At 30.3% G+C, this 57,671-nt stretch carries 54 protein-coding genes, 5 tRNA genes and 1 pseudogene (1 of these 60 cut by a window edge); 34 read left to right on the top strand and 26 right to left on the bottom strand.

Translation table 11 applies throughout. From position 1 onward, the window contains the following. Positions 1 to 2,431, bottom strand: a pseudogene (locus tag DPIF8902391_RS04290) (thrombospondin type 3 repeat-containing protein) (its annotated part extends 935 nt beyond the left edge of the window); the annotation flags it as partial. A 1,008-nt stretch (positions 2,432 to 3,439) separates the two neighbouring features. On the opposite strand from DPIF8902391_RS04290, the gene DPIF8902391_RS04285 reads away from it, so the two are divergent. From DPIF8902391_RS04285 to DPIF8902391_RS04275, 3 genes are all read left to right on the top strand, one after another. Beyond that, positions 3,440 to 3,512, top strand: a tRNA-Gly gene (locus tag DPIF8902391_RS04285). Between the two features lie 44 nt (positions 3,513 to 3,556). Continuing rightward, positions 3,557 to 3,629 (top strand) — tRNA-Gly (locus tag DPIF8902391_RS04280). Between the two features lie 44 nt (positions 3,630 to 3,673). Continuing rightward, positions 3,674 to 3,746 (top strand) — tRNA-Gly (locus DPIF8902391_RS04275). Positions 3,747 to 3,851: 105 nt separating this feature from the next. Here DPIF8902391_RS04275 and DPIF8902391_RS12545 read toward each other — a convergent pair. From DPIF8902391_RS12545 to DPIF8902391_RS04260, 3 genes are all read right to left on the bottom strand, one after another. After that, entirely contained in the window at positions 3,852 to 4,160 is a 309-nt protein-coding gene (locus DPIF8902391_RS12545; protein ID WP_262886453.1) for a transposase, read from the bottom strand. 1 nt (position 4,161) lies between these two features. Continuing rightward, a complete protein-coding gene (locus tag DPIF8902391_RS12540) occupies positions 4,162 to 4,368 on the bottom strand; it encodes a transposase (RefSeq protein WP_262886452.1) in 207 nt (68 codons plus the stop codon). 555 nt (positions 4,369 to 4,923) lie between these two features. Then, the gene (locus tag DPIF8902391_RS04260; protein ID WP_172505120.1) at positions 4,924 to 5,568 is read right to left on the bottom strand and encodes a rhomboid family intramembrane serine protease; all 645 of its coding nucleotides are present in this window, start codon (positions 5,566 to 5,568) and stop codon (positions 4,924 to 4,926) included. A 482-nt stretch (positions 5,569 to 6,050) separates the two neighbouring features. Between DPIF8902391_RS04260 and DPIF8902391_RS04255 the strand changes: the two genes are divergently transcribed. Then, the gene (locus tag DPIF8902391_RS04255; RefSeq protein WP_172505119.1) at positions 6,051 to 6,953 is read left to right on the top strand and encodes a lysophospholipid acyltransferase family protein; all 903 of its coding nucleotides are present in this window, start codon (positions 6,051 to 6,053) and stop codon (positions 6,951 to 6,953) included. A gap of 107 nt (positions 6,954 to 7,060) precedes the next feature. Here DPIF8902391_RS04255 and DPIF8902391_RS04250 read toward each other — a convergent pair. Beyond that, positions 7,061 to 7,136: transfer RNA gene (locus DPIF8902391_RS04250), tRNA-His, on the bottom strand. Between the two features lie 65 nt (positions 7,137 to 7,201). Beyond that, positions 7,202 to 7,918 carry a bacillithiol biosynthesis deacetylase BshB1 gene (gene bshB1 / locus DPIF8902391_RS04245; RefSeq protein ID WP_172505118.1) on the bottom strand — a complete coding sequence of 239 codons (717 nt, stop codon included), beginning with the start codon at positions 7,916 to 7,918 and terminating at the stop codon, positions 7,202 to 7,204. 137 nt (positions 7,919 to 8,055) lie between these two features. On the opposite strand from bshB1, the gene DPIF8902391_RS04240 reads away from it, so the two are divergent. The 3 genes from DPIF8902391_RS04240 (at position 8,056) to DPIF8902391_RS04230 (ending at position 9,852) form a co-directional block, all read left to right on the top strand. Further along, on the top strand, positions 8,056 to 8,805 hold the full coding sequence (locus tag DPIF8902391_RS04240; RefSeq protein WP_172505117.1) for a Rossmann-like and DUF2520 domain-containing protein: 750 nt from the start codon (positions 8,056 to 8,058) through the stop codon (positions 8,803 to 8,805). A 10-nt stretch (positions 8,806 to 8,815) separates the two neighbouring features. After that, positions 8,816 to 9,343 carry a KdsC family phosphatase gene (locus tag DPIF8902391_RS04235; RefSeq protein WP_058884483.1) on the top strand — a complete coding sequence of 176 codons (528 nt, stop codon included), beginning with the start codon at positions 8,816 to 8,818 and terminating at the stop codon, positions 9,341 to 9,343. A gap of 83 nt (positions 9,344 to 9,426) precedes the next feature. Then, the gene (locus DPIF8902391_RS04230; protein ID WP_172505116.1) at positions 9,427 to 9,852 is read left to right on the top strand and encodes a DUF2147 domain-containing protein; all 426 of its coding nucleotides are present in this window, start codon (positions 9,427 to 9,429) and stop codon (positions 9,850 to 9,852) included. 77 nt (positions 9,853 to 9,929) lie between these two features. Here the strand turns inward: DPIF8902391_RS04230 and DPIF8902391_RS04225 are convergent, their stop codons facing one another. Then, positions 9,930 to 10,820, bottom strand: coding sequence for a hypothetical protein (locus DPIF8902391_RS04225; RefSeq protein WP_058884481.1), 891 nt, complete (start codon positions 10,818 to 10,820; stop codon positions 9,930 to 9,932). Between the two features lie 267 nt (positions 10,821 to 11,087). Between DPIF8902391_RS04225 and DPIF8902391_RS04220 the strand changes: the two genes are divergently transcribed. Both DPIF8902391_RS04220 and cas2 read left to right on the top strand, forming a co-directional pair. After that, a complete protein-coding gene (locus tag DPIF8902391_RS04220; protein WP_058884480.1) occupies positions 11,088 to 11,312 on the top strand; it encodes a hypothetical protein in 225 nt (74 codons plus the stop codon). After that, on the top strand, positions 11,303 to 11,632 hold the full coding sequence (gene cas2 / locus DPIF8902391_RS04215; protein WP_172505115.1) for a CRISPR-associated endonuclease Cas2: 330 nt from the start codon (positions 11,303 to 11,305) through the stop codon (positions 11,630 to 11,632). Before DPIF8902391_RS04220 ends, cas2 begins: the two co-directional genes overlap by 10 nt. 996 nt (positions 11,633 to 12,628) lie before the next feature. Here the strand turns inward: cas2 and DPIF8902391_RS04210 are convergent. From DPIF8902391_RS04210 to DPIF8902391_RS04190, 5 genes are all read right to left on the bottom strand, one after another. After that, positions 12,629 to 13,186, bottom strand: coding sequence for a phosphatase PAP2 family protein (locus tag DPIF8902391_RS04210; protein WP_172505114.1), 558 nt, complete (start codon positions 13,184 to 13,186; stop codon positions 12,629 to 12,631). Between the two features lie 15 nt (positions 13,187 to 13,201). Beyond that, positions 13,202 to 14,248: a peptidylprolyl isomerase gene (locus DPIF8902391_RS04205; protein WP_172505113.1), complete on the bottom strand. Its 1,047-nt coding sequence runs from the start codon at positions 14,246 to 14,248 to the stop codon at positions 13,202 to 13,204. Positions 14,249 to 14,338: 90 nt separating this feature from the next. Further along, on the bottom strand, positions 14,339 to 15,064 hold the full coding sequence (locus tag DPIF8902391_RS04200; RefSeq protein ID WP_058884475.1) for an FKBP-type peptidyl-prolyl cis-trans isomerase: 726 nt from the start codon (positions 15,062 to 15,064) through the stop codon (positions 14,339 to 14,341). A 13-nt stretch (positions 15,065 to 15,077) separates the two neighbouring features. Continuing rightward, the gene (gldI, locus tag DPIF8902391_RS04195) at positions 15,078 to 15,602 is read right to left on the bottom strand and encodes a gliding motility-associated peptidyl-prolyl isomerase GldI (protein ID WP_058884474.1); all 525 of its coding nucleotides are present in this window, start codon (positions 15,600 to 15,602) and stop codon (positions 15,078 to 15,080) included. Further along, the gene (locus DPIF8902391_RS04190) at positions 15,592 to 16,620 is read right to left on the bottom strand and encodes a DHH family phosphoesterase (protein WP_058884473.1); all 1,029 of its coding nucleotides are present in this window, start codon (positions 16,618 to 16,620) and stop codon (positions 15,592 to 15,594) included. Before DPIF8902391_RS04190 ends, gldI begins: the two co-directional genes overlap by 11 nt. Before the next feature lie 78 nt (positions 16,621 to 16,698). Here DPIF8902391_RS04190 and DPIF8902391_RS04185 point away from each other — a divergent pair, with 78 nt between their 5' ends. Together DPIF8902391_RS04185 and DPIF8902391_RS04180 are read left to right on the top strand one after the other, a co-directional pair. After that, complete coding sequence (locus DPIF8902391_RS04185) at positions 16,699 to 17,718, top strand: alkaline phosphatase D family protein (RefSeq protein ID WP_058884472.1); 1,020 nt, start codon at positions 16,699 to 16,701, stop codon at positions 17,716 to 17,718. Between the two features lie 92 nt (positions 17,719 to 17,810). Next, positions 17,811 to 18,230, top strand: coding sequence for a nucleoside-diphosphate kinase (locus DPIF8902391_RS04180; RefSeq protein WP_058884471.1), 420 nt, complete (start codon positions 17,811 to 17,813; stop codon positions 18,228 to 18,230). A gap of 207 nt (positions 18,231 to 18,437) precedes the next feature. Here the strand turns inward: DPIF8902391_RS04180 and DPIF8902391_RS04175 are convergent, their stop codons facing one another. After that, the gene (locus tag DPIF8902391_RS04175) at positions 18,438 to 19,100 is read right to left on the bottom strand and encodes an HAD family hydrolase (RefSeq protein ID WP_172505112.1); all 663 of its coding nucleotides are present in this window, start codon (positions 19,098 to 19,100) and stop codon (positions 18,438 to 18,440) included. A gap of 94 nt (positions 19,101 to 19,194) precedes the next feature. After that, entirely contained in the window at positions 19,195 to 19,614 is a 420-nt protein-coding gene (locus tag DPIF8902391_RS04170) for a DUF2141 domain-containing protein (RefSeq protein ID WP_172505111.1), read from the bottom strand. Between the two features lie 131 nt (positions 19,615 to 19,745). Here DPIF8902391_RS04170 and pdxH point away from each other — a divergent pair, with 131 nt between their 5' ends. From pdxH to DPIF8902391_RS12590, 4 genes are all read left to right on the top strand, one after another. Beyond that, on the top strand, positions 19,746 to 20,393 hold the full coding sequence (gene pdxH / locus DPIF8902391_RS04165; protein ID WP_058884468.1) for a pyridoxamine 5'-phosphate oxidase: 648 nt from the start codon (positions 19,746 to 19,748) through the stop codon (positions 20,391 to 20,393). Positions 20,394 to 20,424: 31 nt separating this feature from the next. Beyond that, positions 20,425 to 20,913, top strand: coding sequence for a SixA phosphatase family protein (locus DPIF8902391_RS04160; RefSeq protein ID WP_058884467.1), 489 nt, complete (start codon positions 20,425 to 20,427; stop codon positions 20,911 to 20,913). Between the two features lie 9 nt (positions 20,914 to 20,922). Further along, complete coding sequence (locus DPIF8902391_RS04155) at positions 20,923 to 21,819, top strand: Ppx/GppA phosphatase family protein (protein ID WP_058884466.1); 897 nt, start codon at positions 20,923 to 20,925, stop codon at positions 21,817 to 21,819. A gap of 121 nt (positions 21,820 to 21,940) precedes the next feature. Next, positions 21,941 to 24,025: an OmpA family protein gene (locus DPIF8902391_RS12590; protein WP_172505110.1), complete on the top strand. Its 2,085-nt coding sequence runs from the start codon at positions 21,941 to 21,943 to the stop codon at positions 24,023 to 24,025. Between the two features lie 322 nt (positions 24,026 to 24,347). On the opposite strand, the gene DPIF8902391_RS04145 is transcribed toward DPIF8902391_RS12590, so the two are convergent. From DPIF8902391_RS04145 to DPIF8902391_RS04115, 7 genes are all read right to left on the bottom strand, one after another. Beyond that, positions 24,348 to 25,616 carry a YaiO family outer membrane beta-barrel protein gene (locus DPIF8902391_RS04145; RefSeq protein WP_058884464.1) on the bottom strand — a complete coding sequence of 423 codons (1,269 nt, stop codon included), beginning with the start codon at positions 25,614 to 25,616 and terminating at the stop codon, positions 24,348 to 24,350. A gap of 8 nt (positions 25,617 to 25,624) precedes the next feature. Then, positions 25,625 to 26,974, bottom strand: a complete 1,350-nt coding sequence (locus DPIF8902391_RS04140; protein WP_232122736.1) for a glycosyltransferase family 2 protein — start codon at positions 26,972 to 26,974, stop codon at positions 25,625 to 25,627. 93 nt (positions 26,975 to 27,067) lie between these two features. Further along, the gene (locus DPIF8902391_RS04135) at positions 27,068 to 27,961 is read right to left on the bottom strand and encodes a hypothetical protein (RefSeq protein WP_172505109.1); all 894 of its coding nucleotides are present in this window, start codon (positions 27,959 to 27,961) and stop codon (positions 27,068 to 27,070) included. Continuing rightward, the gene (locus DPIF8902391_RS04130; RefSeq protein WP_058884461.1) at positions 27,958 to 28,314 is read right to left on the bottom strand and encodes a response regulator; all 357 of its coding nucleotides are present in this window, start codon (positions 28,312 to 28,314) and stop codon (positions 27,958 to 27,960) included. The genes DPIF8902391_RS04135 and DPIF8902391_RS04130 overlap by 4 nt, the downstream gene beginning before the upstream one ends. Before the next feature lie 198 nt (positions 28,315 to 28,512). Continuing rightward, positions 28,513 to 29,967, bottom strand: coding sequence for a DUF389 domain-containing protein (locus tag DPIF8902391_RS04125; protein ID WP_058884418.1), 1,455 nt, complete (start codon positions 29,965 to 29,967; stop codon positions 28,513 to 28,515). Between the two features lie 124 nt (positions 29,968 to 30,091). Further along, positions 30,092 to 31,207 carry a C1 family peptidase gene (locus DPIF8902391_RS04120; RefSeq protein ID WP_058884417.1) on the bottom strand — a complete coding sequence of 372 codons (1,116 nt, stop codon included), beginning with the start codon at positions 31,205 to 31,207 and terminating at the stop codon, positions 30,092 to 30,094. Between the two features lie 84 nt (positions 31,208 to 31,291). Continuing rightward, positions 31,292 to 33,703, bottom strand: coding sequence for a TonB-dependent receptor (locus tag DPIF8902391_RS04115; protein ID WP_172505108.1), 2,412 nt, complete (start codon positions 33,701 to 33,703; stop codon positions 31,292 to 31,294). A gap of 201 nt (positions 33,704 to 33,904) precedes the next feature. Between DPIF8902391_RS04115 and DPIF8902391_RS04110 the strand changes: the two genes are divergently transcribed. Both DPIF8902391_RS04110 and DPIF8902391_RS04105 read left to right on the top strand, forming a co-directional pair. Further along, positions 33,905 to 35,047: a M14 family metallopeptidase gene (locus DPIF8902391_RS04110; RefSeq protein ID WP_172505107.1), complete on the top strand. Its 1,143-nt coding sequence runs from the start codon at positions 33,905 to 33,907 to the stop codon at positions 35,045 to 35,047. A gap of 15 nt (positions 35,048 to 35,062) precedes the next feature. Next, positions 35,063 to 35,908, top strand: coding sequence for a hypothetical protein (locus tag DPIF8902391_RS04105; RefSeq protein WP_172505106.1), 846 nt, complete (start codon positions 35,063 to 35,065; stop codon positions 35,906 to 35,908). A gap of 226 nt (positions 35,909 to 36,134) precedes the next feature. Here the strand turns inward: DPIF8902391_RS04105 and trxB are convergent, their stop codons facing one another. Beyond that, a complete protein-coding gene (trxB, locus tag DPIF8902391_RS04100; RefSeq protein WP_058884412.1) occupies positions 36,135 to 37,073 on the bottom strand; it encodes a thioredoxin-disulfide reductase in 939 nt (312 codons plus the stop codon). A 186-nt stretch (positions 37,074 to 37,259) separates the two neighbouring features. Here trxB and DPIF8902391_RS04095 point away from each other — a divergent pair. The 3 genes from DPIF8902391_RS04095 to DPIF8902391_RS04085 all read left to right on the top strand — a co-directional run bounded on the left by DPIF8902391_RS04095 (position 37,260) and on the right by DPIF8902391_RS04085 (position 38,396). Next, positions 37,260 to 37,334, top strand: a tRNA-Pro gene (locus DPIF8902391_RS04095). A 135-nt stretch (positions 37,335 to 37,469) separates the two neighbouring features. Continuing rightward, positions 37,470 to 37,835 (top strand): MmcQ/YjbR family DNA-binding protein, encoded by a 366-nt coding sequence (locus DPIF8902391_RS04090; RefSeq protein WP_058884411.1) that lies wholly within the window; start codon positions 37,470 to 37,472, stop codon positions 37,833 to 37,835. A gap of 3 nt (positions 37,836 to 37,838) precedes the next feature. Then, the gene (locus tag DPIF8902391_RS04085) at positions 37,839 to 38,396 is read left to right on the top strand and encodes a 5-formyltetrahydrofolate cyclo-ligase (RefSeq protein WP_058884410.1); all 558 of its coding nucleotides are present in this window, start codon (positions 37,839 to 37,841) and stop codon (positions 38,394 to 38,396) included. 81 nt (positions 38,397 to 38,477) lie between these two features. Here DPIF8902391_RS04085 and rho read toward each other — a convergent pair whose 3' ends face one another. Further along, a complete protein-coding gene (gene rho / locus DPIF8902391_RS04080) occupies positions 38,478 to 40,301 on the bottom strand; it encodes a transcription termination factor Rho (protein WP_172505105.1) in 1,824 nt (607 codons plus the stop codon). A 201-nt stretch (positions 40,302 to 40,502) separates the two neighbouring features. On the opposite strand from rho, the gene DPIF8902391_RS04075 reads away from it, so the two are divergent. From DPIF8902391_RS04075 to DPIF8902391_RS04045, 7 genes are all read left to right on the top strand, one after another. Then, positions 40,503 to 40,940, top strand: coding sequence for a DUF4293 domain-containing protein (locus tag DPIF8902391_RS04075; protein WP_058884408.1), 438 nt, complete (start codon positions 40,503 to 40,505; stop codon positions 40,938 to 40,940). Positions 40,941 to 41,168: 228 nt separating this feature from the next. Then, positions 41,169 to 41,819, top strand: a complete 651-nt coding sequence (locus DPIF8902391_RS04070) for a response regulator (RefSeq protein ID WP_058884407.1) — start codon at positions 41,169 to 41,171, stop codon at positions 41,817 to 41,819. A gap of 381 nt (positions 41,820 to 42,200) precedes the next feature. After that, positions 42,201 to 42,356: a hypothetical protein gene (locus DPIF8902391_RS04065; RefSeq protein WP_172505104.1), complete on the top strand. Its 156-nt coding sequence runs from the start codon at positions 42,201 to 42,203 to the stop codon at positions 42,354 to 42,356. A 120-nt stretch (positions 42,357 to 42,476) separates the two neighbouring features. Beyond that, entirely contained in the window at positions 42,477 to 43,313 is an 837-nt protein-coding gene (locus DPIF8902391_RS04060; protein ID WP_058884405.1) for a GLPGLI family protein, read from the top strand. After that, positions 43,313 to 45,946: a TonB-dependent receptor gene (locus DPIF8902391_RS04055; protein ID WP_172505103.1), complete on the top strand. Its 2,634-nt coding sequence runs from the start codon at positions 43,313 to 43,315 to the stop codon at positions 45,944 to 45,946. Before DPIF8902391_RS04060 ends, DPIF8902391_RS04055 begins: the two co-directional genes overlap by 1 nt. 145 nt (positions 45,947 to 46,091) lie before the next feature. Then, positions 46,092 to 46,781, top strand: coding sequence for a hypothetical protein (locus DPIF8902391_RS04050; protein WP_101916135.1), 690 nt, complete (start codon positions 46,092 to 46,094; stop codon positions 46,779 to 46,781). 54 nt (positions 46,782 to 46,835) lie between these two features. After that, positions 46,836 to 48,698, top strand: a complete 1,863-nt coding sequence (locus DPIF8902391_RS04045) for a tetratricopeptide repeat-containing sensor histidine kinase (RefSeq protein ID WP_058884402.1) — start codon at positions 46,836 to 46,838, stop codon at positions 48,696 to 48,698. Here the strand turns inward: DPIF8902391_RS04045 and DPIF8902391_RS04040 are convergent. Continuing rightward, entirely contained in the window at positions 48,695 to 49,189 is a 495-nt protein-coding gene (locus DPIF8902391_RS04040; RefSeq protein WP_058884401.1) for a metallophosphoesterase family protein, read from the bottom strand. The two genes, DPIF8902391_RS04045 and DPIF8902391_RS04040, sit on opposite strands and share 4 nt — an antisense overlap. Before the next feature lie 261 nt (positions 49,190 to 49,450). Between DPIF8902391_RS04040 and truA the strand changes: the two genes are divergently transcribed. The 3 genes from truA to DPIF8902391_RS04025 all read left to right on the top strand — a co-directional run bounded on the left by truA (position 49,451) and on the right by DPIF8902391_RS04025 (position 52,575). Beyond that, positions 49,451 to 50,185: a tRNA pseudouridine(38-40) synthase TruA gene (gene truA, locus DPIF8902391_RS04035; RefSeq protein WP_172505102.1), complete on the top strand. Its 735-nt coding sequence runs from the start codon at positions 49,451 to 49,453 to the stop codon at positions 50,183 to 50,185. Between the two features lie 29 nt (positions 50,186 to 50,214). Then, positions 50,215 to 51,951 carry an ABC transporter ATP-binding protein gene (locus DPIF8902391_RS04030; RefSeq protein WP_242037289.1) on the top strand — a complete coding sequence of 579 codons (1,737 nt, stop codon included), beginning with the start codon at positions 50,215 to 50,217 and terminating at the stop codon, positions 51,949 to 51,951. Positions 51,952 to 52,020: 69 nt separating this feature from the next. After that, positions 52,021 to 52,575 (top strand): hypothetical protein, encoded by a 555-nt coding sequence (locus DPIF8902391_RS04025; RefSeq protein ID WP_172505100.1) that lies wholly within the window; start codon positions 52,021 to 52,023, stop codon positions 52,573 to 52,575. 60 nt (positions 52,576 to 52,635) lie between these two features. On the opposite strand, the gene cdaA is transcribed toward DPIF8902391_RS04025, so the two are convergent. Next, a complete protein-coding gene (cdaA, locus tag DPIF8902391_RS04020; RefSeq protein WP_058884397.1) occupies positions 52,636 to 53,418 on the bottom strand; it encodes a diadenylate cyclase CdaA in 783 nt (260 codons plus the stop codon). 45 nt (positions 53,419 to 53,463) lie between these two features. Beyond that, a complete protein-coding gene (folP, locus tag DPIF8902391_RS04015; protein ID WP_058884396.1) occupies positions 53,464 to 54,285 on the bottom strand; it encodes a dihydropteroate synthase in 822 nt (273 codons plus the stop codon). A gap of 122 nt (positions 54,286 to 54,407) precedes the next feature. Between folP and DPIF8902391_RS04010 the strand changes: the two genes are divergently transcribed. From DPIF8902391_RS04010 to DPIF8902391_RS03995, 4 genes are all read left to right on the top strand, one after another. Further along, a complete protein-coding gene (locus tag DPIF8902391_RS04010; RefSeq protein WP_058884395.1) occupies positions 54,408 to 54,953 on the top strand; it encodes a DUF1599 domain-containing protein in 546 nt (181 codons plus the stop codon). A 17-nt stretch (positions 54,954 to 54,970) separates the two neighbouring features. Next, positions 54,971 to 55,948, top strand: a complete 978-nt coding sequence (locus tag DPIF8902391_RS04005; protein ID WP_058884394.1) for a DoxX family protein — start codon at positions 54,971 to 54,973, stop codon at positions 55,946 to 55,948. 83 nt (positions 55,949 to 56,031) lie between these two features. Next, complete coding sequence (gene crcB, locus DPIF8902391_RS04000) at positions 56,032 to 56,403, top strand: fluoride efflux transporter CrcB (RefSeq protein WP_058884393.1); 372 nt, start codon at positions 56,032 to 56,034, stop codon at positions 56,401 to 56,403. 25 nt (positions 56,404 to 56,428) lie between these two features. Continuing rightward, a complete protein-coding gene (locus tag DPIF8902391_RS03995) occupies positions 56,429 to 57,133 on the top strand; it encodes a crotonase/enoyl-CoA hydratase family protein (RefSeq protein ID WP_172505099.1) in 705 nt (234 codons plus the stop codon). The last annotated feature ends 538 nt before the right edge of the window (positions 57,134 to 57,671 follow it).

The raw sequence follows: 57,671 nt of genomic DNA, 5'->3' as shown, positions 1-57,671 counted from the left end.
TAGTGTATTGTCTGAACCAACCTACTTCTCTTGCAGGGGCACTTATTGAAGGTAATGAAGAATTTGGTTCTCTAATTAAAACACCCCCATGACCATACAAAAAGACACCGTCTGGAGCTCCCGGGTAATCATCATTCCAAACAGGATCTTGACCTGACGCACCTATAGCTGTCCCGTATTCGTTATTATCATTTGATAAAAACCCTGTTTGTTTTCCTAATGAAAAATCTGCTTCAAGAGTGTATCTTTCACCATTTAACAAGTTTATATTTTTTAAAACGATAAATGAAGACATTTGTTCCTTATCTACGATTCCTCCGCCATTTGCATCAATAACTATAGTAGTACTACCATCAAGCCCTGAAATCGATTTATATTCCCCAACATTTGTTGTACTTGTATTTCCTGGGTGTGAATTATACGCTTCTAATAAGCCGTCAATACCTGGCACCCCTGCTAAGCTTCCTTTTGGAATATTCGTTCCTGGGGTTCCCGCTTCAAATGTTTCATTTATAATAATCTCTTCTATTACCGGTGTTGTACAACCAGTATCTTCTTGACTATCTAAAATCCCATCGTTATCATCATCTAAATCACAACGATTATTAATACCATCGGCATCAGGATCGTTAGCTGTTACTGTACCTACTATTGCTCCGTCAGTACATGGATCGATAGCACAACTAGCAATACCATCGTAAGGTTTTGTAATATTCATTGATACAGATACAATTCCTGAATCGTTAAAAGTTTCAAGATCGTTATATAAACCATTAGTACCTACTGCTCCACTACCTTGAGTTCCCGCCTCTATAGCATCGGAACAACCATCACTATCAGAATCAGTATCCGTACTTTTAGTACAGGTAGGATCAATTTCTTTTAAACTGAACCCATCTACTAAAACTACCGTAGGGTTTTCTAGGTAAAATTCATATTTAACGGATGATGATGTTGCTTCAAAAACAATTCTATATTTTTTCCAATGCGGATCATACTCTGTAGTCGTATTTGGGCTTAAAGGTGGGTATGGATATACTGTGATATCTAAAGGTGTTTGATATAAAACATTTACTCCGGCACCACCGCCTTGATCTACAAAACCAAAACGTACGTGATTAATATTATAATCATAACCTTGAGTACCTGAATAACCATAATTAGGTAAAGTTCCCATTTCAAATTCTAATACATACTGATTACCTACTGTTAATCCAGAAATAGTATTCGATACAGCTTCATCAGAAAGTGAAAATATTAAAAATCCACCACCACTATCAGATTCTTTTACATTTATTTTATAATTACCTCCAGTTCTAGGATCTGTTATACTTGATCCTGCTAAATATTGTGCTTCAGACCAATCTGGTGTTCCTGTTGTAAAATCCCAGCCTTGATAAAGACCTGGTGAACTTGTTCCGTTAAAAGATACATCGCTTAAATGTGACTTATACTTAGAAACGCCATCATCTGAAGTTGACTTTCCTACAATTTCAGTATCTGAATAGTTAAAATTACCATTGGTTAATAAATCTATCGTTGGACACTCTACTACATCAGGAATACCATCATTATCATCGTCTATGTCAATAACATCGGCAATACCGTCATTATCAAAATCTTCAATTACATTAAAAATAGTCGTATAATAACTATAACAGTCTGATGCTGCATGATAAAATGCTGCATAATAAACCCCAATAGGTGCAGCATTTAAGGTTGTAACTAAATTAGCACTAGTTGCAGGTGTGCCTGTATGCCAAGATAAACTAGTTCCACTAGGACCTGAATTTGCTGTTATTGTTGTTAAGTCGAAAGTAGTGGTAGCAGTTGCTCCACCATAATTAACTGATAATACAGGTGCGTCTACTCCTGCAGCACAAGTATAACAAACAGTTGTTCCTATAGAAATAGCATCAATAATTGATTGCACTCCTGCATTTGTGCCAGAGGTAGTTGATCCTTGAAATTTTAAATAAGTATAAGTACCGCTTTCAGCTGCAGATAATGTATAGGTAAATTGTTGGAAATTTGTATAATCACCAGAACTATAAGCATTATCCATTACAACGGGTGCTGTAAAATTTGTTCCGTCAGCACTAAACGATATCTTATATGTATTGTTATCCGCTGTATTATTTACAGCTCTAGCGGTAATAACAACTTCTGCTCCTTGCGTAAAGGAATTTGCAAAGACAGCAGCAGGAGTCGTCACCGAACCAAACCATTCTTGAGGCCCAGCTCCATCAGGAACACCATGTAAAGACAATGCAGAACCTCCACTTGTTACATGTTGTTTCTCCAAATAACTTCCATTAGCACATTGTGCCGACACCAAAGAGGATGTAAGTGTAAAAGAAATTATTAAAAAAGCTATGAAATAGCTTTTAAAAAAAAGGTTATTTCTAATTAAATAGTAAAATTTTTCCATAAATATTAATTTTAAATCCGTAAAAAACAGCTTATTATTATAAACTGAAACCCAATTATATTCTGCATCTAATTTTTACTATAAAAATTAGACAACTACAATTCACTTAAAAAACAAATAAGAAAATCGATTAATTTAAAAACTACAAGGGGGACTTTTTTTAGATAAAAACTTAATAAAAAAATTATTTCACAAGCTTTAACAAATACAATTATTTTAAGGTAATATAGTACTAATGCAAATATAGAGAAAAAAAACATATCAAAGATATTTTTAATATAAATTCTGATTTACGAAAGATTTTTTATTGTAAATAAAATTACCGAACGCCTTAAAGTACTACTTTAGATCTTAAAAAACAAAAAATACACCAATTAAAATAAACCCATACTACTCTAAAACACTAACAATACATAAAAAAACAAACTAAAAACAACTTAACATCAAGTGTTATTTATTAAAAAAACACTGATTCAATATAGAATAATAACTCATCGAAGCAATATATTAAAACCCAAGTAACACACCTATAGAACAAGATAAAATAGTATAAGTTAAGCATCACTCTAAAGAAAGAAAAGCTACTACAAAAGCATTTTTATTTTTTTAAAAAAATTAGCAGAAAAAAATAAATACATTGATTGAACTTATTTCAGTTTCTCATCTTTATTTTTTATGATTTTTAGAAATCTGAGTGATTTTAATAACTTTTGTCTTTATAAATTTTGACTAAAAAAATCACTCAAGCTAATAGATTCTTTAATTTTTAAACAAACTTTAAGGTGTTTTAAAAAAATGATAAAAAAAACAACGTGTACCAACACATATATATCACTGATTTCATGAAACTTACATAAAATCAGTGTAATTTCCCATTAAATTTATTTAAAAAAAACTTGCAGATTCAATAAACTGTGTTATATTTGCAACCGCTTAGAGATATAATATTTCCTATAAAGAAAAATAAATCAAAAGCTTGCAAGAAATTGCAATTAAATCTTTACCAATGCGAAAGTAGCTCAGTTGGTAGAGCGTCAGCCTTCCAAGCTGAATGTCGCCAGTTCGAACCTGGTCTTTCGCTCATAGTCTTTAGAAGATAGACTTTAAAAATCTTTATTTACCAATGCGAAAGTAGCTCAGTTGGTAGAGCGTCAGCCTTCCAAGCTGAATGTCGCCAGTTCGAACCTGGTCTTTCGCTCACAGTCTTTAGAAGATAGACTTTAAAAATCTTTATTTACCAATGCGAAAGTAGCTCAGTTGGTAGAGCGTCAGCCTTCCAAGCTGAATGTCGCCAGTTCGAACCTGGTCTTTCGCTCAAAAACCGAAACATTTGTTTCGGTTTTTTTTATACTTTTATTTTTGCAATCTTTCAGATCAAGAATTATTGGGATCAAGTATAATTATTAGGGAGCTACATAAATTAAGCATAAATTTTAGTGAGTCGATATAGGAAAAAAGTAACATTTCTGACACCTCTAAACTGTGCTCGAAAAGCTTTTATTTTCGCATTAAAAGATTCTGCGGAAGCATTTGTATTTCTGTTATTGAAGTAATTTAAAATAGGTTTGTAATGATGTTGTATCGTTTTTTTGATGGTATTAAACGATTTTAAATTTGCATCTTCCACTTTATTATACCAAAGCGCTAATTTTGTTCTAGCGACATCTTTTCCTGTTCTGGTTTCAAACACCGATTTTAAACCCTGCGATAAATCGTATGCTTTTTTTATCTCAGGATATAAATAAAATAACAGCCCTTTCTTTTTGATTATCTGTCCACTTTTCTTGTGATTTAAAAAGTGTAAACCTGCTCCTCGCTAGTAGCTGACGCTTGGTTTCTCCATTTTCAAGAATTTCAGGTTTGTAAATAGTACTTGTGTTTTTTAATGTTGAAATTGCCTCATTTTCTATATCGATAATCTCCCATCTTAAACGAATTCGAACCTCCTGTACCGCTTTTGAAGCAAGCTTTTGAACATGAAATCTGTCGGTTACTATTTACAAACAACAGCCAATCTTCGGCATGTTTTTTTACAGTGAAGTTTTATGAAAAATCGAATCCGTCAAAAGTATTTTAGTTCAGTTTCTAACTTTTTTTGATAATTTTATCAATTTGGAGTGATTTTAATGACTAAAAAGTTCTCGATACAATTTTTTGAAGGAAAAAATCACTCGAACTGACAGCTGTAATTTTGTGCGATTTTGATTTTTTTTTACGGTAGTTCTCTTTTTGATGGGAGACTGAACTAAATTCAGTATGATGTTTGTTTAAAAAAAAATTCTCGAACTGACAGCGTGGTTTTATTTTCTATTTTAGTTTTTAGGCAAGGGTTCTAAATGTTGTTTGAAGTTCGTTTTTTACTTTTTAGCACAAATGCCTAGCCCCGATTGAAGCAATTGTTTGAGCTCTTTTTTTGATTTTTCTTCAAAAAAAAGCGAGTGCGGAAAGCGGGAAATTGCTTCAAAAAAAGAATTTAAAAATCTGTAATAAAATTATTTAACTTTCAGTTTATCGCCAAATAAAAACAAGCCAACAATAATTGCACCGACAACTCCAATCATTAAAGGGTTATTTGAAATAACACTCGGTTTTAACAATAAAGTAAGTAAATAACCACCAATAGCACCGCCTAAATGCGCCGAATGACCAACATTATCTACCTGGTTTTTCATGCCGTAAATTGAATACAATAAATACCCTATTCCGAAAACATAGCCAGGTAAAGGAAGTGGAATAGGAAACATTATTAGGGTCATATCAGGATACAAGATAATTGCCGAAAAAACAATTCCCGACACCGCAGCAGATGCTCCAACAGCGCTATAATAATAGTCGTTTTTATGTTGATATAACGAATATAAGCTTCCCGCAAACAAACTTCCAAAATAAATAAGCAAGAAATAAGGCGTTGAAAAATTACCCAAAACTGTTTTTCCAAAAAGATATAAAGCGTACATATTAAACCCTAAGTGCATCCAATCGGCATGTAAAAAACCCGAGGTTAACATTCTGATTTTATCTCCATTTACAATTTGTTGAATTTGAAATTTATAGCGATTAAAAAAAGTAATATCGTTAAATCCTTTATAGGAAACCAACACGTTTGCTGCTATTAATAGTAAGATAATTTGACTCATAGTATTGTATTTACGTATGATTAATTGCTTGTTTTAAACACTAAAATTGGTGAAAAATGTAATCGAAAATCTGCGAGTAATCTTACAACTAAAATTAATTACACATGATTTTAGCAAATCGTTGTTTTTATCCTAAAATACATACCAGAGTAAAAAACAGATCAAATAATACATTTAATTAGTAGCACTTAATTATTCACAAGGAGGTTTTATATTACAGGGATAATTTATAGAGCTATTTTGATTCACTATTTGTCCACCATTCCATCCTTGTGATTCATATGTACAAGTACACACCCCTTCATCAGTACATGAATACATTAAAAATAAAACAAAAAACAAGAGTAAATACTTTTTCATAAAATTTAAATTTTAAACGTAAAGATAATAAATTTTTAAAATAACAGCTTTTGAAAAAGCTAATAATCAAAAGTAAATGATTGATAATTAAATACGATATTTGCATTTTTAAAATTTAATCTATGAAGTTTTTAAGTTTCGCACTTGTATATCCTTTTATTTGGATATTTTCAAGATTACCAATGCGTATTTTGTATGTTTTTTCTGATTTCTTTTTCGTGATATTGTACTATATTATAGGATATAGAAAAAAAATAGTTGAAACCAATATAAAAACTGCTTTTCCCGATAAAAATGAAGCAGAAATCACCCAATTAACAAAAAAATTTATCAGTCATTTTGTTGATATTATTTTTGAGAGTATTAAGTCGTTTTCTATTAGTAAAAAAGAAATAAACAAACGCTACAAATACCTAAATGCCGATTTAATAAACAAATATGCCGAACAAGGGCGAAGTATTGTTTTAACAGGTGCGCATCAGGCAAATTGGGAATGGGCTTTTGCATTGCCACAATACTTAAATATTAGTTGTTATGGCGCATACACCAAACTGCAAAACCCTTATTTTGAAAAGGTAATTAAAAGCTCAAGAACCAAATACGGTTTTGATGGTGTGCCAACACGGTTATTTAATAAAAAAATTAATGAAAGACAGGCAAAAGGTATTCAAAGTTTATACATTTTATTAAGTGACCAATCCCCTCAATTAGCAAGAGCTAGGTATTGGGCTACTTTTTTAAATGAAAAAATCCCTGTACATACCGGAGCGGAAACTCTGGCTAAAAAATATAATTTAGTAGTTATTAATATGAATGTTACTAAAATTAAAAGAGGGTATTTTGAAACATCTTTCGAATTAATTACCGATACGCCTACTGATTTTGAAAATTATCAGATTACCGATAAATTTTTAGCATTGACAGAAAAAAATATCAAAGCACAGCCCGATTTTTATTTATGGTCGCACAAACGCTTTAAGCATAAAGATAAATATGACGAATGGCTAGAAATTAAAAAGAAATAAGTAATTTTTAATACAATATAAAGACAAGGTTTAAAAAGCCTTGTTTTTTTTATACCTAAATTTTACGCACAAAAAAATCCTTCTTAAAAAAGAAGGATTTAATTTTTGGGTGGAAGACGGGATTCGAACCCGCGACCCTCGGTACCACAAACCGATACTCTAACCAACTGAGCTACAACCACCATTTAATTGCGAGTGCAAATATATAACTCTTTTACTGTTCTACCAAACTTTTTTTAAAGTTTTTTTTAAATTAATTCACTTATTTTTTTCACTGCTACGTAACGCTCTGAGGTAAAGCCTTCTGCAAAATCAACATTAATTAATCTTCCTAAATCTTTTGCTCTATAATTTATACTATCGGTAAAATTTTTACTAGTAATTGGTGTTTCAGGCTCCTTACTCTTCGGATCAAAAAATTGAGAAGCGTATGCTAAGACCGATTTTTCCTTTTTATCCATAAAACCTGTTACATCAACAACAACATCTGGGGCAATATTTTTCCACTGTATATAATGATAAACTAACTTAGGTCGCCACTTTTCTTGAACCTCGCCATTTAATATTGTTTCAATCTTTAATAATCCGCTTAAAAAACAAGCGTTCGATACTAAATCGCTTCCTTTTGGATGATCAATATGACGGTCATCAACAGCATTGCACAAAACAATATCGGGTTGGTATTTTCGAAGCATCTTTATAACCGCTAATTGATGTTCTTTATCATTTTTAAAAAATCCATCGGCAAAACCTAAATTTTCACGTACTGAAACCCCCAAAATAGCAGCGGCATTTTTGGCTTCTATATCTCGTAACTCCGCAGAACCACGTGTTCCTAGCTCTCCCCTAGTTAAATCTATAATACCTACTTTTTTACCCGAAGCGATTTCTTTGGCAATAGTAGCCCCACAACCTAACTCTACATCATCTGGATGTGCTCCAAAAGCTAATATATCTAATTTCATCTTCTTTATTTTAATATTTATTTTGATAGGCTAATTTACAAAATCGGCAGTAATGAGTTGTAGATTGTCGTTATTTTATAATTCGCTTTTTTAAAATAGCCAAATCACTATCATATAAATTCAATATCTTCGTACCCATGATTAGAATTGTCATTATCGGAGGTGGAAATGTTGCCCTGCATTTAGCCAATGCTTTTTGCAAAACCAAGGAAATTTCTTTGGTGCAAATGTATGCCAGAAATATTCAGCAAATTAGCCATTTAAAAAAACAGGTTGCTATTACTGATAACTTAAATTTATTAGCAGCTGCTGACCTTTATATTATAGCAGTTTCTGATGATGCTATTTCAGGAGTTTCATCAAAAATAAATAAGCAAAATAGCTTGGTGGTACATACCTCAGGAAGTGTTTCTTTAAATTCGTTACAAAATAACGGGAGAAAAGGTGTTTTTTATTTATTGCAAAGTTTTTCTAAGGATAAAAAAATTAATTTTGATGAAATACCGTTTTGCTTAGAGGCACAAAATAACGATGATTTTAAGCTCTTAGAAAGTGTAGCAAAATCGATTGGAAAAAAAACATATCCGATTAGCTCTCAGCAGCGAAAAACCTTGCATGTAGCCGCTGTTTTTGTAAATAATTTTACCAATCATTTGTATAAAATTGGCGATGATATTTGTAAAGAACACCGTGTTCCTTTTGAAATTTTACATCCTTTAATTGAAGAAACGGCTAAAAAAATTCAAGAATTATCGCCTACAGAAGCGCAAACAGGCCCTGCAAAAAGAAACGATAAAAAAACCATTCAAAATCATTTAGAACTACTCGATAAAGAACAACAAGATATCTATCAACTTATTACAAAATCAATCCAAAAAACAACATAAATCCAACGAAATGGAAAAAAGTTATAAAGAAATATTGCCACAAATAAATACGTTTATTTTTGATGTAGACGGTGTACTAACCAACGGAATTGTAACGGTTTTTCCGAATGGTGAATTAGTGCGTCAAATGAATATTAAAGATGGATATGCCTTGAAAGCCGCAGTAAAAGCAGGTTTTAGAGTGTGTATTATTTCTGGTGGGAAAAATGAAGGCGTGCGTACTCGTTTGGCGAACTTAGGAATTGAAGATATTTATTTAGGTGCTCACGATAAAATTAAGCAGTTTAATGAAATTATCAGCAAGTACAATTTAAACCCTGAAAATGTGTTATATATGGGTGATGATATTCCTGATTATCCGGTGATGAAATTAGTAGGTATGCCTTGTTGCCCAAATGATGCTGTTAGAGAAATTCAGCAAGTATCTAAATATATTTCTGATAAAAATGGTGGCGAAGGTTGTGCCCGCGATGTTTTAGAACAAGTGTTAAGAGTGCAAGGAAAATGGGCTGAAAATTTTGATGCTCAGTACGATTAACCTTCGTTATTTTAGCAGTACTATTATTATTGGAGCAATTTTTGAAGTTATTTTTAATTAATTATTAATACAACCCAACAAACATGAGAAAATTATTTTTAAGCATCTTATTACTGCTAGTAGCAACAACAATTAATGCACAGTCTATTTTTGGCGAATGGGAAAACCGCAATGAAAAAACCAATACGGTAGATTCTGTAATTAAAGTCTATGAAAAAGACGGAAAAGCCTTTGCTAAAATTATTGAAATCACCAATAAAGACAAGCAAAAAGCCGTTTGCGATAAATGTAGCGGAAATCGTAAAAACACGCCTATTTTAGGCATGAATATTTTAACAGGCTTAAAAAAAGATGGCAATGAATGGAGCGGTGGAACTATTGTAGATCCTAAAAATGGAAAAGAATACAAATGTTATATCGAGCTTGAAAATGCCGATAAATTAAAGATTAGAGGCTATATTGGTTTTGCTGTTTTTGGTAGAACGGCGTATTGGTACCGAAAAAAATAAGGTTAATTTTACACTTTATTTTAATCTTTTTTTGATAAAAAACGCTATCAAACTTTTAAGTTTACTAGCGTTTTTTATTAATATGGAATTTCTAATTGCCCATGATTTTCGATATGACTTGGCGGAATTACCGAAATTATTTTTGTTGCCTGATAACTAACTCTTGGTTTATTTGATGAGCTGGTATGAATTATTTTTAAATTAAATTTCAAATAATCATTCGGCTGAATTACAAATTTTCGATTATGATATTCCTCTAGCCAAGCCTCATCTGTAATTTTAACATCAATAGGAGCGCCTTCTCTTTGTAGTTTCCAATAAGAATTATCCGACAATAAATCCATTGTTTTTATCTTTAAAACCTCTACCCTTTCTTGTGCTATACTTGCATCGCCTAGTTCACTTAAAATTTTAGGAACATCAACAAAGCTTTTATTGGTTAATTTTGCTTTATTTTTTCCGCTTTTAAAACAAAAATACTCACCTCTTTTTAACTTACTTGTTTGTACGCTAATTTCTTTAACGGTATTTAAAATGTAGTAATTATTTACCGAAAAAAACAATAAATGACTGGGCGTTTCCTTTTTTATTTTCCTGTTAATTTCATTGGTTAATTTGTCTAATCCTTTTTTAGATGATATTTGCTGTAGCTCAATTGCTTTTAAAGTTTTGTACTTTATATGAACCAATAAATCGCCTAACCAAGCGGTTGGTTTTACACCATTTTTTAAGTAATCGCCTGGAGTATTGACTAAAATTTGCTTAATTTTTGTACTAATAGCCTCAAATTGAATATCGACTAAATCATATTCAACTTTAGCTTCTACAGAAATATTATAAACAATATGCCTGTCTAAAACCAATAATTTATCATAAAAACCAGACAAATGATCAAATACTTTTGATGGATTTTTAACACCTTTCAATTCAATATTTAGTTCAAAGTCATGTGCTGTTATCATTTCCATATATTAAATTTTTTGCTACAATAACCTCGCTTGTTCTGTCAGATTGCACAACTGACATACGCTTATAACTCGGTTTTTTTCAGACCTACAAAATTACTAATTTTTCAGGGGTATCTCTACTATTTTTTTTATCTAATTTTAAGATAATCACTAAAATAATTTGAAGCTATTTCCCGCTTTCCGCACTCGCTCTTTTTTTAAAAGAAAAAAAGGAGCTCAAACAATTGCTTCAATCGGGGCTAGGCATTTTAGTTATTTATATCGGGTTTGCATAGAATCGACCTAAAAGTTTTAGAAATTATAAAACAATATGATGAGCACGATTTAATTCCTCCTATTAAAGCCGAACTTTTAAAAACATTAACACAAACGGTCTATTTTGAAGATAAAAAAAGCCCTTTAATGGTTGCTTTAACCTCAACAACAAACTCTTTACAACAATGTTTTTCTGGAAAAACCAGAAAATTAATCTATCCCAAATTATGGATTTAAACGCTTATAGAATTATGTGGTTATTTGTATTTTTTGATTTGCCTACCGAAACAAAAAAAGATAGAAGAAATGCCCAACAGTTTCGTAAAAATCTTTTAAAAGATGGTTTTACCATGATGCAATTTTCTGTTTACATGCGGCATTGCGCTAGTAGTGAAAGTGCTGATGCGCATCAAAAGAGGATAAAAAATTTACTTCCGCCTTTTGGAAAAGTAAGTGTTTTAAGAATTACCGATAAACAATTTGGTAATATGATGAATTTTTGGGGTAAGGTTCAAAAACCAAAAGAACCAAGCCCTTCTCAATTAGAATTCTTTTAATAGGAATGAAAAAATGCTTCAAATAAAGCAATTATGTCTTTATAAGAAGCATTTTTTTATACGATATTTTCTTGCTAAAACAAGTATTAACAATGGTTCTGTAAGTTGCTAATATCGTTTTCTCTAATCTTTAATCAAACCACAACCTGTAAAGACGGATTGCAATCCGTCTCTACTAATATCATTTTCTTTAATCAAACCGCAACTAGTTGAAAATATGTCAAGAACTCTTTTTTAACCAAATTATTACAGTTTTTCTATTAACCCTAACTTTTATTGGGTTTAATTTTTGAAAATTAATTAAACTACTTCTAACAGCTTCTTCTTTGTTTAAAATTGTTGAAGCCTCAACTATTCTAAAATTATAATCTTTAGAACTAATTTTCTGAACTCGATACAAATGGTCTTTTAAAACATTCGCATCTATATTATCCCATGCCGTAGATGAAAATCTTGAGTCCTGCTTCGGTAGGACTTTTTTTATTTTAAGTTTTTAGATTATTTATTAGAACCTGTTTAAATTTTATTTAAAAACGTTTTATAACTTAAAAACAAAATCCGTCAAAGGGATTTTTATGTCAGTTTCTCCTCTTGATTTTCCACCATTTTGTCAATTCGAGTGATTTTAATGACTAAAAGGAATTAAAATTGTATCGAGAATTTTATTTTGATTGATTTTGATGCTAAAAAGTTCTCGATACAATTTTTTTGAAGGAAAAAAAATCACTCGAACTCACAGATTATTAGTGAATTTTTGTAATAAAATTTTATTGACTAAAACTTAAACAATCTGATAGCTTAAAATATAGTACAAATTCCTAGCCCCGATTGAAGCAATTGTTTGAGCTCTTTTTTGTTTTTTTTCTTCAAAAAAATAAAAAAAGCGAGTGCGGAAAGCGGGAAATAGCTTCAAAAAAAAACTACCACATTTTAAAAATGGATAGTTTTTTAATCGATAGTAAATATCTAAAAATAAAAAAATCTTCTGATGAAAAATTAACGAAATATTTTATTTGATAAAAACTGATATAATTTTGCCGACACAAAGCCGATAATCATCCCGTTTATAAAACCACAAAGTATATCAATCGGAAAATGTACGCCTAAGTAGAACCTACTGTATGCAAAAATCAATGGAAATACCGCTAAATATTTAATCGCTGGCACATATTTTCTTAAAAGCATAATTAAAAAGACAGTAACAACGGTTGATGTGGTTGCATGACCAGAGGTAAAACTATAACTCTGTGGGTTTATCAACCTTCTTAAAGAATCTTGTATTGCTGGATCATTATTTGGACGCAATCTTTCAAAAGTACGTCTAATTAAGTTTGTAAATTGGTCTGAAAAAGTAATTAAAACAGCAATAAACACCAAGGTAAATGCAGCTTTTTTCCAGCCTAGATGTTTAAAAATTAAAAATATTAAAAACGCAAATAAAGGAATCCAATTAAATTGATTGGTAATTACTAGCCAAAGCCAATCCCATTGTTCGCTTCCTAAATTATTTAAATAGATTAAAAGTGCCTGGTCTTTTTGTATGATATCTTCCATAAGTAATTTTGCTAATTATTTCCCTACTTTTAATACTTCAATTTCAAAAATTAGATCAGATTTTGCAGGGATTGGTCCTAAAGAATTTTCGCCATATCCTAAATAATAAGGAATAAAAAACACTGATTTATCACCTTCTTGCATGGTTTGCACCCCTTCTTTCCAACCTGCTATTAAAGGCATGTTTGCATCGTTAAGTGTAAAGCTAAAAGGCTTGTTTTTATCTACACTTGAATCTATTTTTGTTCCATCTGTTAAAAATAACGTGTAATGAACCGTTGTTGAAATTGCTGGGTTTACTTTTTTACCTGTTCCTTTTTTTATGGTTGCTATTTTTAAGCCTGAATTTGTTTTAACAGCCTTGCTAATTCCTTTTTCTTCTTGAAATTTACGTTTTAATTCGGCTACAGCTTTTTTACGTTCAGCAGCTTTTTTTACTACATTGGTTAATTCATATTCAAAAACAGTGGCTGCTTTAAATTTTTTAGCAATTTTACCTATTCTGATAATTTCTAAATGATTAATAACATCATTTTGCTGAATAGTATCTACGATATGCTGTCCTATAATAACCTTACCAAAAATTGAATGTTTACCATCTAACCAAGGCGTTGCTTTATGGGTGATAAAAAATTGACTAGAATTGCTAGCTTTCCCTGAATTTGCCATCGATAAAACTCCAGGAGCATCGTGCTTATAAAGTAATTTTCCTTTTTCATCCATCGGAAATTCATCTGCAAACTTATATCCTGCATTTCCACGACCTGTGCCTGTAATATCACCTCCTTGCACCATAAAATCTTTAATTACTCTATGAAATTTAGTCGTGTTATAATACGGTTTTCCTTTTAGAGAATCGGCTATTTTAGGATTGTCTCCTTCTGCTAACGACACAAAATTAGCCACGGTCATTGGCACTTCTTTTGCGTGTAGTTTTATTAAAATATCACCACGATTGGTTTGTATATCGGCATACAAGCCGTTTTCTAAATCAGGGTATTTAACTGATTTACAAGCCGAAAACAACACTACTACTGCTATTAAAATTTTATAAATTTTCATTTTTTATTATTTTAGATATGCTTATAAACAATCAATTAGGTTAGTAACGAGTACTAACCTAATTGATTTCTAGTTATTTATATATTGTAATTACTTTACTTCAAGTAATTCTACTTCAAAAATTAATGCTGAAAAAGGCTTAATTTTTTCACCTCTTTGCTGTGCTCCGTAGGCTAAATCTTGTGGGATAAAGAACTTATACTTTGCTCCTGGCTTCATTAACTGTAAACCTTCTGTCCAACCTTTAATAACCTGCCCAACACCAAATTCTGTTGGTTCTCCTCTATCAACAGAGCTATCAAAAACAGTTCCATCGGTTAATGTTCCGTGATAATGAACTTTTACACGTGAGCTTACTTTTGGAGCATCACCTTTACCTGGTTTTAAAACAACGTATTGTAAACCTGTAGCAGTTGTTTTTACACCTTCTTTTGTTTTGTTTTCAGCTAAAAACTTTTCACCTTCTTTTTTGTAGTCTCCAAATTCAGCTATTGCTTTTTTAGCCTGAGCTGCTTGTTGCTCTTTCATTTTTTCTTCTTGTTTTTTCTGAAAAAATGATCTTAAAATATTGTTAATCTCTTTAGAATCTACTAATAAATTGGTAGAATCTACTCCGTTTTTAAATCCTTGAACAAATAAATCTTGATCTAAATCTTCAAAATTCACTTTTATTTTGTTTGCCATGTCTAACCCTAAACTATAGCTTACAGAATCTACCTCTGTAGCCAATGAACTTTTGGTTTTAAACCCACTATTTCCACATGATACAACTGAAAGTGTTACAGCTGTTGCTGCTAAAATTTTAATTAATTTCATTTTTATCTATTTGTTATTTAATTTCAATTAATGTTACGGTACTTTGTATAGGTTGATTTACAAGTATTTTACTTCCATCGCCGATAACGCCAAAAGCCCTATATGATGGAATTACAAATGTAATAATTTCTCCCTTTTTCATCAACTTTATTCCGTCTTGTAATGCAGGAATAAAATCTTCTTGATCTACCTTATAAGTTCGCTCTTGCTTTTGGTAAATTACATTACCGTTTATATCGGAAATATCATACGATAACAACACCGTGTTTGTAGCTTTTGCTAGTACTGTACTTACAGTATCTTTAACTACATATCGATACCAAAAACCATTTTTAGAAGCTTTATAAGTATGCGTAGAATCTTTAGATATCCAATTTTTTAAACGTTTTTTCTCTAAAGCATTTAATTTTTTATTTTTCTTGACTACTTCTTTATAAAAATTAACAGTTCCTTGTTTTTTAGGATGTCTGGCTTGTGGCTCTTTGCAAGAAACCACTGTTAAAATAATCAGGATGAAAAAAATAAAATTATACTTCATAAGACCTTTCTAAAGCTGTTTTATACTCAGGTAATAACGCAGTAAAAGTAGCAATAGTATCTTCCATCGAAAAATCACTTTTTCCACCAGCAGCATTATCGTGCCCACCACCATTAAAATGATTTCTAGCAAACTGATTTACTGAAAAATCTCCTTTACTACGAAGCGACATTTTAATAATACCTTGCTCTTTATCTTCAATAAAAATAGCGGCAAATACAATTCCTTTTAACGAAAGTGCGTAATTTACAACGCCTTCGGTATCGCCTTTTTCGTAATTAAATTTTTTCTTTTCTTCTTCGGATAAAGTAATAAAAGCCGTTTTATACTCAGGCAATAATTTCATATTACTCAACGCCTGCCCTAATAAAAGTAAGCGACTGTATGAATTTGCATCAAGCACATTGCTATGAATTTTATCATTTTGGGCTCCTTTATCAATTAAATCGGCAATAATTCTATGCGTTGTACTTGTCGTTGATCTAAAACGGAACGAACCAGTATCGGTCATAATTCCGGTATATAAACAGGTCGCAATATTTTTATCAATTAAAGCAACATCGCCCATCATTTCGATAAAATTATACACCATTTGACAAGTTGACGACATCGAAACATCAGAATACATATATTCAAAATCATCAGGTTGCTGATGATGATCTATTAACGCAAAATTATTTTCGTACTTTTCTAATGTATTTTGCATGTCGCCACCAACTCGGTGAAGCGCATTAAAATCTAATAGAAAAATTAATTCCGAAGCAGCTAAAGCACGATGGCTTTGCTTGTTTTGACGGTCAAAACGATATACCGTTTCAGAACCAGGAATCCAGTGTAAAAAATCAGGATATTCATTAGGCATTACCACCTGAGCGGTGTGTCCTTTTTTAGCTAAATAATGCTTCAAACCTAAGGTTGAACCAACGGCATCTCCATCAGGATTTCTATGTCCTATAATAACAATATTTCTAGGGATTGATAAAAATTCTTGAAGCTGTGTAAAGTGTTTTAAAATCATATCTCGCAAATATACAAATTAATGATTTATTAATCTTTTTATGCTTTTATTTTTGTTGTTTTGCTCAAAATTATTTTCATGGTTTACACTAAATATCCTATTGCTTTTTTCTTGCTTTTAATTGCTTTTATAAACACTTCAATTGCCAATTGTTATAGCCAAAATAAATTCACCCTAGCCTTTGGTTCTTGCGATAATCAGAGAAAAGAAAATCCTTTTTGGGAAGATATTATTTCTTTAAAACCCGATGTTTGGGTTTGGGGAGGCGACAATATTTATGCCGACACCTATAATATGGCTAAAATGGAAAAATTTTATCAGCAACAAAAAAGAGATAGTTCGTATCAAAAGCTAGTGAAAAACACGCCTATTTTAGCGACTTGGGATGACCATGATTATGGTCAAAATGATGGCGGAACTCATTATCGAAAAAAAGAAGAAAGTCAACAATTATTTTTAGATTTTTTAAACGTTCCTAAAAATTCTCCTAGAAGAAAACAAGCAGGAATTTATCATTCAAAAACTTTTAAAATTAAAAATAATAGTGTAAAAATAATAACCTTAGATACCCGTTATTTTAGAACTGAATTAACAAAAGGCACAGGTAAAAAAAGGTATCAATCAAACCAAAAAGAAGGCAGTATTTTAGGAAGTGATCAATGGAAATGGCTCGCAAAAGAATTAACAAATTCTACGGCAAATTTTACGGTTATTGTAAGTAGTATTCAAGTACTATCGAGTGAACATGGTTTTGAAAAGTGGAGTAATTTTCCAAATGAAATGACTACATTTTTTAAATTAATTGAAACTTCAAAAGCAAAAAATGTAATTATTCTTTCTGGTGATAGGCATATTTCGGAATTTTCAAAAGCAAGCCTAAATACTATTGCGTATCCTATTATTGATTTTACATCAAGCGGTTTAACCCATGCTTACAGTTCTTTTTCATCAGAAAAAAACAAGTATCGAATTGGTAATGTTACAAGTAAATTAAGTTATGGCGTATTGTTTTTTGATTTTATTTCAAACAAAGTAACCTTTCAAATACGAGGTAAAAACAAGGTTATATTACAAGAAATCAACCAAGTATATCCTTAATTTTTTAATAAGATTAAAAAGTGTATTTTTGCGCCGATTTGTGCGAAGTTCGCACTTACATTTTATTTACTTTAATTAGAAACTCAATTACAATGGCAACAAATAGAACTTTTACAATGATTAAACCAGATGGTGTTGAAAACGGACACACTGGCGCAATTTTAGACAAAATTAATGCTGCAGGTTTTAGAATCGTAGCGTTGAAAAAAACTCAAATGACTAAAGCGGATGCTGAAGCTTTTTACGCTGTGCATAACGAACGTCCTTTTTTCGGTGAATTAGTTGAATTTATGACTCGTGGTCCTATTGTGGCTGCTATTTTAGAAAAAGACAACGCTGTTGAAGATTTTAGAACTTTAATCGGTGCTACAAATCCTGCTGATGCTGCTGAAGGAACAATCCGTAAAATGTTTGCTACCTCTATCGGTGAAAACGCTGTTCACGGTTCTGATTCTGATGAAAACGCTGCTATCGAAGGTGCTTTTCACTTTTCAGGAAGAGAGATGTTCTAAAAATATTTTAAGAACAATAATTCTTTTTAAATATATAAAAACTCGTTATTATACTAGAAATAGTATGTTAACGAGTTTTTGCTTTTAATTATTTGAAGCTATTTCCCGCTTTCCGCACTCGCTTTTTTTATTTTTTAAAAGAAAAAAACAAAAAAGAGCTCAAACAAATGCTTCAATCGGGGCTAGGTATTTGTGCTTATAACTTAATTAAACAACATCTTTTACCAAGTCATATTTTATGTCATTATAATTTGCAATTACTTTTTGCGCTAACGAATAATCTTGCTCTTTAGAGTGTTCACTTTTATAAGCAACACAATAAATTCCGCCATCGTAAGCGGCTCTAATTCCGTTGGTAGAATCTTCAATTACTAAACATTCTTTTTTATCAAAACCAGCAATATCGGCTGCTTTTAAAAATATTTCAGGATGTGGTTTTGATGCTTTTAAATCGGCACCACTAATTTTCCCTTTAAAATATTTATTTAAATCGAATTTGTTAAAAACATTGTCAATAGTAACCATCGATGCCGAAGATGCCAAAACCAAAGTAACACCGTTTTGATAATAATTTTTAATTAAATCTAACACTCCTGTTAATAATTCTAAGTCATTATCATCAGAAAAAAAGAGTTCTTTAAAAAAAGCACGTTTATAATTTACCAATTCGGTAGCCTGAATAGTTAAATTAAATTTGGCTACTAAATCTTTACAAATTTCTAAAGTTGATTGCCCTGTGTACGAATTGTAAAGCTCCTGTGAAACTTTAATATTTACTTTATCAAACATTAAAAAATATGCTTGTTTGTGTAACGGTTCGGTGTCAACAATTACCCCGTCCATATCGAATAAAACTGCTTTTAAAGCCATAGTATTTAGTTTGTGTTGTGCTACAAAAATAATCAATTGCTCCTTACTGATTACTATTATTAAGCATCACTTTGCATGAATTATTTTGTGAAATTTATTTTATACGAATAGTCATTTTTATCGACTGAATTACATCAAATTTTGCATCTTTATATTTAGGAGGTCCCATAAATCCTTTTGCATCATTAGAAATACCTATTGGCTCTTTAGGAATCCCTATAAAATTGGTATCCATTTTCTTGTTATCATTCACATCATGAAACGCCGAAATTGCATAAGTTCCTGCTATCATATTCTCAAATACTAGGCTCGCTTTTTTATCTGAAATTTTTATTATTTTTCCTTTTATAGGCTCTTTTAAAAAATCTTTTTTATGGTTATAAATTGCTACATACAAATTACCCTTATCAGATTTCATTCCTTCAAAATATACTGTAATTGTATGTTTTTCTTGACTTATTGAATTTAAAATTCCTGTTAAAATAAAGAATACTGTTAAAATAATTTTCGGCATATTTTTTTATTTTATAATTAAGTCTTTAAGTGATACTCTAAATATCTTATTTTTCATTCTTGCTATTTTTTAACAAAATACGCTAAAATAATTGATAAAAAATGTATTTTTACATAGCATAAAAAATAAGAATGTCACACGATTTAAGCGATTATAGAAAATCATACGAAAAAAAGGAACTGCTAAAAATTAACTGCCCTGAAAACCCGATGGAATTATTTAGAGACTGGTTTTTTGCTGCCGATGCGTCAGAAATGGTTATTGAAAGTAATGCCATGAATGTTGCATCAATAGGATTGGATGGTTTTCCTAAAAACAGAATTGTATTGTTAAAAAAATATACTTGGGAAGGTTTTATTTTTTATACTAATTATAATTCAGAAAAAGGAAAAGCAATTTTACAAAACAACAATGTATGTCTTTCTTTTTTTTGGCCTGGCTTAGAACAGCAAATCATCATCAAAGGAAAGGCCGAAAAACTAGCCGAAAATTTATCTGATGGTTATTTTGAATCAAGACCTGACGGAAGTAAATTAGGCGCTTGGGCATCAAATCAAAGTGAAATTGTTGCCACTCGCCAACTGCTCGATGAGCAACTTGAAAAAACAACTGAAAAGTTTCAAAATAAAGAAATTACACGTCCACCACATTGGGGAGGTTTTATGGTAAAACCCGTTTCTATTGAATTTTGGCAAGGTCGTCCAAATAGAATGCACGATAGAATACGATATACCTTAGAAAAAGATTTTTCTTGGAAATTAGCACGTTTAGCGCCATAATTTTATATTTACATACATTTTAATCATTTAAATGAAAACACTTTATATTGTTCGTCACGCAAAATCTTCTTGGCTATACCAAGGTATTAAAGATATTGATAGGCCTTTAAAAGAGCGTGGTATTAAAGATTCACATCTTTTTTCTAAGTTTTTATCGCAAGAAATAGCAAAGCCAGATGTATTTGTTTCGAGTAGTGCAAATAGGGCGCTGCATACGGCTATTATTTTTTGTGAAAATTTTAAATATCCGCTTTCTAACCTACAAATAAAACGTCAGTTATATAATTTTAGTGATGGTTATTTAGTAAAAACGGTAAATGCTTTAGACGATAATTTTAGTAGTGCTATTATATTTAGCCACGATCATGGTATTAATAGTTTTGTGAATAATTTTGGCGATAAACCAATAGCTCACGTGCCTACTTGCGGAATTATAGGCATTGAATTTAAAGACAAACACTGGAAAAACTTAAAAAAGGGACGTACTATTTTAGTCGATTTCCCTAAAAATCATAGATAAAATTATATTATTTTGAAAATTAAAAAATATGGCGCTATAGATATCGGTTCAAATGCTGTAAGACTCTTAATATCAAATGTTATTGAAGAAAAAGGCAAAGAACCGCTATTTAAAAAAGCTTCTTTAGTTAGAGTTCCTATTCGTTTAGGTACTGATGCTTTTGTTACGGGTATAATATCCGAAGAAAATACTGCTCGAATGGTGGATGCTATGGCAGCTTTTAAATTGATTATGAAAGTTCATGGTGTTGAAAAATACAAAGCATGCGCCACCTCAGCAATGAGAGAAGCTCTAAATGGAACTCAAGTTGTTAATACTATATTAAAAGAAGCTGATATAGAAATTGATGTAATTGATGGTAAAAAAGAAGCCGCAATTATATTTTCTACCGATTTACATCATTTAATTAAATCAGAATCTACCTATCTTTATGTAGATGTTGGTGGTGGTAGTACCGAATTTACCTTGTTTTCAAAAGGTAGAATTGTAAAATCAAAATCGTTTAAAATAGGTACTGTTCGATTAATCAATAATAAAAAAACAGAAAATAACATTATTTTCAAAGAAGTTCAAGAATGGGTTGAAGAAAATACCAAAAACTACGGACGTATTTCTCTTATAGGTTCGGGTGGAAATATTAATAAAATATTTAAAATGTCGGGTAGAGATTTAGGAAAACCTATTTCTTATATCTATTTGAATGCACAATATCAGTTTTTAAAACAAATGACTTATAAAGAACGAATTTCTGAACTAAGTTTAAACCCCGATAGAGCCGATGTAATTGTTCCTGCAACTAAAATTTACCTTTCAGCAATGAAATGGAGTGGTGCTCGAAAAATATTTGTTCCTAAAATAGGCTTGTCCGATGGAATCATTAAAAGTTTGTATTTCAATAAGCTATAAAACCCTTTAACATTTCTTTAACATAAAATAAAATACCTATCTTTGTTTAATTATGTGACCTTTATTTATATAATGTGTCACATAATTAAGTTAAATAATATCAAACAAATTTAGAATTATTATGAAAAAATTACTATTAACAGGAGCGCTTCTAGCCTTCTATTTTAGTGCTTCAGCACAAGATTTACCCACAAATGCAGAACCTGGAAAGTGTTATGTACGTTGTAAAACTCCTGAAGTATGGAAAAATCAAGATGTAACGATTGAAATTGCACCTGCTTACAAAAGAATTGTTACACATCCTACTGCTTATAAATCAGTAACCGAACGTGTTTTAGTTAATGAAGGAAGTCAAAAATTAGTTATCGTACCAGCAAAGTACGAAGCTCAAACTTATTCGGTAGTTACCAAAGAAGCTAGTCAGCGTATTGAAAAAGCGTTATCAAAACCTAGTTCTGCTACTGAAACTATTGTTGTAAAAGAAGCTTCTCAAAGATTAGAGCTAGTACCTGCGAAGTACGAAATGCGTGATGTTGTTGTTGTTACTAAAGAAGCTACGCAACGTTTAAAATTAGTTCCTGCAAAATACGAAACTAGAGATGTTGTTGTAGTTACAAAAGAGGCTAGCCAACGTTTAGTTAAAGTTCCTGCTACTACAAGTGTAGTTTCTGAAACAATTGTAGTAAAAGAAGCAGCACAACGTTTAGTTAAAGTTCCTGCAAAATATGAAATGCGTGATGTTGTTGTTACTGTTAAAGAAGCATCGCAACGTATTGAAGTTATTCCTGCAAAATATGAAATGCGTGACGTTACTGTAATAGTAAAAGAAGCTTCTCAACGTTTAGTTATTGTTCCTGCAGTTTATGGAACTGAAACTATTTCTTACAAAAAAAGAGATTATGGAAATAAATTAAGTGTAATTCCTGCATCTTTTAGTAACGATAGCGAAACTATTGAAGTTAAAGCTAAATCTGCTAGATGGCAAATGAGTGAAAAAGCACCTGATTGTGAATCTTCAGATCCTAACGATTGTCGTTACTGGTGTTATAAAGAAGTACCTGCTCAATTCCAAACAATTAACAAAACTGTTTTAGGAAATGATGCTAGTGTTGTTTCTACTCCTGAATGTAATGAAAGTACTTCTCCTAACGGATGTGGTAATTCAACCTATACTAAAAGAGTTGTTAAGACTCCTCCTACAACAAGAGTTGTTGCAGTTCCTGAGGTAACGAAAGTTATTAAGAAAAGAGTAATGGTAACTCCTCCTACAACAAGAACTATTGATATTCCTGCTGTAACGAAAATTATCAAGAAGCGTGTAATGACTACACCTCCTACTACAAATACAATTGCAATTCCTGAGGTAACTCAAACTATTAAAAGAACGGTAACAACTCCTGAATCTACAAGAGTTATTGCTATTCCTGAAGTAACTAAAGTTATTAAAAAAACAGTGATGGTAACACCTCCATCAACAATTACAGTTCAAATTCCTGAAGTAACTAAAATTATTAAGAAAAGAGTAATGGTAACTCCTCCTACAACGAGAGTTATTGCTATTCCTGAAGTTACTACTACAATTAAAAGAGTAATTCCTTCGGTTACAACTACTAAAGTTATTGCTATTCCTGAGGTAACTACAACTTTAAAGAAAACTGTAATGACAACTCCTCCTACTTCTAGAGAAATTAAAGGAGATGCTGTTTATAGTAACTTAAAGAAAACTGTTTTAGTAAAAGATGCTTGGAAGGAAGAAATTCCTGTAGCTGCTAAATACAAAACAATTACTAAAGAAGTATTAGTTTCTAAAGGTGGGTTAACATCTTGGAAAGAAGTTGAATGTAAATTAATTGAAAATACACCTTTACCAATTAACTGGAACTTAGGAAGTGCTACTTTAACTTCTGGAGCTAAACGTTTAATTGACAATAGATTATTACCAATTTTAAAGACTGGTGTAGCTGCTGCTGTTGAATCTCATACTGATTCAAGAGGTAGTAACGTAAGCAACCAATCTTTATCAGAAAGAAGAGCTCGTTCGGTTGTAAACTACTTAATTTCGAAAGGAGTTAACGCTAGTCAATTAACTGCTAACGGTTACGGTGAAAACAAATTAACAAACAGATGTGCTGATGGTGTTTCTTGTACAGAACGCGAGCATGCTGCAAACCGTAGAACTACTTTTAGAGTAATCAATCAAAAATAATTTTTGATAAACATACTATAATTAATATTTTGATATTAAAAAAACCGAGCTTTTGCTCGGTTTTTTGTGTTTTATAGAGTATTCTGATGCAATAAAAATCATAAAGTTAAAACCATCATAAATTTTTTGAAGCTATTTCCCGCTTTCCGCACTCGCTCTTTTTTTGAAAAAAAAAAAAAGGAGCTCAAACAATTGCTCAATCGGGGCTAGGCATTTTATTGTCTAAAGTAATTTTACAACACAAGGTATATTTGTAACTATTAAAATAAAGCAATACAATACTCTTTTTATTCTATATCAAAATAAAATCCATAAAATGCTACTAAAATCGATACTTTAAACCTATGCCTGCTAAAAATTGACTTCCTTTTTTAGTTGCCTTAAATTCTTCCATTAAATAACCAATATTTGCCGATATATTATAGTTATGAGTTACTGTTTTTGTTGCACCTATCGTTGCATAATAAGAGTTTAAATTGATGTTAGAAGCCACTGGTATAAATTTTGATGGCTCATCAGGTGAAATTCCTGTTCCTAATCTAATCGCTATATAGTTTTCAGCACCACTATAATAATACCGAATATTTGTTTGATAATTTTGTATAAATCCACTAGCTATTTCTGGGCCTATAAATACACCTGCGTTTAAATAAAAATCACCAACATAAGACGTAATCCCAACAATATACGTTGTAAAATTAGCCGTATCAAAACTTAAGTATCGAAAACCGACTTCCATTTCAATACCTTTTAAAACCGAATAATATACCGATGCTTTTATCCCTAATTTTTGAAAAAAATCAGCATTAGAAGACGTACTGACATTTACATAACTATAACATTTTTTAGAAAACACCGGATACGATTCTAATTCATATAATATCGCATCGTTTGTAAAACGCTTACTATGGGTTACACGAACTCCAAAAGAATGTGCTCCTACGAATTTCATATATTCCAATTGCTTGGTGTGCCATGTTTTTTTCGTTGGATATTCCGCCCCAAAAGAACTGGCATTATAATAAACACTAATTTGATTGGTATTTACCTTCTTTAAAAGTAATCGATATCTATATTTTTGACCAATATTTAATTGGTTTTTAGCTATTTTAGATAGTATTTCCTTTGTGTTCTTAAGGTCTTTTAGGCGATAATAAGCTTCCGCTTTTGATAAATCAACATCAATATCTTCTTTATAAAAAGCGGTAATATCAGCGATAAATTTAGCAAGTATTTTTTCATTTCTGATAAGACTTAATTGTCTAATTACATCATTTTTAAGCTCCCTTGGTTCTTCTGATTTTAAAAGTAATTTTAAATCGTTATTTACCAGTTCAGTTTTATGTAACCTTTGTGAAATCCTTATACGTAAAACACGAATATCAATATAATTAGGAGCAATATTTAAAGCCGTATTTACAAGATTTAAGGCTTCTTTATTTGCCTTTTTTTTATATAAATTATTTGCTTTATAATACAGTGAATCTACATTTATTTTATCCTTTTGAGCTTCCGAAGAAAAACAATTAAAGAGATAAAAAAAAATTATTAAGCAATAATGTATTCTTAAATTTATCCTTGTAAAATTCATTATTAATTTTATTTATTTTGTTCTTCATTTTCCTCTTCTTCATTAAAACCATCCCTATCCATAGTTCCCCAACCTGTATTAATTTTAAATATCTTCTTAAAAAAACCTTTTAATTGTGCGTATAACATTATTGGGTGACTATAAAAAGATTCTATATAAGAAACTAGTAATAATTGGATAATCATTTTAGGCTTTAAATAATGTTTGTAATTTAAGGAATACATTAATATTGCAATTGTTGAAAATACACAACCTGCTAAATACACTGTGAAAGCCAAAAGAAGTGCCATTTGTAAATTCATAAACCCATTAATTGCGTAATAAATTAAGTATAACATTCCTAAAAACTCAACAATAGGAGCTCCTAACTCAAAGAAAATCCAATATGGAAAAAAATATTTCCCCATATTTCCATATTTTTTATTGAAAAATAAATTTCGATGTTTATATAAGGTTTCCCATAACCCTCTAGCCCATCGATCTCGTTGTGATATATAAATTTTAAAATTAGGCGGAGCTTCTGTCCAGCATAATACTTCAGGAATATAAACAACCTTATAAGGTTGTTTTAAATTTTCCATATGAGTTCGTAAACGAATACATAATTCTAAATCTTCTCCAATAGTATCTTTATCTAACCCTCCTACTTCAAGTAATCGATGTCTAGGATATAATCCAAAAGCACCTGAAACAAGCATTAATCCATTAATATGCCCCCATGCCATTCTACCTAATAAAAAAGCTCTTATGTATTCAACTATTTGTATGCGTGGTAGTAATTTTTTAGGCATTCTAATTTCTTTAAGAATACCATTTTTAATAACCGAATCATTAGCTATTCCAATAATACCTCCACTAGCAATAACTTCTTTTTCTGTTGCTTCAATATAGGGTCTAACCATTTTTAATAAAGCATCTTGCTCTATAATACAATCGGCATCTGTACATAAAACCAAGTTTGATTTGGCAAAAATAATCCCACAATTAATAGCATCTGAACGACCTCCATTAAACTTATCAACAACAGTTAAGCTTGTGTATTTAGAATTGGTGCTTTTATATATTTTTTTAATTTCGGCACATGAAACTGCACTTGTGTTCTTTACAATTTCAATTTCTTTCAAACTAAAAATATCAATTAATTGTTCTATTGAATTATCAGTACTTCCATCATTTACAATAATCAATTCGTAAAAAGGGTACTGTATCGATAATAATGATTTAACATTTGTTATAATTGTTTTTCCTTCATTATAAGCTGGAGCAATTAAACTAACAGAAGGTAAATCATGAGAACCTTTTATGTAATCTATATTTAGGAAAATTGCTTTTTGTTTTGATTTTTTTATAGCTTTCAAAGCCAAAATAATTAGAAAAAAATATACACAAAATATGCAAATACCATAAATAAAGAAGAAATATTCGATACTATTTCTTACAAAATAATCCATTTAATTTTTAGGAATTGTTACTTTTAAATCATTCAAAATAGTAGCATATTGATTTCTTTCTAGTGTTTTATAAAATAGGTTTTCTACACTTTCTTCTTTCCCTATAGATGATAAATATTTTAATGTATTTATTGCAATAGTTACTAATCTGGTATCATCTGAAAATATTTGTTCTATAACATAATATTTATATTTTTTCAATTTAAATCTCTTTATAACCCTGATTAACAACTCTATAATTGTTTTATTTTCAGAAGCTAAAGCTTTTTGAATATAAATATCATCAAATTCATGTGGTTTTTCTTCTAATTTTTCAATAATTCTAATTTGTTGCCATAACGAAATATATGGCTTTACATAAGGAAAAAACGCTAGACTTTTCCATCCTAAAAAGCTAACTAATGCTATTTGCGCCTCCCTACGTACTAATGTATTTTTATCATTTCTATATTTATTGATTGTTTTTATATTTTCCGATAATTCAAATTCGTATGACAGCCATATTGCTTTAGCTTTTACATACCAACTTTCATTATTTATTTTTTGATTTAGAACGCTAGACACTTCTAAATAATCAAAAATAACTTTAAAATTTTGAAGATTAGAGAACTTTACAATACGGTTAAATTTGATAAATATAGTTGCAGCTCTAAATAAATATTTGATATCTTTATTTATGACCTTTTTAAATTTTTTAAGTTGTTTATTACTTTCTTCTATTTCCACCTTAGAATAAGTGGCTATAATTCCTTCTAATATTTTTTTTTCAAATACAATATCTTCTTTGCCTCTCTTTTTCTTTATTGTCACAAATAAAAATAAATAACACCAAATTAAAATAATTACAAAAATAAAAATGGCTATTAGAATATACAATGCGTTTATTAAACTCATAAGTACCTACCAATACGTTTTTCTATATCTACTTTAGTAAAAGGAAAAGATATAAATTCATTAATTCCAATTTTATTTGCAAGACTAACGATATTATCTTGATCAACTTCAGACATTACCACAATAGGCGATTCACTTGCCATTATTTTTAAATCTTCTAAATATTGAAAAACAAAGCTCCCTTTAATTACTGCATCAGTAACAATCAGGTCATACTTATTAGTTTTAAGACTTTTTATTGTTTCATCATATGAAGTACTAATTTTAAAATTAGTGTTTGCTGATGCTAACATCATTTTTATTAAAGATGAAATACTTACATCATTATTTACTATTAAAATACTCTTATCCATACTTTGTTTATTTAAAAAACAGTACAATTAAATTTATAAATAAAAAGGGGGACTTTTATTTAAAGATAAGCAAAGAGTTCTGTTTATAATTAATATAAACAATACAAAATAGTTATTTTTAGACGTGCAAATATTCCTATTAAATTTTAATTAAAATAGGAATATTCATTATGAAAACATTAATAAGATGTAAAAAAATTACTTAATCAAAATCACTTTTAATTTCAGTTCTTTTTCGATCCAACTTTTTAGTTCTTTTTCTTTCTTTTCAATTACTGAATCAGTTAATTTTTTATTCCAAACTATTGATAACTCAGGAATCGTATCTATTTTAATAAAATCAGTCGAAGATAATTTTTTAGAAAAACTAATTCCTTTAATATCGTTGAATCTAATTTTAGCTTCCTTGGCTATGGTACTAAAAGGAATGCTATTTTCATCTTGCTTTAAAGCGGTTTGTTCTATATTATTATTTAAACTTGAAATTGTTGTTTTTAAATCGCTAATTTCTTTTTGTAAGCCTTTTATAATGTTATCTTTTTGATCTAAATCAACAATTGCCCTATCGTAGGCATCAACAACTCTGTCGACACTTCTGGCTTTATTTTCATTCACAACCAATTCATAAATATCTAATTTAGGATAGCTTTTTAATTCATTTCTTAAAAAAGTTTCGGTAGCATCGGTAACATCGCCATTAAAAAATAAATTAATTTTTTTAGTCTTTTTATCGATGTTTTCTCTTTGTAACCATAAATCTTTATTGGCTAAAATTTCATCTTTTAAAAATTTATCATAATTTGATTTAACCACGCTTTCTTTATAAACACTTACAAAGGTAAACACAGCGGGCACCATTACTAAAAAACCGATAAAAGAAGCCACTTGTGCTATTCGTTTTCTCTTTTCTGAATTTACATAGCGAATCATGGTAAACCCTAATAATTTTAGCACTAAAAAAGTAGCTAAAGCGATAAAAATGGTATTAATTGTAAATAAATACATTGCTCCAAAAAAGTAATCAAATTTACCAATTGCTAAGCCATAACCTGCCGTACATAAAGGTGGCATTAAAGCGGTAGCAATAGCAACACCAAATATTACCGATGCTATTGTTCCTTTTTTTGTTCGAGCGATAATTAAGGCTAAACCACCAAAAAAAGCGATTAACACATCTCGAATATCGGGTTTTACTCTTCCTAATAATTCTGAAGTTTCTTCTTTTAAAGGAAACAAAAAGAAGAATAAAAACGCGGTTAATAAACTCAACACAATCATAATTGCCAAGTTGATTAATGATTTTTTTAAGGTATCAATATCGTTAATAGCTAACGACATTCCAATTCCTAAAATAGGTCCCATTAATGGCGATATTAACATGGCTCCAATTACCACAGCGGTTGAATTAGCATTTAACCCAATCGATGCTACAAATATTGAGCAAATTAAAATCCAAACAGTAGCTCCTTTAAAAGGAATATCATTTTTTATGGCTTCAATGGTTGCTTCTTGATCGGTATCATGGCGAAAATCTAATAATTCTACCATAAATATTTTAATACTTTCCCACAATCCTTTAGCATCTTCTTGAACTGCTTGTTTAGATTGCGCTACACTTTCGTCTTGCTTTTCTTGCTTTATTTTTTCTTCCATATAAATTGATTTTATAACGCTCGAAAGATACGCAATTATCACTTTATAGTATCAAAACAAAAAAGCCCAAAGAAATATCTTTGGGCTTTTACTCGTATTTTTAAAAATTTCTTTAAAAGAGAAATTACTTGATGTTTAATTTCTTTTTTAAACCTTTTGAAACACCATCTTTATGTAATAAAACTGAAATAGTTTTTAATTTAAAATAAGGAACAGACATATAAATATATCCTTTATTTCCTACTTTCGAACCCCAAGAATTTTTAACTTTAAAATACTTGTTTCCTTTCTGATCTTTCATTAATCCTACGATGTGCATTAAATGATCATCGGTAGTATTAAAGTTTTCAAATTCTGATTGACGAAAACTAGGGGTAATTTTCTTTTCTTTAACTAATTCAGTTAAGCCTTTTTCACTTTCTGAACTGCTTGCAGGAATAATTGCAATACCATTTTTTGCTGAAAATGTTTTCTCAGAAACATCACAATCTAATGCAATTGTATATCCTTTTTCAATCGCATTTTGTGTTACCTCAACCAATTCATCTAATGAAACATTATGAAAAGCGCCGTTTGAAAAATTATCAGGAATATTCAATACAAATTCATCATACATTTTTGCATGCTGAAAAGAAGTTATTGACACGTAATTTTCAGGATTAATTTTGATATGTTCTGCAAAGCTTTTTGGAGTATAACTAGCGCCATCAAAATTAAATGTTTTTTTATTTTCTCCTAAATAAACATCTAAAACACGTTGGGTTGCTTGTTTCCATTTTGGGCTTAATTCTTTTGCTGGGTTTTTAATATAAGCATTTAGCATCGATTTTAAAACCGCAACTACCTCAGCATGATTATGCCTGTTTTGCCCAGCATCTAAGCCTGAAAAAACCTGCTCAGGAGCTAGCCCGTAATTTGCTACTGAATTGATAACATCATGTGCCAAACCACCTTCGCTAAATTGTGCTTTCCCTTGACGGTATAAATAATTATTTGCCTTCTCAGAATAGGTATTACGAACGGTGTACATTTCTGATAAATCAATATTTTTACCTGTTAATCGTATTACTTCCGACTCTAAAAACGATGTTGTTGAAAAACTCCAACAAGTACCCGTGCTTCCTTGGCTTTTTACTTGGGTGCTTTCTATATCTTCTAATGTTTTGAATTTATATTTTTGAGCGGTAATTGAACCAATACTTAAAAAAGCAAAAGCGGCTCCGATAAACAAGTTTTTCATGTGATGTATTTTAATTTAACGAGCAATTTAGCATTTTTACTTATTTTTAACATCATTTTTACCGTTAAAATGTTTAAAAATGTTCTAAAAATCTACAATAACTCCAATTCTTGGTAAAACACTACCCGATGTGCTTTCTATTTCTTCTAAAACATATCTTGATGAATCATTAGTATTTGAAACTCGTCCATCAGCATCTTCTATTGGTAATAAAAAAGGTTGCTCACTAGCACTACTAGCGTAAACATTCTGAATATCAACATAAAAGTTAACAGCTATCTTCTTTAAAAACCATGTTTTATCAACTCTTAAATCTAACTGCGTGTAGGTATCAAAACGTTTTTCATTTAATTTTGAAAAATCTAAAACACCTCCATTTACAACATCATAATTAGTTTTTAATGATGACGCATTTCTATCATAAGGTGTGTAAGGTCTTGCGCCAACTAACCTAAATTTAGCGCCTATTTCCCAATTTTTCTTTAATTTTTTTCCTGCGGTTATTGTTAAAAGATGTTTATTATCCCAAGTAGAAGGAATATAACTTCCTAAAGCATCTTTAAATTCACTTCTTACAAAAGTATATGAGGCTAATCCGTATAAACCATTAAATGATTTTTTTTGAGCCAATATTTCAAAACCATAAGCACGTCCTTTTGAATTAGAAACGACCTCTTCATTTCCTACAACACCAAAATCAGCTCCTAAATTTGCCAAACTAATTTGATTTCTTACTGAAAATGGATACTTATCATACGCTTTATAAAATCCTTCAAAAGTAATTTTAGAACTCGTAGTTGGTTTGTATGATAATCCACTTACAAAATGGTCTGACTGTATATATTTTAATCCTTTTTTGTTGATAAATTCTCCTGAGTTATCTTTAAATCCTAAAACAGTATAAGATGGTAATTGATAATAACGCCCTACCGATGAACTTAAACTCATTTTATCATTTAAGCTATAATTTAATGAAAGTCTTGGCGAAAATTGATTGAATGAATTTTTCATTTCTTTGTTATAATCAACACCATCAATTCTAAATCCGAAGGAAACACCTAATTTATTCTTTAAATATCCTTTTGATATCTGCCCAAAAACGCCGTATTTAATAAAGTCAATATCCGAATTAAAAGTATCTTCAAAAACTCCTTGAGAATTTGCCACTTTTCGATACGTATTATTTAAATAAGTCGCCGTTTCTATGTTTGTACCTATATTGACTTTATAATTATTTGAAGTGCTAAAATTATTTTCATATCGAAATTTAGTTTCTATTTCTTTAGAATTATAATCTAACAATAAATTTGCTGCTACTTCTTGATTCAAAAAATATTTTTCAGCGGTATTTTTCAACTCATTTCTACTTAAAACGACTAAATGTGTCGAGTTTTCAGCAAAATATTTATAACTAGCACCAACCGTATAATTCCATTGGCTATTTACAGGAACAGTATTTAAAACAATAGTATTTCTTTTTAAAATATCTTGATCTGTTATGTCATCATTTACCGATTCATTCAATTTAAAAGTATCGATTGCTCCTAAAGCGATTATTAATAATTCACTGTTTTTTGATAATTGCGATTTTACATTTAACTGAAAATCGTTATAAGTTGGTAAAAAAGGCAATTTAATTAACTTAAATAAAAACTGTAAATACGATTGACGAACCGACAACATAAAAGTCGTATGATCACCCAAAGGTCCATCTAAAGTAATTCCTGCATCAGAAGTTCCTAAAGTAGCTCTTGTATTTAAAGCTGTTGGATTCCCTCGTTTTTGCGTAAATTCGATAACCGAACTTAAGGTATTTCCTCTATTCGCAGGAAAAGCACTCGAATAAAAATCAACCTTACGGATTAAATCGGCATTCATAATTCCTACAGGTCCACCAGTTGCGCCTTGCGTTTGAAAATGATTAATTACAGGAACTTCAATGCCATCTAAATAAAATTTATTTTCAGATGTTGCGCCTCCTCTAATTATAATATCATTTCGAAAACCAGGATTAGAAGCAACACCAGGAAACGATTGAATAACTTTTAAAATATCTCTATTTCCTCCAGGGTTTTTTTCTATTTCAGCAACTCCTAAAGATTGTAAAGACAACGGACTTTGTACCGATTTTTTAAACAAATTAGCCTTTACCTCAACTTCATTTAAAGTAGTATCACTTTCTTTTAATTCGATGGTTACAAACGGGATATTATCATTTGTAACTAAATATTCATCAGAAATTAAGGTTTGATAACCAATAAATGATACTTGTATTTTATTATATCCTAAAGGAATATTAGCTATTTTAAATTTACCATTTTCATCAGAAACAACTCCTTTAGTAGTTCCATAAACCAATACATTTACAAAAGGAAGAACATCTCTTGTTTTAGCATCAATTATTTTTCCTGAAATAACACCATTTTGATCATCATTCTGACTTACCACAAGTAAAGAATGCAAAAAAACTACAAACAATAAACATATATTTTTCATAAATAAGCTGATTTACAGCTAGCTAAAATACATACTATTGCGTAAATTAAGGTAAAATGATACCTAAAAATAAGCCATAGAAAATAAAGTATCTATTTTTATCTCTTACAAATTTAATCGTATTCTTTACCTTTGAAAAACGCTTCGTTATTTAGCTACCACAGCTACACTATTTAAAATTTTATCAAAAAAATAAACATTATGCAAATTACAACAAACTTTGATGCTGGTAATATTACCCTAATATCTCAGCAACAAAATAGCGCACAATTAAACATTAGAAAAGATACCAATTCTCATTTTTTTCAATGGTTTAATTTTAAAATTACCGATATTACCATAGGTGAAACCTATACTTTTTGTATTGAAAACGCTAGTGAAAGTGCCTTTGCCGATGGTTGGGAAAATTACAAAACCAACGCTTCTTACGATGCTAAAAATTGGTTTCGTTTACAAAACACCGAGTACAAAAACGGTAAACTTTACTTTAGTATTACCCCTGTGCAAAACGAAGTAAATTTCGCTTATTTTACGCCATTTACCTACGAGCAACATCTTAATTTAGTAGCAACAGCAAGTAAAAGTAACTTGTGTACAACTACTATTTTAGGCGAAACTATCAATAAAAAACCTATAGAACTTTTACAATTTGGTACACCTAGTACCGATAAAAAAAATATCTGGATTATTGCACGTCAGCATCCCGGTGAGAGTATGGCGGAATGGTTTATCAACGGGATTGTAAATCGTTTTGTTGCTGAAAATATTTTAGAAGATACTACCATTGATACACTACTAGAAACCTGCTGTTTTTATATCATTCCGAACATGAATATTGATGGAAGTATTGCAGGAAATTTACGTGTAAACACCTTAGGAATTAATTATAATAGAGTTTGGGAAAACCCCAATAAAGCTACTGAGCCAGAGGTTTTTTATTGCAAACAAAAAATGCAAGAAACAGGTGTTGATTTTCTATTAGATGTTCATGGCGATGAAGCAATTCCTTATAATTTTGTAACCAGTTTAAGAGGGATTCCTAGTGTTACTGATAAAATTTTATCAGAAGAAATTCGTTTTAAAAATGAATGGATGTCGGTAACTCCAGAATTTCAAGATGTGCATAAATATGAAGATAGCGAACCTAATATGGCAAATTTAGCGGTTTGTTCTTATCAAATTGGTGAACTTTTTAAAGCACTTTCTTTTACCTTAGAAATGCCTTTTAAAGATAATGACGATGTTGTTGAACCAACAAAACAATGGTCTGATGAACGTTCAGAAGCTTTAGGTGCTTCTTTTTTAACAGCGTTAGAAGGATTTTTACTAGGGATTAAAAATTAAAACCGTTAAAAAACTATGAAAACTACTTTTAAAATAAGTTATCAAATAAATGATATCGCTAAGCTAAAAGGTCAATTTATTTTTGATAAAAAATCAAATACGGCTGTAATCAGTGAAAATGATATCGCAATTATTTTATCTGAATTAACGGCATTAATTATTGATTTAAAAAAGAAACATAAAATATATCAATTTAATTATAGCATTGGTTTAATCGATGAAAATAATAACATTGATACGCCAAAAATATTATTTACTGATGAAAAAACACTTTTTAATGAAGTGTCAAAATACAGCGCTTTAACATCGGCAACAATTACATATCTTCAAGCAACTGACCACGGCGAATATGACTCGAGAATTTGGGAAGATTGCGAAAATCCGTTAGGAACACAAGCTATTTTATCGTTAGTTAGTAAAGATAAAAAATGGATGCCTGAATATATCTATTTTTTAAGAACCTGCGATTTAGACCACGAAGTAAATCAAGGTGGCGATATAGAAGAACTTATTGAACAATACCAATGGAACGAAGAAACTTGTACCCTGGCAATTGCTCGATTAATAACCTGCTGCGGGCAACATGGAAGTGAACAATTTGAAGATTTATTAGAAGATGGTCTTTCTGATTATATTCAAGAAAATAAACCCTTATTTCTTGAAAAATTAATAGAAGAATTTAAATATGCTTTAGATAGTGATAGCTGTTATTCTCCAAGTTTAAATGCCTCAAAAGAAGATTATTTGAGTGAATTTTTTGAATATATAGAAGCGCTTAATACTATTTTTGATAAAAATGATTTTGATAAAATAAATACCTACCTATCAAAGTATTGGGATGCTTTTAATGCTAAAGAATAATAGAATTTCGATTTTTTTAGAGAGTTATTGGCTTTGCGTTAGCGATAGAGCGGTTTGTTTGAGCTCTTTTTTGTTTTTTTTCAAACAAAAAAAGCGAGTAGCGAAAGCGCGACCCTTGGGTAACGCCCAAAATATTTCTGGTAAAATACCCAACAAAAAAAGAGCGTTTACAACTATGTAAACGCTCTTTTAAATTTTTATTTTTTTTAAAAAAGATACTCCTATTTTATTCTAAAGCACCTAAATAACGCTCAGCATCTAAGGCTGCCATACATCCTGAACCTGCTGCTGTTACTGCTTGTCGGTACTCTTTATCTTGAATATCGCCCGCTGCAAAAACACCTGGTAAATTGGTTTTAGTCGATTTTCCTTTGGTAATTAAATAACCAACTTCGTCCATATCTAAAACATCTTTAAATAAATCAGAATTTGGTTTGTGCCCAATAGCGATAAAAACACCTGTTACCGAAATTTCGGTTGTCTGCTTGGTTTGATTGTTAATCGCACGAACTCCTTCAACAACATTATCGCCTAAAACTTCATCGATTTCGGTATTGTATAATACTTCAATATTTGCTGTTTTATTCACACGATGTTGCATTGCTTTTGAGGCTTTCATGTAATCTTTTCGAACCAATAAGGTCACTTTATTACAAATATTTGCTAAATAAGTTGCTTCTTCGGCAGCAGTATCACCAGCTCCAACGACAACAACATCTTGTCCTTTATAGAAAAAACCATCACAGGTAGCACACGCCGAAACTCCACCTCCAATTAGGCGTTGTTCACTTTCTAACCCTAAATATTTAGCGGTTGCCCCTGTTGATATAATAATTGTTTCCGCCTCTATTTCAATAGATTCATCGACAATTACTTTGTGGATTCCTCCTACTTCGGTACTCAAATCAACCTTTGTAACCATTCCAAAACGAACGTCAGTTCCAAAACGTTCTGCTTGTTTTTGCAAATCGTTCATCATTGCAGTTCCGTCGGTTCCGTTAGCATATCCTGGGAAATTATCAACTTCGGTAGTCGTTGTTAACTGCCCACCCATTTGCATTCCGGTGTACATAACAGGTTTCATGTCTGCTCTTGCAGCATATATTGCAGCGGTATATCCTGCTGGTCCTGAACCTATAATCAAACACTTAATTTTTTCTGCCATCATCTAATTTTTTGGTCTTACAAATGTAATTTTTTTTTATCGCTATTGTCTTTTTTTGATATCTATTTTGATTATTACACCATAAACGAAAGCTATTTTAAAGCGTTTTAAAAAAAATATTATTTTTTTACGTTTTTTTATTGCAGATCTAATTATTTGTTGTAGATTTGCACACCGATAATCGTACGGGGTGTAGCGTAGCCCGGTCATCGCGCCTCGTTTGGGACGAGGAGGTCGCAGGTTCGAATCCTGCCACCCCGACTAAAAGACTTAAGATATTTTTCTTAGGTCTTTTTTGTGCGCTTTATTTAAAGTAATTATGTAATTTCGTGATGCTTGAAGAATTTTTAAAATACTAGTATTCTTCCTGTTCTACTAAAACACATCATTATAATAATGAATATAGAGCAACTTCGTAATTATTGTATGGCTAAAAAAGGCGTTACCGAACATTTTCCTTTTGATAATATTACGCTTGTTTTTAAGGTAATGAATAAAATGTTTACTTTAACTAGCTTGCATAGTTGGGAACAAGGTGAAGCTAAAATAAACTTAAAATGCAATCCTCAGTGGGCTTTAGAACTTCGAGAAGAATATGAAAACATACTTCCCGGATGGCATATGAATAAAAAACATTGGAATACCATTTTAATAAACAACACTATTGCTGATGCTTTTATTTTTGAATTAATAGATCATTCTTATAGCTTAGTTGTAAAAGGTTTGACAAAAAAAGCACAAATAGCACTTCATTTACTATAAATTATGGATAAAAAAGCACTTAGAAAAATATACAAACAGAAAAGAACGGCATTAACTGCGCAAGAAATAAACATATTTCAAGAAAGCATTTATCAGCAAATTTTCAATGCAGAAATGATTGATTTCAATGCGATAAATAATGTTCATTTGTTTTTATCTATGGAAAAATTTAAAGAAATAGATACCCAACCTATTATTGATTTCTTCCGAAGTAAAGAAAAAAAAATAATTGTTAGCCAATGTAATTTTGCTGATGATTCGCTAACTCATTTTTATTTAGAAGAAAATACCGAGTTAAAATTAAATAAATTTAGTGTTCCCGAACCTGTAAATGCTACAGAAGTTGCTGTTACAGAAATTGATGTTGTTTTTGTACCGATGTTAATTTCTGATATTGAAAATTACCGCGTTGGTTATGGTAAAGGATTTTACGATCGTTTTTTAGCCGATTGCAGAAAAGATACCAAAATAATTGGGCTTAATTTTTTTGCACCAATTGCCGAAATTACCGATTGTAATGCCTATGATATTCCTTTAGATTTTGTAATATTCCCTATATAAAACATGAAAAAATCCCGCGAATTGCGGGATTTTTAATTTTATAACTAATTTTCGATAAATTATCAGTGAATTATCCGTGAATTATCCGTTCATCGAAATTAAAAATTCTTCGTTATTTTTAGATACTCTAATTCTGTCATTAATAAAGGTCATTGCTTCTACAGGGTTCATATCGGCTAAATATTTACGTAGCACCCACATACGTTTTACCGTTTTTGGGTCTAATAATAAATCGTCACGACGGGTACTTGATTTAATTAAATCAATGGCTGGGTAAATTCTACGATTAGAAATATTACGATCTAATTGTAGTTCCATATTTCCTGTTCCTTTAAATTCTTCAAAGATAACCTCATCCATTTTTGAACCAGTTTCGGTAAGCGCGGTAGCTATAATTGTTAACGATCCTCCGTTTTCAATATTACGAGCAGCTCCAAAGAAACGTTTTGGTTTGTGTAAAGCGTTGGCATCAATACCTCCTGATAAAATTTTACCTGAAGCTGGTGCAACCGTGTTATAGGCTCTTGCCAAACGTGTAATTGAATCTAAAAGAATTACTACATCATGCCCACATTCTACTAAACGTTTTGCTTTTTCTAAAACAATATTCGCAACACGTACGTGTTTATCGGCAGGTTCATCAAAGGTTGAAGCAACTACCTCACCACGAACATTACGTTTCATGTCGGTAACCTCTTCTGGTCTTTCATCAATTAATAAAACAATTTGATATACTTCAGGATGATTTGCAGCAATAGCATTTGCCACATCCTTTAATAACATTGTTTTACCCGTTTTTGGTTGCGATACAATCATACCACGCTGCCCTTTTCCGATAGGAGAAAATATATCAATAATTCTAGTCGATAAAGAACTTCCTTTTTCGGCTAAATTGAATTTTTCATCTGAAAATAAAGGCGTTAAATGTTCAAACGAAACTCTATCGCGAACAATATTCGGGTTTAAACCGTTAATTTTTGATACTCTAATTAATGGGAAGTATTTTTCACCTTCTTTGGGCGGACGGACATTTCCTAAAACAGTATCTCCTGTTTTTAAACCAAATAATTTTATTTGTGATTGCGATACATAAATATCATCAGGCGATGATAAATAACTATAATCTGATGAGCGTAAGAAACCATATCCGTCAGGCATCATTTCTAAAACTCCTTCACTTTCAATAATTCCATCAAATTCAAAATCAGGATCTCTATATTTATTACCACTTTTATGTGCTGGTTTATTTTGATGCTGATTTTTATGTTGTGGTTTTTTAGCCGCTTCAACTACTGCCCTTGGTCGTGGCACTGTTTTTTTAGCTTCTACTTGAGTTCTTGGTTTTGGTCCTTGCTTTTTAGCCGCCTCAACGACTGCCCTTGGTCGTGGTCTTGAAACAGGTTTTGGTCCTTGTTTTTTTACAGCTGATTTACTAGGTGCTTCAACCGTTTCTTGAACTTCTTTTTTAGCAGTTTCTGTTGTTTTATCGGCATCTTTATCAGAAATGCTTCCTTTTTTAACTGCTTCTTTTTCTTGCTTTTTAACAGCTGTTTTTACACCAAATTTTATATTTTTAGCTTCAAAATCCGTTTTTTCTTCTACCTTTTTAACAGCTTGTTCTGCGGTGTTCTCTGCAACTTTCAATGGTTTTTTTTGTTCCACTTCTTGCTTTATTTCTTTAGCTGGCTGTTTGGTGTTTTCTTCGGATTTTTCTATTCTTTTTCGCTTAGGTTTTTCAGCTATTGGCTTAGCTTGATTAGCACTAGCTTCTTCTGCTTGTGCATCTAAAATTTTATAAACCAAATCTAATTTTTTTAATTGACTTACTTTGGTTAAACCTATCGTTTTTGCAATTACTTGTAAATCTATTAATTTTTTAGTCTTTAATTCTGAAATCTCGAGCATTGGTAAGATAATTAAGTTATACAACCCTTTAAGAAAAAGGATCTAATTGTATTTAAGTTTTTATATGGTTTCAATTATATAGGAACTATATAATTATTTTGTTGTGTGCAGGTACTTATCTGACAAATATATACAAATAATTTAACTTGTAATATTTCTTTTTAAAAAAATAAATATTACATTTGCTACCGAATAACGAATATGATACAAAGAAAACAATCTATATATCTATTAATTGCAGTATTAATTTCTGCTGGCTTAACCACTTGCTGTAGTCTTTGGGCTAACAACCAAGTAAATACACCTGTTTATATAATAGATTTATTTTCGGGGGCTAGTTTTTTAGAAAAAGCAACGCCTGTATTATTTTTTATTTCCGCTTTATTATCGGCTGTAACGCTGTTTTTATTTAAAAACCGTGAGCTACAATTTGTTTTAGGGCGTGTTAACATATTAATTAACTTTTTTTTATTAGGGATATTAATATATCTGTCACAAACATTATCTGGAGAAGCTGCGGTTTCTGAGAAAGGTATTGGGATGTTTTTTCCGATTCTTGTTATTTTGCTGTTAGTTTTAGCAAATAAAGCCATCAAGAAAGATGAAGATCTTGTAAAATCTGTAGATAGATTACGATAAACCTAACATATTAGTATATTTAGTGCGAAAAAAAACCGGAATCTTTGATTTCGGTTTTTTTATTTTTAAAACTATATGAATCAGGTAATTAACAAAACAAATGTTAAAGAAATGTTAACGAAATTAGGGTTAACCCTAATCCAATTAGGGTTAACCCTAACGATCAATTAGGGGTATTGGGTATTGTGTACCCTAAATACATGCTATAAATTTGTAAACGAAACAACAATGGATCAAAAGATTAAAGTTCACATAGCTGATGACCATAAAATCTTAATCGATGGGGTCATCGCCTTATTAAATACAGAGGATAACTTTGAAATAGAAGGCTATTCTTTAACTGGTAAACAGGTAGTAAATTGGTCTACTAAAAACAATGCCGATGTCCTAATTTTAGATATCAATATGCCAGAAATGGACGGGATTGAAGTTTTAAAAGCGTTTAAAAAACGTAATATAGAAATTAAAACAATCATTCTGTCTGGTTTAAGTGACGCTAAATTAGTGCAGCAAATGGTTTTATTAGGTGCTAATGGGTTTATTGATAAAAGTTGCGCTAGTGAACATATTATAGATGCCATAAAAGATGTGTATAATGGTGCACAATATTTTAGTGATACAATTAAAACTAACTTATTGGAATTGTATGTTTCTGAAGCGAAAATTGAAGAAAATCGTTTAAATAAAGAAGAATTAACTGAAAGAGAAATTGAAGTATTAAAGCAAATAGCTTTAGAAAAAAACTCTACTGAAATAGCAGTTCATTTATCAGTGAGTGTAAAATCGATTGAAACATATCGTAAGAGTTTATATAGAAAATTAAAAGTAAAAAATGTAGTCGGTTTAGCGATGTACGCTGTTAGAAATAATATAATATAAAGCCAATAGTCCCCCGTAAATCTATCGCTTTATTAGTAAGTACATCGCTAAAAACCAACACTATAATCATAAAAAATAAAATCAGCGATGTACTTGTTAGCAATAACTAGCGTAAAATAAAAAAAACCCTTCATTTTGTTTTGTTTACCGTACTGTATTTTTAGTACATCGCTTTTTTACACTTATTATGCCACAGCGATTAAAACCGACTGATTATCTTTATGAAAATAATAGAAATTCAATCAAATAAAGTTAAAATGAAATTATAGAGATTTGAACATTGAAAGTAAACAAAATAGTAAAATTGGATGAATACCAAAAATGGGAATATTTTCCAAACTAACTTTTTAAAGTTGGAAAATTTCATAAAAAAGAAAAATTATGAAAAGTTTATTTTTAGGATTAGCATTTTTATTAGCATCATTTAGTGGTACTACTGATGTTGAAAAAACAGTAGCAGAAGAATTTATTTGTAGTCATTGGGTTGAAGTCAACGTTGAATGTGACAACAGTTTTTCCTTATGTATTGATGGTTAAACCACTACAGAAGTTCTTGAAGATGCTTGGCATTTCTCTCAAGGAAGATGTTAATCACTTACTTTTTTGTGTGCACAAATTAATTTGTGCACACATTTAATAAAATAAAATCATTTAGATATGAAACAAATTTTAAAAATATTATTTTTCTATTTATTTACGAGCAACGTTATTGGACAAATTCAAATTAAGGGTAATATGAGTTTTCCTCCTATCGAATATAATGCAGAAAAATTAGAACAAACTAAACAAAACATTTATTATAATTATACATATGTTTCAAACCCTAAAAAAACAGAAAAAACAAAGTCTTCTTTAACCGTACTCCAAATTGGTCAAAATTGGTCAAAATTTACAGATTTTAATACTTTAAAAAAAGATTCTATAGAAGAAAAATTTAGCTACTATAAAAATTTAGGCGCAGTTGAATTAAATAAATTACTCGCTATGAGGGCGAAAATAGGGTTTAAAAAAAATATTTTTAAAGAGTTAAAAGATAATTCCTTAACAATTCAAAGTAAAATTTACAAAAAAAATTATGAGTATAAAGAAAAGATATCAAATTTAAGTTGGAAACTTGTAAACGATAATAAAACAATTTTAAATTATAAAGTAAAAAAAGCAGTAGTAAATTATGGTGGTAGAAAATGGATCGCTTGGTACACTGAAGAAATACCTATTAATTTAGGTCCTTATGTTTTTGGGAATTTACCCGGTCTAATTTTAGAATTATATGATGATAAAAAAAATTTCCATTTTATAGCTATTGGTATAGATAATAAACAAAAAGAAATTTATAAGACAATTAAAAAAAATACAATAAAAACATCAAAAGAAAACTTTTTTAAAGCTGAAAGAAATTTTCATGAAAAACCTGAAAATTTTATCACAGGAACTATTAGGGGTGGTGCAAATTTTAAAAAAATACCATACAACCCAATAGAAATTATTGATTAATGAAGTTATTTATAAGTTTTGGTATATTTTTTCTTTTTTCAATTTTTAGTTTTTCTCAAAGCATAATTAATGGTAAGTTAAAAACTATAAAAGGTAAATCAATTTATGCTACTAGCATAACGATAAAAGAAATAAACACAGATACTATTTTAAACTATAGTATTTCTAATAATAAAGGAGAGTTTTCTATTTCGATAAATACAAACAAAGAAAAATTACAACTCAATATCAGGTCAATGGGTTTTAAAAATGTTACCAAAATTATTGAAAATAAATCTCAAACTTTAAATTTTGTTTTAGAAGAAGAAATAACCGAGTTAAAAGAAGTTATTATAAAATCTTTACCTATTACTCGTAAAGGCGATACTATAAATTATTCTGTAAGTTCATTTTCTAAACAAGAAGATAGAACTATTGCAGATGTTTTAAAAAATATGCCTGGTATTGAAGTTTTAGATAATGGAAAAATATTATATCAGGGTAAGCCTATTAATAAATATTACATTGAAGGTTTAGATTTATTAGAAGGTAAATACAATTTAGCAAACAAAAATTTACCCTATAAAGAAGTAACTAAAGTTCAGGTTTTAGAAAACCATCAACCTATTAAAATGTTGGACAGCTTGGTCTATTCAGACCAAGCAGCTATAAATATAAAACTTAAAAGCAATTACACTTTTACAGGTCAAGCAGAAATTGGTAGTGGATTATCTCCTTTACTTTGGGACTCCAATATAACTCCTATGCTGTTTTCAAAGAAAAAACAAATGTTAAGTTCTTATCAATTTAATAATACTGGAAACGATGTGGCTTCACAGTTAAAATCTTTGACTGTTGATGATTTATTAGAACAATTTGAAAGTAATAATGAAAAACAAGATTGGTTATCTATTCAAAAACTTCAAACACCTAATTTTTCAGAAAAACGTTGGTTAGATAATAACATTCATCTAATTACTAGTAATTATTTACAAAAATTAAAAAACGATTATGAATTGCGATTAAATGTATCTTACATTAATGATTATCAACAACAAAATGGAGTTACAAACACTCAATTTTTCACATTAAATGACAGTATTAATTTATTTGAGCAGAAATATAACCAACTTTATACAAATACTTTAGAAACCAACCTAACACTTCAAAAGAATACTAATAAAAACTTTTTAAAAAACAGTTTACAATTTCAAGGATTTTGGGATAATCAACAAGGCAATATTCAACTAAATAATGATGATATTAATCAAAATTTAAGTAATAGATATTTTAAACTATCAAATAAATTTAAAACTCTATTCTCAATTGGTAAACAAATTGCTTCATTAAATTCTTATATAGGATTTAATAAAACACCACAATCATTAACTATTAACCCAGGTCCGTTTAACGACTTATTAAATAATGGTAATGCTTATGAAAAAGTTATTCAAAATGTTGAACTTAATACGTTTTATACTAATAACTCTTTAGATTTTACAAAAGGTTGGAAACAATTCAGTTTTAGCCCTAAAGTTGGTTTTCAGTTTGAACAGCAAGATTTAAAAAGTAAAATTTTAACATCAAATACAAATCAAATCTCAGATTTTGAAAATAATTTAGATTGGAGACGTGCCAAATTGTATTTTAATTTAAAAACACAATATAAAAAAGATAAATGGAGAATGGAATTGACAACGCCAGTTAATTTTCACAACTACCAATTAGAAGATAAACCTTTACTGCGAAATCAAAACCTAAATCGATTAACTTTTGAACCACGCTTCTCTTTAAATTATGATATTACTAATTTTTGGCGTATTGCTTCATCAGCCAGTTTTAGCAATCAATTTGGGACTATAAATCAAGTATATTATAATTACATCTTGCTAAATTATAGAAATATACAACGTATAGATGCGCCTTTACCTGAAAAACAAACTATTAATTATGCTGCATTTATCGGTTATAGAAACCCTATTAATGCTTTATTTTTAAATTTGACTTATTCAAATACAATAACAAACAATAACTTACTTTACAATACACAGGTTCTAAATAATGGTGCAATTGAGTTTCAAGCTATTGAGCAAGATAATAAAAGACAATCTCATAATTTTTCTACCAAAGCGAGTAAATATATTAGTTCAATAAACACAAATATAACTATGAGTACCAATTATAGTTTACAATCTTTTCAGCAAATTTTGAATTCTGAAACAACAGATATTTCTAATCAAAACAGGAGTTTCAACGCAAAGGTAGATATAGATATTACTGATTGGTTAAATACAGAATTAACATCTACTTTTCAATTTTCAAACAATCAAATCCAAGAACAAAAAAATCAAACAATAACTCAACAATTTCATAAATTAAATGTAAATATTTACCCCAAAAAAAATCAATACTTAAGTTTAAAAACCGAAATTATCAAAAATAATTTGTTCTCTGAAGCTACCAAAAACTTATTTACAGATTTAGTTTATCGCTATACTTGGAAAAAGAAAAACATTGATTTTGAAATTCAATGGAATAATCTTTTTAATACAGAAAATTATAGAACTGTAAATATTAATAATTTTAGTTACTTGGAATCTAATTTTATTTTAAGACCTTCACAGGTATTGTTTAAGGCTAGGTTTTCATTATAATAATTTTGGAGTTAAAGGCAGCGACCAACACCCTGTAAAAAAAAAATCAAGATAATTTTTAAGAGATAAAGCAAAGTATTACCAAACAAGGAGTAACTTTAAAATTACTAAAAAAAATAAACTAACACCAAATAAATAATAAATTATGATTAAGACAACCCAATTATTAGTAGCTTCAATTTTAGCTTTAACAGCTTGCACTTCTAACCAAACAGAAGTTCCTAGCGCAGTACAACAAAAATTATTAGAATCTTACAGTCTTAAAAGAGATGCAAATGGCGCCTATTCTATCGATTTAAAAACAACAAATTATACCGACGTAACTAGTCTTAAAAATAGCGAAAATGCTAATGAAATTATTTTATCGGAAGCAAGCAATAAAACGGCTAAGAAATACAGTAATGATTTTTTAATAGAAAATGAGCAGTTAGTTATTGGTTTTTTAGATGCTAATAAAGGAAACAGAAAAAAAATAACTATTGAAGACCAAAATAGTAACCTTGCTAAAAGAAACATTACCGAATTTTTAAATTCTTATAGTGTTACCGAAAATAACGATGGTACTTATTTACTTTCTTTTAAAGTAAACAACAATGTTGCTACAACATTTACCTATAATCAAGAAATAGCAACCTACGAAGTTCATTTATCTAAAGGAAATACGACTAAAAAAGATTTCTCAGAAACGATTGCTCTTTCAGCTAATCAGAACACTTTAAGAATAGATTTTGTAAATCATAAATATTCAGCAATTAAAGGAATTACCAGTTCTCGTAAAGCTATGGAAGCTTATGGTAGAAAACCAAGACTTATAATTGTAAATGGTAATGAATAATTCTCTTATATAAAAGACGTATTTTTGAGCTAATTACTCTTAAATTATTTTCGTTTGAAAAATAATATTCAAAAAATTTTAAAAACAAAACTATTAGTCACTTGGTTAATTTTGTTTGTTTCTTGTAATCTAATTGCAAATATTAATAAATATGCTCCTTTAGAACAGTCTTTTAGTACTCAAAATGATAGTCCTCTAAAAGTAGTTTATCAAAAACTATTAAAAGAATATAATAAAGGAGCATATATTTCTTCCTTGAAAAGTGGTTTTTTACTGTTTCAAAAAAGCAAAAAAAATAAAAACCACAAATTTACCTATTTAACAGCTATGCTAATAGCCGATATATACGATAAAACAAACAACTACAACAAATCATTAGAGTATTATAAAATAGCCCTTCATTTTCTTGAGAAAAACAACAATTCTTTTTCTCAAGAAAATGAAATTTTAGCTACAAAAGCTATTTCAGCTGAAATTTATTTAAGAATTGGCAGCGCTTATCAAAAAAATTACAGCACTCAATTAAAAAAGAATAAAGAAAAAGCAAACACGAGTAAAGATTCTGCTATTTTTTTTTATAATAAACTGCAAAAGCTTGACTTTGTCAGCGAAAAAAACTTAAAAAACAAGGCGCTTTCTTATATTAATTTATCAGCAATATATCAACAAGATTCTCTTTTTGAAAAAGCGAAATTTTTTGCCATAAAAGCCATTGAAATTCATCAAAAAAGAGCTGATAACGTAAAACAAGCAATATCATTAAATAACCTAGCTAGTATTTATTTATCTTTAAATCAATTCAAAAAAGCTAAAAATACCTACTTAGAAGCTATTAGCTTAATACAAGATAATAACAGCTCTATAGCTGTTAAACATAAATCTACATTATACTACAATTTGGCGTGGGCTATGCGGAATTTAAAAGATTATAAAGCCTACGATTATCAAGAATTATCATACGATATTCAAGACAATCAACGAGAGAAAGAAGTTCGAAGTATTATTGAAGAAATAACCGTAAAACACAAAGAAACTTTAGAACAACAAAAAGTAAACTTAGTTACAGAACAACGAAAACTTGTAGAAGCGAAAGACAATAAAACAACCTGGTTATTTGGTGCTTTAAGCTTATTGGTTATCATTATATCGGCAGGTATTGTGTATAATTACAAACTCCGTCAAAAAAACTTACAACTAAAACTTTCTGAAAATAATTTACGAGAACAACAGGCTATTGAAAAAATAAAATCAGAAACACAAACAAAAATATTAAATGCTACTATTGATGCTAAAGAATCTGAACGAAAACAAATAGCCGAAATTTTACACGACAATGTAAGTGCCTTATTATCATCGGCAAATATGCACTTAGGCGCTTCTAAAAAACAATTTAAAGGCAGTATTCCTCTTGAAATTGAAAAAACACAAGGGATTATTTTAGAAGCCTCTGAAAAAGTTAGAGATTTATCACACAATCTTATTTCTTCTATTTTATTGAAATTCGGTTTGGAATATGCCTTAAAAGATGTTGCTAAAAAATATTCTAACTGTCAATTACAGTTTGATGTTTCTGCTCAAAATATTGATAGATATCAGCAAGATTTTGAAATGAAAATATATAACATTATTCAAGAACTTGCCAATAATATTCTAAAACACAGTGAAGCTAGCTATGCGCAAATAATTATAAAACAAGATAATGATGCGCTAAATATATTTATTAATGATGATGGAATTGGTTTTTCTACAGAGTTTTGTAATATTAATAATGGTATCGGTTTAAAGCAAATATCCGCAAGAATTGAAATGATGAAAGGTACATTTACCATTAAATCGGATAAAAATAAAGGCACGAAAATAACGATTATTGTACCTATTAAACATAAAGAAACATTTGATTTTTCATCAATAACTTAGCGCTTAGCCAATTCTATAACTTCCATATTTTTTATTTCTCCTTTATCTAGCTCAAACCTTAACATAGTTCTTACTTTATGAAAACCATGCTTTCCTGCTGCTCCTGGATTTAAATGAAGTAAATTAAATTTCTGGTCGTATTGCACTTTTAAAATATGCGAATGCCCGCTGATAAATATTTTTGGAGATTTTTTTTGCAACGCCTCCCTCACTCTAGGTTTATAAGCATTCGGATAACCGCCTATATGAGTTATCCAAACTGAAACTCCTTCAACAGTAAATTTATTATCTAACGGAAATTCTGCTCTGGCATTGTTATCGTCAATATTGCCGTAAACAGCCTGTAAAGGTTTGTGTTTTTTTATGGTATCGGTAACTTTTAAATTGCCAATATCGCCGGCATGCCAAACCTGATCGGCTTGTTTTACAAATTTTAATATTTGATCGTCAATATAACTATGAGTGTCAGAAAGTAGCAGTATTTTTTTCATCAGAACAAAACTAATCAATGTGATGTGAATTTTATGCTATTTTCTTACATTTTGAAAGTAGCACAAATGCCTAGCCCCGATTGAAGCATTTGTTTGAGCTCCTTTTTTTGATTTTTCTTCAAAAAAAGAGCGAGTGCGGAAAGCGGGAAATTGCTTCAAAAAATAATTATCTAAAATAAAAATTCTGTAGATATTTATTCGAATAGCCTTAACAACTCAAGCTATTATTTCATAATTTAGCCACTTAAATTTTGTAGTTTTTTGAGATATTTTATTGAATTAGCGTATAAAGGAAAAAATTATCATGGTTGGCAAATACAACCTGATGCAGTTTCGGTACAAGAAAAAATAAACAAGGCAATTAGCACTGTTTTAAGAGAAAATATAAGCATTACAGGCGCAGGAAGAACAGATGCGGGCGTACATGCTTCACAAATGTTTGCGCATTTTGATACCGATGTGGTTTTAACTAATAAATTTGCCTTCCGATTAAATGCACTTTTACCTGATGATATTGTAATTTTTAACTGTAAATTAGTGCACAATGATGCACATACTCGTTTTGATGCAAGTAGCAGAAGTTATGAATACAAAATTTGGCTTGGCAGAAACCCGTTTTCATTAGATACCTCTTGGCAATTATACAATCAGAAATTGGATGTTGATTTGATGAACCAAGCGGCAGCAATTTTATATGAACATGAAGATTTTGAGTGTTTTTCGAAGGTAAAATCGGACGTGCATACTTTTAATTGCGATGTTACCAATGCCATTTGGGAGTTAAAAGGCAATGAGTTGACGTTTCATATTAGCGCAAATCGGTTTTTAAGAAACATGGTGCGTGCTATTGTGGGTACTTTAATTGATATTGGTACAGGCAAAACAACAATTGATGATTTTCATAAAATTATCGCTAGTAAAAACAGAAGCAAGGCAGGAACATCGGTTCCCGCAAAAGGATTATTTTTAACAAAAGTAGTATACCCCTATATATAGTGAGTAAAAAAACAGGAAAAGCGTTCGATATGAAAATTTTTGTAAGACTGATGAGTTTTGCAAAACGGTATCGTGTACGATTTATTATAGCAGCAAGTTCTACCATACTTTTAGCAATATTTGCAGTACTCAGCCCCGTTATTTTAATGATGGCTATTGATGATTTTGTAACCCATAAAGATTTAACTCGATTATTGTACTATACAATAGCGATGTTAGTTACTTTATTGGTGCAGGTTTTATTTCAGTTTAGCTTTATTTACTACGCCAATTGGGTAGGGCAACATATTATTAGAGATATTAGAAGCAAAACATTTCGAAAAATTTTATCTTTTAAAATGAGTTATTTTGATAATTCATCGGTAGGAAGATTGGTTACTCGCGTGGTGTCAGATATTGAAACTATTGCTAATTTCTTTTCGCAAGGGGTTTTTATGATTATTAGCGATCTTTTAAAAATGGTTGTTGTAATTATTGTAATGCTATACACTAATTGGAGGTTAGCACTTATTGCATTGGCAACTTTACCTATTTTAATTTATGCTACAAAAATATTTCAAATAGCGATTAAATCTACTTTTCAGGATGTTCGAAATCAAGTAGCAAACCTCAACGGATTTGTGCAAGAAAGAGTTACAGGAATGAAAATTGTACAGCTTTTTAATCGTGAGAAGATAGAATATCAAAACTTTGTTGGCATCAATGATAAACATAAAAAAGCCTATATAAAAACGGTTTGGTACTACTCTATCTTTTTTCCAATTGCCGAAATATTATCATCAATAGCTATTGGTTTAATCGTTTGGTATGGCGGATTGCAAGTTATTGCAGATAATGCTGTTTCTGTTGCTGCCATTATTGGTTTTATAAAAATGGCACAAATGTTATTTAGACCACTACGTCAAATTGCCGATAAATTTAATCAACTTCAAATGGGAATTGTAGCTGGCGAACGTGTTTTTGATATTATTGACACCAAAAGTTCTATAACAAAAAGCGGCACAATTACTACAGATACTTTAGAAGGAATTATTTCTTTTAAAGAGGTGCGTTTTAGTTATATTAAAGGAGAGGAAATTTTAAAAGGCATTTCTTTTGATGTTCAAAAAGGACAAACCATTGCGATTGTTGGTGCTACAGGTGCAGGAAAATCAACTATTATCAATTTAATCAATCGTTTTTATGAAATAGATAGCGGTACTATTTACTTAGATAATATACCTGTTCAAGAGTATGAAATTAATGCCTTGCGTGAAAAAATAGCCGTTGTTTTACAAGATGTATTTTTATTTTCTGATACTATTTTTAATAATATCTCTTTAAAAAGCAAACATATTTCTTTGGATGAAGTAAAACAAGCGGCAAAACAAATTGGTATTCATGAGTTTATTGTGAGTTTGCCTAATGGTTATTCTTATAATGTGAAAGAACGTGGCGGAATGCTATCATCAGGGCAACGTCAATTAATTGCTTTTTTACGAGCTTATGTTAGCAAACCAAGTATTTTAATTTTAGATGAAGCAACTTCTTCTGTTGATACACATTCCGAAAAAATGATTCAATATGCTACGGATAAAATCACTAAAAACCGAACTTCAATAGTCATTGCCCACAGATTAGCAACTATAAAAAAGGCAGATACTATTATTGTAATGGACAAAGGCGAAATTGTTGAAAAAGGTAGCCATGCCGAGTTACTGAACAAAAAAGATGGCTACTACAAAAATTTATATAAAAAACAGTTTAAAACTGAAATTACTTCGTAATTAGTTTGTTTACAAAGCACAATAGAATACATTTGCCCTATCAATCTATAAACTAAAAATCATAATACGATGAAAAAAGTAATTTTAACTATCTGTGTTGCTGCTTCTTTATTAGCAACTTCTTGTAAAAAAGCTGCTGAAGCTAAAGATGCAACTGTTGAAGCTGCTGCTAAAGCTACTGATGCAACAAAAGATGCTGCTACAAAAGCTGCTCATGCAACTACTAACGCTGCTACAAAAGCTGTTGACGCTACTGCTGATGCTGCAACAAAAGCTGTTGACGCTACTACTGATGCTGCAACAAAGGCTGTTGACGCTACTACTGATGCTGCAACAAAGGCTGTTAATGCTGCTACCGAAGCTGTAACATCTAAACTTGCTGGAGTTTCAATTCCTGCATTTAAAGATCCTAAAGTTGCTGAACACTTAAATAACTATGCTTCTTACGCAAACGATTATATCGCTGCTAAAGGTGATGTTTTAAAGAATGCTTCATTAGCTAAAAAAGGTGTTGAATTAGCTGCTAAAGGAAAAGAAATTGTTTCTTCTTTAGATGCTGAAGGTGTTAAAAAATATAACGGTGTTATGAACGCTATTATGGCTAAAATGGCTCCTGCTAAATAATTTTAGATTTTCGTACAAATTAAAAGCTCGCAATTTGCGAGCTTTTTTTGTGTTATATTTTTAAGTAGTTAAATCATTTTGAAGCTTTATTAGTAAATTTTCTAATGTTTTATACAGTACAAATTCACCGTTATTTATATACGATATTTCGCCAGTTTCTTCCGATACTAACAAACAAATAGCATCTGTTTTTTCAGTTACACCAATTGCTGCTCTATGACGCAAACCAAAACGAGCGGGTAATTTCGTGCTTGCCGAAATAGGTAAAACCACCCGAGTTGCTACAATAAAATTATCTCTAATTACGGTAGCCCCATCATGTAGCGGACTATTTTTATAAAAAATACTTTCTAAAATAGCCTCGTTTACTAGCGCATTCATTTGATCGCCTGTATTTACGATAAAATCAAGATTATTTGTTTTTTCGATAACAATTAAAGCGCCTGTTTTAGTTTTTGCCATACTAATACACGCATTTAAAATTGTTTTAATATCCGTTTCTGAATTAATTTCGGCCTTTAAAAATGTCAGTTGATTTAAAAAACCTCTTTTAGTCGAAAAATTAGTCGTTCCTATCATCAATAAAAATTTTCTAATCTCTTGCTGAAAAACAATAATTAAAGCAATGACTCCTCCCGATAATAAATAGCCCAAAATACCGCTCAACATTTCCATGTGAAGCGCTTGCGTTATTTGCCAAATTACAAAAATTAAAGTAATACCGATAACGATATTTACAGCAACCGTTCCTTTTAATAACTTGTAAATATAATATAGTAACACCGCTACTAAAATAATATCGAGCAGGTCAAGAAACGAAAAATCAATAAAATCTAAATTCATTAATTATAGTGTTTTTAGTAAATGTACTCCTTTTAAAACACGTAACTACTGCACTTGTTTTACAATTTTTACTGCTTCTACTGCTTGTTTTACATCATGAACTCTTAAAATATTAGTTCCGTTTAACAAAGCAATGGTATTTGCTACCGTTGTCGCATTTAAAGCATCGGCAGGTAAAATATCTAATAATTTATACAACATCGATTTTCTAGAAATACCTGTTAAAATAGGCACTTCTAAACTTTCAAACAAGGCTAATTTTTGTAATAACTCGTAATTATGTGCGGTTGTTTTTCCAAAACCAAAGCCGACATCAATTATAACATCATTTACTTTTAAAGCGCGAAGTTTTGCTAATTGTGTTGCAAAAAATAAGGTTACTTCTTTTACAATATCAGTATAAACAGGGTTTAATTGCATATTTTGAGGCGTTCCTTGCATGTGCATCATAATATAAGGCACTTGTAATTTCGCTACAGTTTCAAACATTTTGGCATCTAAAACACCGCCAGAAATATCATTTATAAGTGCCGCCCCTGCTTGCACAGACTGCTTTGCAACCTCACTTCTAAAAGTATCTACAGAAATAATTATGCTAGGGAAATTACGCACTAATAATTTTATTACAGGAATAATTCGAGCTAGTTCTTCTACTTCGGATACCTGCTTTGCCCCTGGCTTTGATGAATACGCACCAACATCAATAAAAGTAGCGCCATCGGCTAGCATTTTAGCGGTTTGACTCAAAATAGCTTGTTCATTTTTGTATTTTCCACCATCAAAAAAAGAATCGGGTGTTACATTTAAAATCCCCATTACTTTAGGAATCGTGAAGTCTATTAAATTTCCTTTGCAATTAATTGTCATCATCATTAATTATAAATCTTCGTTATAAAACTCCAACTTTTAACGTTAAAATTTTCAAAAGTAAAAATAAGAAAAGCCTGTAATATTTATTACTTTTGAAGCATTACTTTTAAATAAAAAAGATGCAGCACACCTCTGAACAATATGACGTAGTAGTAGATCAATGTAGAAGTTTGTTTATCAAAAAGATGAGCGATTACGGAAGCGCTTGGCGAATTTTAAGACTTCCTTCATTAACCGACCAAATTTTTATCAAAGCACAGCGTATTCGTCAATTACAAGAAAATACCCAACGAAAAGTTGATGAAGGTGAAAAACCAGAATTTATAGGTATTATTAATTATTCGATAATGGCACTTATTCAATTAGAATTAGGCGTTGTTCAGCAGCCCGATTTAAACACCAATCAGGCAACTATTTTATATGATAAACACCTGAAAATCACCAAAGAATTAATGGAAAACAAAAACCATGATTACGGTGAAGCTTGGCGAGAAATGCGAATTTCATCATTAACCGATTTAATTCTTCAAAAATTACTTCGTGTAAAACAAATTGAAGATAACAAAGGAAAAACCTTAGTTTCTGAAGGAATTGACGCAAATTACCAAGACATGATTAATTATGCTATTTTTGCATTGATTCATCATTCAGAGTCAAACAGTTAAACTTAAACCCTTAAAAAATGATATTAAAACTTTTAACACATGTTTCAAGAATATTAATCGGTCTTTTATTCATCTATTCCGGATTCGTAAAATTAGTAGACCCTATTGGTTCTCAATATAAATTTCAAGAATATTTTAGCGAAGACGTCTTAAATTTAGAATTTTTAATTCCCTACACCCTACCTTTTTCAATTTTATTAATAGTTGTTGAATTGGTTTTAGGTGTTATGTTATTGGTGGGTTACAAACCTAAATTTACCGTTTGGAGTATTTTTAGTTTAAACCTAGTGTTCTTATTTTTAACCTGGTATTCATACGTGTACAACAAGGTAACCGATTGCGGTTGTTTTGGAGATGCCTTAAAATTAACACCCAAAGAAACCTTCTACAAAAACGTGGTTTTTATGGTTTTTATTATCATTTTAATTATTGGTTTAAAATATATAAAACCACTTATTTCAATCAAAGTAAGCGCTTTATTCACCGCTATAGCCCTGTTCTTTTCATTAGGAATTACCTATCATGTATTGCATCATTTACCAATTATTGATTTTAGAGCCTATGCTATAGGAAAAGATATTGCCAAAGGCATGGAATACCAAGAAGGTAGCGATGATGTGCCGCCAATTCATGATTTTATGATTGAAACTGATGATGGTGATTTATTAGAAAGTATGTTAAAAAAAGACAAAGCAATGCTTGTTTTAATGTATAATTTTGATAAAACTGAAAAACAAGGAATTGCAGCCGTATCAAAAGCTGCTGCAAAAGCAAAGGCAAATGGTTATGAAATTTATGTATTAACAGCGTCGTATATTGAAGATTTAGCTGCTACTCAAAAAGAATTTAACCTGCCATATACCTTCGGTTTTTGTGATGAAACTGCTTTAAAAACAGTTATCAGAGCCAATCCAGGAATTGTTACCGTTGAAAAAGGTATTATCGCAGGGAAATGGAATTGGACAGATGCTCAAGATGTTACTCTAAAAGAATAATATTTTATCGCCTATATTTTAAAACTATTTTTACAATATAAAACCTCGCTAAAATAGCGAGGTTTTCTTATTTTAGCAATACTATGAAACAATTACTACTCGTTTTTATGGGCGGTGGCCTTGGAAGTGTTTTACGATTTTTAATCGGAAAATTTTTAAATAACCCCCAAACAGGAATTCCGTACGGCACCTTTACAGCAAATATTTTAGGAAGTTTACTGATCGGTTTTATTTTAGGATTCGCCGCTAAAAATAACACATTAACCCAAAATCACACCTTATTATTAGCCACAGGTTTTTGTGGTGGTTTTACCACATTTTCGAGCTTTGCTTACGAAAATCATGTCTTTTTAAAAGCAGGCGATTTTACAACCTTTGCCTTTTATACCGTTGCCAGTTTTATCCTGGGTTTTTTAGCCGTTTTCGCAGGAATATTTTTAACTAAATTCATTTAATTTTCACTAAAAAATATATTTTATTATGAGCGCATTAATTGACTATACATCCGAAGAAAATTACGTAATTATTACCCTTAATAATGGTAAAGTAAACGCCATATCGCACGAAGTAATCGATTCATTAAACCAATTACTAGATAAAGCCGAAGCCCAAAAAAAAGTAGTTATTTTAACAGGACAACCAGGTATTTTTTCGGCAGGATACGATTTAAAAAGCATGACTACCTCGCCCGAATCAGCTTTAAAACTAGTTACAAAAGGCTCAAAATTATCACACAGAATGCTATCGTTTCCTACGCCAATTATTGCCGCCTGTACTGGGCATGCTATTGCAAAAGGCGCATTTTTACTACTTTCTACCGATTACCGATTAGGCGCTGAAGGAAATTTTAAAATAGGATTTAACGAAGTATTAATAGGCATGACTATGCACAATGCAGGGGTTCAAATTGCCAAAGCTCGCTTAACGCCTAATTATGTAAATCGCAGTGTAAATAATGCTGAAATGTACAGTCCCAAAGATGCTGTTACCGCAGGGTTTCTAGACAAAATAGTTCCTGAAAACCAGGTATTACCAACAGCGATTAAAATTGCAGAAATGTTTGCTAAATTAAACCTAAAAGCACATCATCAAACCAAATTAAAGGTTAGAAAAACAGCTTTAAGATCTTTAAAAAAAGCGATTAAAAAAGATGCAGAAAATGGCTTAAATCCACCATCAAAATAAAAAATACGTTTTAATAATTTTTAAAAACCCATCGCAATTTCAAAAAATGTGATGGGTTTTTAGTTTAAAAGTAATCTTGTAAAAAAATAAAAATTATTTGAAGCAATTTCCCGCTTTCCGCACTCGCTTTTTTTGTTTGAAAAAAACAAAAAAGAGCTCAAACAAATGCTTCAATCGGGGCTAGGCATTTGTGCATCAAACTTTATTTTTTAACTAAAATTGAATAAACCTGTTCAAAAATTAAAGAGCTGTCAGTTCGAGTGTTTTTTTCCTTCAAAAAAATGTATCGAGAACTTTTTTAGTATCAACAAAAAACAATTCAAATTCTCGATACTATTTTAATTCCTTTTAGTCATTAAAATCACTCGAATTGACAAGAATCATCAAAATAACTGTCAGTTCGAGTGTTTTTTTTCCTTTAAAAAAATGTATCGAGAACTTTTTTAATATCAACAAAAAACAATTCAAATTCTCGATACTATTTTAATTCCTTTTAGTCATTAAAATCACTCGAATTGACAAGGATTATCAAAATAAA

The organism is Tenacibaculum finnmarkense genomovar ulcerans, from assembly GCF_900239495.1.
GTDB classification, from domain to species: domain Bacteria; phylum Bacteroidota; class Bacteroidia; order Flavobacteriales; family Flavobacteriaceae; genus Polaribacter; species Polaribacter ulcerans.
This window is presented reverse-complemented; position numbering and strand designations above follow the sequence as displayed.

Coding starts and splice junctions, on each gene's coding strand:
- DPIF8902391_RS04050 (WP_101916135.1), top strand. CDS start 46,092: ATGATTAAGACAACCCAATTATTAGTAGCTTCAATTTTAGCTTTAACA.
- DPIF8902391_RS04040 (WP_058884401.1), bottom strand. CDS start 49,189: ATGAAAAAAATACTGCTACTTTCTGACACTCATAGTTATATTGACGAT.
- DPIF8902391_RS04135 (WP_172505109.1), bottom strand. CDS start 27,961: ATGAGTTTAATAAACGCATTGTATATTCTAATAGCCATTTTTATTTTT.
- DPIF8902391_RS04125 (WP_058884418.1), bottom strand. CDS start 29,967: ATGGAAGAAAAAATAAAGCAAGAAAAGCAAGACGAAAGTGTAGCGCAA.
- DPIF8902391_RS04200 (WP_058884475.1), bottom strand. CDS start 15,064: ATGAAATTAATTAAAATTTTAGCAGCAACAGCTGTAACACTTTCAGTT.
- DPIF8902391_RS04085 (WP_058884410.1), top strand. CDS start 37,839: ATGGATAAAAAAGCACTTAGAAAAATATACAAACAGAAAAGAACGGCA.
- cas2 (WP_172505115.1), top strand. CDS start 11,303: ATGGATTTAAACGCTTATAGAATTATGTGGTTATTTGTATTTTTTGAT.
- cdaA (WP_058884397.1), bottom strand. CDS start 53,418: ATGAATTTAGATTTTATTGATTTTTCGTTTCTTGACCTGCTCGATATT.
- DPIF8902391_RS04225 (WP_058884481.1), bottom strand. CDS start 10,820: ATGGAAATGATAACAGCACATGACTTTGAACTAAATATTGAATTGAAA.
- DPIF8902391_RS04005 (WP_058884394.1), top strand. CDS start 54,971: ATGATATTAAAACTTTTAACACATGTTTCAAGAATATTAATCGGTCTT.
- pdxH (WP_058884468.1), top strand. CDS start 19,746: ATGTCACACGATTTAAGCGATTATAGAAAATCATACGAAAAAAAGGAA.
- DPIF8902391_RS04210 (WP_172505114.1), bottom strand. CDS start 13,186: ATGGAAGATATCATACAAAAAGACCAGGCACTTTTAATCTATTTAAAT.
- DPIF8902391_RS04255 (WP_172505119.1), top strand. CDS start 6,051: ATGAAGTTTTTAAGTTTCGCACTTGTATATCCTTTTATTTGGATATTT.
- DPIF8902391_RS04145 (WP_058884464.1), bottom strand. CDS start 25,616: ATGAATTTTACAAGGATAAATTTAAGAATACATTATTGCTTAATAATT.
- DPIF8902391_RS04120 (WP_058884417.1), bottom strand. CDS start 31,207: ATGAAAAACTTGTTTATCGGAGCCGCTTTTGCTTTTTTAAGTATTGGT.
- DPIF8902391_RS04170 (WP_172505111.1), bottom strand. CDS start 19,614: ATGCCGAAAATTATTTTAACAGTATTCTTTATTTTAACAGGAATTTTA.
- DPIF8902391_RS04175 (WP_172505112.1), bottom strand. CDS start 19,100: ATGGCTTTAAAAGCAGTTTTATTCGATATGGACGGGGTAATTGTTGAC.
- DPIF8902391_RS04185 (WP_058884472.1), top strand. CDS start 16,699: ATGGTTTACACTAAATATCCTATTGCTTTTTTCTTGCTTTTAATTGCT.
- DPIF8902391_RS04075 (WP_058884408.1), top strand. CDS start 40,503: ATGATACAAAGAAAACAATCTATATATCTATTAATTGCAGTATTAATT.
- DPIF8902391_RS04235 (WP_058884483.1), top strand. CDS start 8,816: ATGGAAAAAAGTTATAAAGAAATATTGCCACAAATAAATACGTTTATT.
- crcB (WP_058884393.1), top strand. CDS start 56,032: ATGAAACAATTACTACTCGTTTTTATGGGCGGTGGCCTTGGAAGTGTT.
- bshB1 (WP_172505118.1), bottom strand. CDS start 7,918: ATGAAATTAGATATATTAGCTTTTGGAGCACATCCAGATGATGTAGAG.
- DPIF8902391_RS04130 (WP_058884461.1), bottom strand. CDS start 28,314: ATGGATAAGAGTATTTTAATAGTAAATAATGATGTAAGTATTTCATCT.
- DPIF8902391_RS04230 (WP_172505116.1), top strand. CDS start 9,427: ATGAGAAAATTATTTTTAAGCATCTTATTACTGCTAGTAGCAACAACA.
- DPIF8902391_RS04160 (WP_058884467.1), top strand. CDS start 20,425: ATGAAAACACTTTATATTGTTCGTCACGCAAAATCTTCTTGGCTATAC.
- DPIF8902391_RS04240 (WP_172505117.1), top strand. CDS start 8,056: ATGATTAGAATTGTCATTATCGGAGGTGGAAATGTTGCCCTGCATTTA.
- DPIF8902391_RS04105 (WP_172505106.1), top strand. CDS start 35,063: ATGAAAACTACTTTTAAAATAAGTTATCAAATAAATGATATCGCTAAG.
- folP (WP_058884396.1), bottom strand. CDS start 54,285: ATGACAATTAATTGCAAAGGAAATTTAATAGACTTCACGATTCCTAAA.
- rho (WP_172505105.1), bottom strand. CDS start 40,301: ATGCTCGAGATTTCAGAATTAAAGACTAAAAAATTAATAGATTTACAA.
- DPIF8902391_RS04180 (WP_058884471.1), top strand. CDS start 17,811: ATGGCAACAAATAGAACTTTTACAATGATTAAACCAGATGGTGTTGAA.
- DPIF8902391_RS04205 (WP_172505113.1), bottom strand. CDS start 14,248: ATGAAAATTTATAAAATTTTAATAGCAGTAGTAGTGTTGTTTTCGGCT.
- trxB (WP_058884412.1), bottom strand. CDS start 37,073: ATGGCAGAAAAAATTAAGTGTTTGATTATAGGTTCAGGACCAGCAGGA.
- gldI (WP_058884474.1), bottom strand. CDS start 15,602: ATGAAGTATAATTTTATTTTTTTCATCCTGATTATTTTAACAGTGGTT.
- DPIF8902391_RS03995 (WP_172505099.1), top strand. CDS start 56,429: ATGAGCGCATTAATTGACTATACATCCGAAGAAAATTACGTAATTATT.
- DPIF8902391_RS04090 (WP_058884411.1), top strand. CDS start 37,470: ATGAATATAGAGCAACTTCGTAATTATTGTATGGCTAAAAAAGGCGTT.
- DPIF8902391_RS04115 (WP_172505108.1), bottom strand. CDS start 33,703: ATGAAAAATATATGTTTATTGTTTGTAGTTTTTTTGCATTCTTTACTT.
- DPIF8902391_RS04025 (WP_172505100.1), top strand. CDS start 52,021: ATGAAAAAAGTAATTTTAACTATCTGTGTTGCTGCTTCTTTATTAGCA.
- DPIF8902391_RS04030 (WP_242037289.1), top strand. CDS start 50,215: ATGAAAATTTTTGTAAGACTGATGAGTTTTGCAAAACGGTATCGTGTA.
- DPIF8902391_RS12590 (WP_172505110.1), top strand. CDS start 21,941: ATGAAAAAATTACTATTAACAGGAGCGCTTCTAGCCTTCTATTTTAGT.
- DPIF8902391_RS04260 (WP_172505120.1), bottom strand. CDS start 5,568: ATGAGTCAAATTATCTTACTATTAATAGCAGCAAACGTGTTGGTTTCC.
- DPIF8902391_RS04055 (WP_172505103.1), top strand. CDS start 43,313: ATGAAGTTATTTATAAGTTTTGGTATATTTTTTCTTTTTTCAATTTTT.
- DPIF8902391_RS04010 (WP_058884395.1), top strand. CDS start 54,408: ATGCAGCACACCTCTGAACAATATGACGTAGTAGTAGATCAATGTAGA.
- DPIF8902391_RS04065 (WP_172505104.1), top strand. CDS start 42,201: ATGAAAAGTTTATTTTTAGGATTAGCATTTTTATTAGCATCATTTAGT.
- DPIF8902391_RS04070 (WP_058884407.1), top strand. CDS start 41,169: ATGGATCAAAAGATTAAAGTTCACATAGCTGATGACCATAAAATCTTA.
- DPIF8902391_RS04110 (WP_172505107.1), top strand. CDS start 33,905: ATGCAAATTACAACAAACTTTGATGCTGGTAATATTACCCTAATATCT.
- DPIF8902391_RS04190 (WP_058884473.1), bottom strand. CDS start 16,620: ATGATTTTAAAACACTTTACACAGCTTCAAGAATTTTTATCAATCCCT.
- DPIF8902391_RS04060 (WP_058884405.1), top strand. CDS start 42,477: ATGAAACAAATTTTAAAAATATTATTTTTCTATTTATTTACGAGCAAC.